The sequence below is a fragment of the Acrocarpospora macrocephala genome, assembly GCF_009687865.1.
In the GTDB taxonomy this organism is placed as follows: Bacteria; Actinomycetota; Actinomycetes; order Streptosporangiales; family Streptosporangiaceae; genus Acrocarpospora; species Acrocarpospora macrocephala.
The window spans coordinates 1-41,568 of sequence record NZ_BLAE01000010.1; the positions used below are offsets into that span (position 1 = coordinate 1).

Sequence of the window (41,568 nt, forward strand, 5' to 3'; positions counted from 1 at the left end):
CCCCATCCCCGCCGACATGGCCGAAATCGACCACGTCCAAGGCTGGGCCGACGGCGGCACCACCGACCTCGACCAACTCGCCCCCGCCTGCACCTGGCACAACCGCGACAAAGCAACCCACCCCGACCGCTACCGCACCCGCCGCAACCACGACGGCACCTGGACCCTCCTCTACCACGGCAAGAGAAGCCGCTTCGCCGGACGGTTCCGACGCTGAACCGGACCGGCACGAGAGCGCCACCCACCCAGGCCGGGAACCCAGGGGGTTGAGGGAGTTCTCCGATCCTGAGACAGCGCGTGAAGGGTCGATCCTGGCCGGCCATGCGTAGCTACACGATCGGCACGCCGCCATGCGTAGCTACGCGATCGGCGCGCTACGCCTGCTGAACTTCACCGACATCGCCGAAGGTACCCGCTGGGCACGCGACGACTTCCACAACCCGCTCATCGCCCTCAGTCTCACAAGGTGAGAACTCCTTCGACCTGGGAGCGGATCAGGCGGTCACTGCTGTTCGTCATGTCGCAGTGTGCCGCGGAGGCTACGTCGGACCTGCGCGTTGCGCGTGGTCTCGATGACGATGAGGGCGGTCAGGACGGCCACCGAGCCGGTCAGCGCGGCAAGTGGTGGGAGGACGACGGCGGCCGGCATGGCGGCGAGCAACACGCAGGTCGTTACCAGCCGCGGAAGGCTCAGCGCGCCGTGCATGCGGCGCTCGAACAGCAGGTGGCCGGCCAGGTACAGGGCGAGGCCGCCGAAGAGCGGAAGCGCGTAGAAGGCGCCTAACGGTTTGCCCTCGCTGGCGTGTGCCAGCACGCCCTCGACGCCGAGGGCGGCCAGGACGATGCCGGCGACGACGGGGAAATGCCCGTACGTGTACGCCTCGACTGCCAGGTTGACCCTGGCTCGGCCTCGTGCCTCGACGAGCCGGTGCTCGGCGGCGAGTGACACCACGTCGAAGTACAGCCACCACAGGCAAACGGCGACCGCGACGCCGAGAATGGCCGCGAGCAGCAGCGGCGTGCTGATGGGACGGTCGGCGGCGCCGACACCGATGGCGACGACCGATTCGCCGATGGCCAGGATGATGAACAGGCCGTGCCGTTCGGTCAGGTGGGCCGGGCTGTGCAGCCGCCAGCCGCCGCGTCTGGCGGTGAGGTAGATGCCGAGCCAGTCCACCAGGAGGGCCACGGTGAACAGCAGCGTCTGGGTCCAGCCACCCAGCAGCGCCCCGGACACCAGCAGAGCCGCGCCCGCCGTCATCGGCAGCCAGGTGATCACGATCTGGTGCCGCAGCCCGGTGTCACCGGTGGCGGCCACGGCGTACACCGCGAGGTGCACGCAGCGGACCAGCAGGTAGGCGCACACCAGCACGAGAGGGCCGTCCAGGCCCCCGGGTCCGTCGCGCCACGCCTCGGGAATGGTCAAGGCGACCACGAACATCGCCGCCATCGCGACGACCATCCCCGCCCGCACGAACCCCTCATCGGCTCGCGAATGGTTTCCCAGCCAGGTGTAGCCCGACCAGGTCCCCCACAGCAGGGCCAGCATCAGCAGCCCCTGCAGGACGCCGTGAGCGCTGTGCTCCTCCGCCATGTAGCCGGTGACCTGCGTGACCGCGAAGACGTAGACCAGGTCGAAGAACAGCTCGAAGGGCGTCGCCCGATGATCCTCGCCGGTGGGGCGAACGCCCTTCGGCACCCTGACGCGCCGCTGGGCCTGACGCTGCTCAACCACGGCCAACTCCCTCCTCCTCCATGGACCACTCGGAGCATAGGGCCCAGGTGCGAAACGGACGACGGCCGTCTGCGTCAGCCCGTCCTTGGGGTGCCATAGGCAGCACGAGCACGGCGCCATATGGCCGTGGCCAGCCACGCCAGCGTGGCTCCGACGACCACGTGCAGGGCGCTGGTCAGCGGGGTGTCGGGGAGCCGGGCCGCGATGGCGAACACGGGCAGGGCGATGCCATAGATCCACACCGGGATGCGGGGATAGACGCGGGCACGGACCATGGCGATCGTGAAGAGCACCGTGCCGGCCGTGAACACCAGGGCGCTGCCGAGCAGCGCGGCCCTCGTGGGGGCGGCGAGGTCGTCCGCCACGGTTTCGCCGAGATAGTAGAGGACGAGGTTCAGGGCGTACGCGGCACCGCCGAACAGGCCGAGCCCGATGAGGTTGACGGCGTACCCGATCGAGCCGAGTGCGCCGGCGGCGTGCATCTGGCCTATGTGCAGGGCGGTGAGCAACGGCACCGCGAGCGCGGGTGACACGCCGAGGACGAAGCTGGTGACCGCGGTCTCGCCCGTGAACGCCTCGACCGCCCCGGGGAGGGCGATGAACAGGCCGGAGAGCAAGCCGCAGACGGCGCCGAAACGAAGCAGGAAAGTCATGGTGGCGACGGTAGGAGCGCGGAGCAGGCCGGATAAGTGCCGACCAGGGGTACCTGCGGCCATGATTACCCGGTGCCGGGGTGCCGACCGGCACGTGCCGATCGGGCTATCGATCGATCATCGCTGCCTGCCGTAGCCTGCGAGCGTGCCCTCTTTGCGCCCGGTGCCGTGGCTGTCGCCCCTGCTCTACGGCGTGGTGCTGGTCGCGGGCGGCTACGCGAGCATCATCGGCCTCGGCGGCACCCACCTGGTCCCGTTCGCGGGTGGCCTGGCCGTGCTGGCCGTGCTCGACCACGTCGAGCGCCGCCGTTACCCGGTCAGGACGCCGCCCGGCTCGGCGGTCGCGCTGCTGACCGCCCGTCTCGCCCTGTACGCGCTGGTGGCCGCGGCGGATGGGTCGGGAATGTCCCGGGTGCTGTTCCTCCTGCTGCCGTTCACCGCGTACTTCGCGTTCGGCCGCGCGGCCGCCATCGCGATCGGGGTGGTCTGTGTCGGTTTCGTGGTGGTCGCCTTCGAACTGACGGTCCCGGACTGGCCTCGCCAGGTCGAGCAGGTGTCCGACCTGCTGATGTTCATCGTCGGTCTGGTTCTGACCATCGCCATGGCGGCGGTCGCGGTCCAGGAGCAGCGCGGCCGGGTACGGTTGGAGGAGTCCCACGCCAAGCTGCGCGAGTACGCGGCCCGGGTCTCGGAGCTGTCCGCCACCGCAGAACGCAACCGGCTGGCCCGCGATATCCACGACGGGCTCGGTCACCATCTCACGGCGATCGCCGTACTGCTGGAGAAGGCCGCCGCCTTCAGCGAACGGGATCCCGGGGTCGCCCGGCGGGCCCTTGACGACGCGCAGCAGTCGGCGCGGCGGGCGCTGGAGGACGTCCGCCAGTCGGTCCGCACGCTGCGCGCGGAAACCGAACGTTTCCGGCTGTCGTCGGCACTCGCCGACCTCACCCGCGAGGCCGGCGACGGGCGGCTGAACGTCACCCTCGACTGCACCGGCGACGAGACCGGGCACGACTCCGCCGCGCTCCTGGCGATCTACCGGGCCGCGCAGGAGGGACTCACCAACGCCCGCCGGCACGCCCACGCCACCACCGTGGCGGTGAACGTCCATTGCGATCCGTCGCGGGCGCGGCTGGTCGTGGCCGATGACGGGCGGGGCTTCGCGCCGGAGCGGGAAGGCTTCGGCCTGCTCGGGATGCGGGAGCGGGTCGAGCTCGCCGGTGGTTCCGTCGAGGTGGACACCGGACCCGGGACCGGCACCAGGCTCACCGTCACCATTCCTCGCCGGACCGCGTCGTGACCGAGCAGGTCCGTGTCCTCGTCGTGGACGACCAGCAGCTCATCCGGGAGAGCATCGCGTCCCTGCTCGACATCCAGCCCGGCATCACCGTCGTCGGCATGGCCGGCGACGGCCGCGCCGCCGTCGAGCTGGTGCTCGCGCTCTCCCCGGATGTCGTCCTCATGGACGTACGGATGCCCACGATGGACGGCATCGAGGCGGTCTCCGTCCTGCGCGGCCGGGCCCCGGCGTGCCGTGTGGTCATGCTCACCACGTTCGACGACGAGGAGTATGTCGTGGCGGCGCTGCGCGCGGGCGCGAGCGGATACCTGCTCAAGGACCGGCCGTCCCGGGAACTGGCCGACGCCGTCCGGCTGGCCCACGCGGGTGTCGTCCAGTTCGACCCGGCCGCGGCGGCGCGTCTTGCCGCGGCGCTCACCCGCACCGCCGCCGTACCACCCGTCGACCAGGCCGGGCACTCGCTCACCGGCCGGGAGGTCGAGGTGCTGCGGCTCGTCGCCACCGGCTCCACGAACCGCGAGATCGCCAGGCGGCTCTACCTGAGCGAAGGCACGGTGAAGAACCACATCTCAAGGATTCTCGGCCGCCTCGGGCTACGCGACCGAACCCAGGCGGCGGTCTACGCCCGCGACCACGGCTTGCTCTGACCTCCCCTATTCGCGGCGGCACGTCATCCGATCGCTCCGCGGCGGGCTGGGAGTATGCCGCCGACGCGTCGGTTCATTCCGGGTGACATGACTGAGTCGGAGACCAGAATGTCCAGAAGCATCGACTGGCTGCCTGACGCGAACTCTTCCAGGGCCGGAGGTATGTCCTCGATCTGGCGAATCGTCAGACCGCGCAGTCCGAAGCCACGGGCCACCCGAGCGATGTCGTTGCGTCCGTAGGTGGCCCCCCGATCGGCCAGGCCGGCCGCCCGGAGTTTGTGAACCTCGGATCCGAAGGCACCGTCGTTGAGAACACAGATCAGGATCTTGAGACCGTATCGTTGCAGTGTCTCGAGTTCCTGCACATGCATCATGACCCCGCCATCCCCTTCGACCAGGATCACCGGTGATCCTGGTCGGGCGATCGCGACACCGGCCGCGTAGCTGATGCCGTTTCCGACAGCCCCGAACTCCCTGATGGTCAGGAAGTGAGCCGCCGGCACATCGTGCATGTGCGTAGCGAAATACCCGCAGTGGCCAGCCGCGTTGACGTGTTCCCAGTCGCGTGGCACGAGACGGTCGAAGACCTCGATCACCGATCGGGGGTCAAGGTATCCATCCTTGATGTCGTAGGCGGTGCGGTCGGCCGGTTCGGCACGGACACGCGATGCGTACGAAGCGACATCCCAGCCTCCGTCGCCGGTGAAGCCTTGGCCGGTGAGTTCGTCGAACAGCGCCCGCACACCCGCCGCCGCGTCCGCGCCCACGTGCGAGCTCGCGACCGCCCGTGCGTGCCTGAGGCCACCAGGACTGTCATCCAGTTGCAGCACCCGCTGCGGGTCGATGAGCTGTCCACTGTTCGTCGTGAAGCTCGTCATGCTGGCACCGACGGCGATGACCAGGTCGCAGCGGTCGAACACCTCGCGTGTCACGGCGTGGGAGAAGCCGCCGGCGACGCCGATGCTTCGTGGGTGGCCGGCGAAGAGGCCACGCACAGGCAGGGTCGTGGCCAGTGCCGCGTCGCAGAGCTCGGCGAGCTCTACGCACGCATCGGTCGCGTCCTTGGCGGTTGCTCCGCGCCCGGCCAACACGACGATCCGGGTCGCCGATCGGACCCGTTGGGCGGCTCGGCGGATGTACTCCGGATGCGGCAGTCGCGACCCGGCATCGGGCAGTCGGCCGATGCCGTCCTCGGCCCCGACCGGGTGCTCGTCTATGTCGATCATTTCCTGTTGGAGGTCCATCGGAACGCCGAGGACGACCGGGCGACGCTCGGCGCGGGCGAGATAGAACGCCTGGGTGACCAGCCGTGGCAACGTTGCCAGGCTGTGGACCTGGATATACTCGGCGCCGGTGGCCCGAACGAGGGGCGCCTGGTCGATCCCCTGGTTGTACCACGGCGAGTGCAGCGGACCTTCGCCCGCGAGCATGAGCAGGGGTATCCGCGCGGCTGCGGCCGTCGCGAGGGCGGTCATTGTTTGGGTGAGTCCAGGTCCACACGTCACCGAGGCGACGCCCAGGCGGCCCGATTTCTGGGCGTAGGCCAGCGCCATCGAGACCGCGCAGTGCTCATGGCGGACGTGAATCGACCGTACGTCCGGGTACTCGGCCAGGACGGCGTCCCAGTACATGTTGCCATCGCCGGTCAGCACGAAGACCGCACGGACATCCTCGCGATAGAAGCGTTGCGCGAGATAGCGGTAAACCGGAATCCCGGTCCTAGCCGGTGTAGGCATCATGGCTCCCCAAGATTACTGTTCCGGCGGCCTCGAACATGCCGCCAACGCCCTGAACCATGCTCACGTTGACGTTCGGGACCTGGGCGGCGGCCTCGCCACGAACCTGACGCACCGCCTCCAGGAGGAGGAAAATCCCGTAGAGCCCGGTGTGGGTGTAGCTCAGGCCGCCGCCGTTGGTGTTCATCGGCAAGGTTCCCCCGGGCCGCGTGTGACCATCGGCGATGAATGCCCCGGCTTGGCCCCGTTCCACGAAACCGCAGTCCTCGAGGGCGTAGACCGGCAGGTGGGCGAAGGCGTCGTAGACCATGAGGTGGTTGACATCGGGTGGCCCCAGGCGCGCTTCGGCGAACGCCGCCGTGGACGCGTCGACGAACGCGCGCGATGTCGTCAGGTCGCGCATCGTCGAGACCATCGAGGTTTCACACGCCTCGCCGGCGCCGAGGACGAAGACCGGCGGCTTGGGGAAAGATCCAGCTCCGGCCCGGTCCGCCGACGTCACGACGACGGCGCCGCCGCCGTCGGTCACGAGGCAACACTCGAGAAGGTGCATGGGGTACGCCACCATGCGGGACGCGAGCACGTCGTCGACTGTGATCGGGTCGCGGAACATCGCCCGCGGCACCTTACTGGCCCACATCCGCTGAGCGACCGCCACCGACGCCAACTGTTCGTGGGTCAGACCGTACTTTTTCATGTACCGGAGCACACCGATCGGGAACAGGGTCGGTGGTGTGAACGCACCGTAGGGCTGTTCAAACTGGCCCGGCGGCGATGCCGGGTCGGTGATCCGGGGCGGACGGCCGATGCGGGAACGGTTGGAGGCCCCGTGGGTGATGAGGACGGTCTCGCACAGGCCGGATTGGATTGCCGCGACGGCGTGGCGAAGGTGGAGCAGGAACGATCCGCCGCCGATGTAGGTGCCGTCCAGGTAGCGCGGCCGCATCCCGAGGTGATGGCTGACGGTGATGACGGGAAGGCCCGCCGTCGCCAGTCCGTCGATGTCGTTCAGGGTCAGTCCCGCGTCCGCGACGGCCAGCCGCGCCGCCTCCGCGTGCAGTTCGAGAGCCGACTGATCTTTGATCACGCCCAGCTTCGTCGTCTCCGCGGCGCCGACGATGGCTCCGCCCGCGGGCCTAGCCACGGTCGTCGACCGGCCCCGGTCGAAAGACCGGAAGCATGACGTCCCCACGCGGTTCGAAGTCGACGACGAGTGGCATGTCGAGCACCAGCGCCTCCGGGGTCTGGGCGATCCCCCGAACCGAGCTCATGAGGCGGGGTCCCTCCTCCAGTTCAACGATCGCGATGGCATACGGGACGTCCTCCTCGAAGCCCGGTGCGGCGATATGGCTGATCAGATACGAGTGAAGTCGTCCACGTCCGGACATCGTCGTCCAGGTCAGTTCCGTGGACCAGCAGGTCGGGCAGGCAGCCCGTGGATAGAAGACGTACTGCTCGCACACGCCGCAGTAGGGCAGGCGCAACTCCCCGCGGGCGGCGGCCTGCCAGTACTCGGCCGTCTCCGGGGTGGGCGTCGGAGCCGGCTTGGCCTGAAGGGACGTTGCGGTCCGGGTGGTCACGGGCCCACCTTGACGGTTCCCGCGTCGGTCAGGACCCGCACCTGGTCGGGTGAGTATCCGAGCTCCGTCAGTACCTCGACCGTGTGCTCGCCCAGGCGCGGAGCGACCGACCCGGTGCCCAACCGCGTACCGTCGAGGATTATCGGTGAGGCGAGCAGGCGGAATGCGTCCCGGTCTCCGCCCTTCGCCTCGTACACCAGATCCCGTGACGCCAGCGTGGTCGACTCCAGGACCTGGCGGATGTCGAGAACCTCGTCGCAGCCGATGCCGTGCCTTCTGAGCAGGGCCAGCCAGGCCTCGGTGGAGTCCTGGCGCAACCGGCCTTCCAGCAGCTCCTGCAGGGCCTGCTGGTTGGTGACCCGACTCTGCAACGAACCGAACGCACTCACGTCGTCCGGGGCCAGACCCAGTGCCTCGACCAGCCGGTCCCAGTCCGCCGGCGCGTACGCGGAGAGCACGATCCATCCGTCGCGTGTCGGGAAGCATCCGTACGGCGCGACCGCGTGGTGGAGGTTGCCCACCCGGGACACCGGCTCGGCGTTGAGGAGGTGCCGCTGACCGACGTCGGCCAGCAAGGTGATGAGCGTGTCGTGCAATCCCAGGTCGATCCAACAGCCAAGGCCGGTGGTGTCGCGGTTGACGAGACCGGCGAGGACGGCGATCGACATGTAGAGGCCGCCCGACAGGTCCCCGATCGGTACGCCGATCCGGGACGCGCGATTGCCCGGGTGCCCGGTGACGTCGATCAGTCCGGCGAATGCCTGGTTGACGATGTCGAACGAGATCCGTTCCCGCATCGGGCCGGTCGCGCCGAACCCCGACAGTGAGCAGTACACGAGATCGGGTTTGATCTTCTTGGCCGTCTCATACTCAAGTCCGAGGCGTCGCATCACCCCCGGTCGGAAATTCTCCACCAGAACGTCGGCCGCGCGGATCGCGGTGCGGAGAACCTCGCGGCCCTCCCCCGTACGAGCGTCGATCGCGAGGCTCTTCTTGCCCCGGTTGACCGCCATGAAGTAGGAGCTCTCGTCGCCGACGAGTGGACGGTGGCGTCGGGTCGGGTCACCGATGCGCGGCTCCTCGACCTTGACGACCGTGGCTCCGAGATCGCTCAGGATCTCCGCCGACCAAGGTCCGGCAAACATCCGGGTGAAGTCGAGTACCCGGATCCCCGACAGCGGCAGGTTGGGTGGGGACTGGTTCATTGGCCGCTCGATTCGGGTTGAGCATCCGACGGCGACAGGATGCTCGCTGGATCGTGCTCACCGACGCGGGGCGCCCGCCGCGCCGCGGGGTGGTAGGTCGAGCCGTCGGAGAGCAGGAACCGCAGCGGTGAACCGATCATCCTCACCGGGCGGGAAAGTCCAGCCATCGTCGGCGTCATACCTCGGTGGGTGGTCTGGTCGAGGGACAGGGCCCGGCCGACCGGTAGCACGGGGCCGTATGGCACATCGGCCTCCTGCAGGATCGCGCTCCACTCGTCGGTTGTTCGCTGGAGAAACAGCGCGTCGAGAATGGCGGAAAGCTCGTCCTTGGCCCGCATCCGATCGGGGATCGTCTTGTATCGCGGGTTCTCCAGCAGATCCGGACGCCCGATACCGACGCAGAACTTCGACCAGAAGGCCTGGGTGAAGATCGCGATGACGATCTCACCGTCGGAGGTCCGGAACGCGTTGTACGGAAATATCGAAATGTGGCCTGTGCCCAGCCGCGACCGGTGCTCGCCCGTGGCGAAGTAGGCGGAGGCCATGTTGCTCAGGAGCGTGACCGCGGTGTCGTACCCGGCCACCTCGATCCGCTGACCCGCGCCCGCCGTCTGGCGGCGGAAAATGGCGGCCAGCACAGCGATGGCGACGTACGTACCGGACACGAAGTCGAAGATGGACGCGCCGGCCCGGGTGGGCGGGTCGTCGGCCTCGCCGGTGAGGTCCATGCACCCGGCGCTCGCCTGAAGCATCAGGTCGTTGCCGGCCCAGCCGGCCCGCTCCCCGAAGCTGCCCCAGGTGCTGCCGTCACAGGTGATGAGCTCGGGCCTGTGGGTGGCGAGCCGACGGAGGACTCCCGCCAAGTTCCGGCCGATCGGATTCGCCGAGTCGTAGAGAACCACGTCGGCCCAGTCGAGGAGCCGATGGATGACCTCCAGCTCCGCCGCATCGCTCGCCCTGAGGGCAACCGATCGTTTGTTGCGGCAGAACGCCAGGCGTTGGTAGCCCAGGCCGTCGATCACCGGGTCCACCTCGTCGATGGCGGGGCCCGAACCGGGATCCTCGACCATCACGACGTCCGCGCCCACATCCGCGAGGAACATCGACGCACAGTCGATCGGTAGGCCGCGCCCGAGCACCAGAACCTTCGTACCCCGCACGGGTCCGGCGGCCGCGGCTCCTTCCCTATACATGTGCCGCCCCGAGATGAGGAACGTCGGTGACGACCCGCGCCTCACCCTTGGCGGTCAGGCGGCCACGGTGGTCGACGGCCTGCATCTGTACCGTGAGCGACTTGGCGTCGGGGTCGACCGAGGTGACCGAACCGGTCAGGGTGGTGAGGTCGCCGACGTAGTTGGGCGCGCGCAGCTCGATCTTGATTTGCTGGACCCAGGCGCGGTCGCCGATCCAATCGGTCACGAGGTGCCCGAGCCAGGCGCAGCGCTGCCAACCGTAGTCGTACGGTCCGGGCATGCCGATCTTCTTGGCGATCCGCTCGTCCCAGTGCACGCACTCCGGCGCATCCGGCACTCCGTACTCGTCGACCATACCGGCGGCGGGGTGGCGGTTGAGGTACTCGTACCACTGCCGCGAGGACTTGATGAACACGCCCGCGCCGACACCGTTCAGCCAGCAGATCACGTCGGCGACGCTGAGCGGACCCTTGATGAGCGAGGGAAGCTCGTCGCCGACTTTGACCTGGCTCAGGTCGAGCAGGCCGCTGCCGCGCCGCGCCTTCACCTCGTCCAGGTATTTCTGCTTGATCTCGGCGATCTCGTCGGCGGAGTACGTCTTGCGGGTGAGCGCCTGGTACTTCCCCCGCTCCCGCGCTTCGTCCCGCAGGGTCCGGAAGCTGTAACTCGTGGCCGTGGCGACAAGCTCGTCGCCGTTGGAGTGCGTCGTCACGTTCTGCTGGATGTAGCTCGTTCCGGAGTACTTGCCTTGCTTCTCCTCCAGGGAGTCCAGCGCGGTGATGGACTTCAACCGGTCGCCTTCGCACACGGGGCGTTGGAACTCGATCCGCAGGCCGGCGAAGAGGGCGTGTACGCCGCGCAGTCCCTGCGGCCTGGACCTGGCCACGGTCGCGAGAAACGTCGGTGGTGCGATCACCCGGCCGAAGGGCGTCGACGCCGCGTACTCGGGTTCGCAGAACAGCGGATTGTCGTCGCCGACGCCGAGCGCGTACCGGGCGATGATGTCCGAGGTGATGAGCCGGTTCACCTGCTCGAGTTCGTACTTCTGCCCGATACGTGCTCGTAGCGCTTCGACCATCGGGGGAAGGTCAGCTGCGGTCAAGCCCATGGAGTCCTCATCTCGTACGGGGCACGGCAGGCGCACGTGAGCCGGGATGGAGATTGCATGCAACATCTTTGTAAGCCATTCCTAGATGTGTCAATCCCTCAGGCACGACCATTCGAAAGCCCTGGTCTCACAAGGCGTTTTATGCTCACACCAGATTGGCGCGATTGCACGCAACCTGTATGCTGCGGACGCAGACCCGCTCCGACCGCGTGGCTCGCCCCAGTCCGATCGAGAAATCAAGGCGTCGCCGCTTCCCCCAGCCGCGCGCCGGGATGGATGCGCCATGGACAGCTTCACCGCCCTCGCCGGCCTGAGGGTCCTGGAACTCTCAGGTGACATCGCTGTCGCGTACAGCGCCAAGGTTCTCGGCGAGTTCGGGGCGGACGTGGTGAAGGTGGAGCCGCCGGGCGGGGACTGGGTGCGAGGCTTCGGCCCCACGGGTACCGCCCCCGACAGTGCGGTCTTCATCTACACCAACACCGGCAAGCGGACCGTCGTCGCCGACCTCCACGACCCCGCCGACCCGACCGTGCCCGCACTCCTCGCGGCGACCGACATCATGATCGGCTCAGCCAGTGCGCAGGAACTCGAGGACCGTGGCCTGTCCCCGCACAAGCTCGCTCATGACTACGGCGTGGTCTATGTGTCCATCCGCCCCTACGGCTTCAGCGGCCCGGGGGCCGGCCGCCCCGGCACCGAGCTGGACGTGTTCCATGCGGGCGGGGAGGGTCTTCTGCTGCCGGGAGGATTGAGCTACGAGCTGTTCCCGGATCGGCCACCGGTGAAGGCGGGACGGCACCTGACCGACTACGACGCCGGCAACGTCGGAGCCTTCCTGGCCCTGGCCCTCACCATGCGACGGCTCGAGACCGGCGTCGGTGCCTTCGCCGACGTCTCCAAGCAGGACGTCGCGATCTCGCTCGGCCGGGTCACCATCGACCGTCAGCTGAACCAGGGCATCCGGGCCAACCGGGCCGACCGCGGCTACGACTACGGCGGGATCTTTCCCTGCCTCGACGGGTACATCACCGTACGGCCGACCCAGGACGCTTTCTGGGCCAGCCTCGCGACCGGTATCGGCCGCCCCGACCTCGTCGACGATCCACGCTTCGCCACCCGGGGCGCCCGGGAGACGAACGCGGCGGCGCTGGACGAGATCATCCGCACCTGGTGCGCCACTCGGCGCGCCCGCGACATCTATGACCAGTTGGCCCCGCTCGGGACGCCGATTGGCTACTACTCCGACGCGCCGGCTCTGCTCACCTTGGAGCATGCCGCAAAACGCGGCGACTTGAGCGAGGTGACCGCGGCCGGGCTGAGCCTCGTGGTGCCACGCCCTGGCTACACCTTCGGCGGCCGGGCCCTGCCGGGCCCCGCGGGTTGGCCGCCCGCGCCGGCGACGACGGAGAGCGCGCAGGTGGGTGGACCGCCTCGGATCTGGTCGGTGGCGCTTGAGCTGCCACGTCAACCGTCCGCGCGAGGTGGCCGGGGCCTACCCGCCCGCGATCCCCTCACCGGCATCCGCGTCCTCGACCTCACCTGGGTCGCCGCGGGACCGTACACCACCGAGCTGCTGTCCATGCTCGGCGCCGAGGTCGTGAAGGTCGAGTCGAGCGCACAGCCTGACCTGTTCCGGCAGATGCCCGACAATGACGAGGCCGGCCTGAACAGATCCGCTCGATTCAACTCGGTCAACCTGAACAAACAGAGCGTGGGAATCAACCTTCGGGTCCCGCAGGGGCGTGCCCTCCTGCACCGCCTCGCGGTGGGTGCCGACCTGATCGTGTCGAACTTCCGGCCGGGCGTGCTCGAACGGCTCAACCTCACCTACGACGATCTCAAGGGCGCCAACCCCGACGTGGTCGTCGTGTGCATCTCCAGCGCCGGCCGCGGCGGGACGGATCCCGGCTACGCCGGCTACGCGTCGATCTTCAATTCCATGGGTGGTCTGGGCCATCTGACTGGCTACGCCGATGGTCCCGCGGTGGAGGTCCGCGACTCCGTCGACCTCCGCACCGGCACGGTGGCCGCGGTGGGTGCCCTGGCCGCACTGCTCGCCCGCCGACGCGGCGGAGCGGGAACGGCGGTGGACGTCTCGGCCCAGCAGGCGATCACCGGCCTGGTCGGCGACTCCGTGGTCGAGTACCAGCTCGTGGGCCGCGTGCCCTGGCGCGCGGGCAACGGGCTCTATGACCTGTGGCCCTACGGCGTCTTCCCATGTGAGGGCGACGACGAGTGGGTCGCCATCGCCGCTCGCGACGCCCGGGATCGCGACCGGATCAGCGCCGTGCTGGGCCTGGACCTGTCGGCGGCGGTCAGCGAGGACGAGCGGCGAGCGGCGGAGTCCGGCATCGCCACGTGGACCTCAGCCCGGGATGTGACGGAGGTCGTCGCCGCGCTGCACGCCGTGGATGTGCCCGCGACGAAAGTGTTCGGTGGCGACGACATCCTGCACGACGAGCACGTGCGTGAGCGAGGGCTGCTGCGCGAGCTCGACCATCCGACGCTGGGGCCGCAGATCGTCGTGGGCGCGCCCTGGCGCATCGACGGCGAAGTGGCGCCGACGGCTCCAGCGCCCGCGCTCGGCCAGGACACGGTCCGGGTCGTCCAGTCCTGGACCGGGCTGTCGGCGGCGGACATCGCCGAGCTCATCGACCTGGGCGCCGTCGAGACCGACACCGATGTCGCGATCACGCCGAATGCCGCCGAAGGGTGACGGGAAAGATGACAGATAGTCCACAGTGGACCAAGCTCACCCCCTCGCCGCCCGTCACCGCGACGGACATCCGGCGTTGGGCGATCGCCACGTACTGGCCCGAGCGGCCGCCGGCGCTCTACGTCGACGAGGAGTACGCGGCGACGACCCGGTGGGCCGGCATCATCGCCCCTCGCGACTTCAACCCGTTCGCCTGGCTGCTCACCACCCCGCCCGCCCCGGATGGCGCCGCCAGGTCGGACTTTCCGCGCCATCCCCATGTCATGAACGGTGGACAGGCTGACCGCTACGGCGCACCGATCCGGCCGGGGGACGTCATCTCGACGCGGTCGCGGCTGGCCGGCGTGCGCAGCCGCGTCACCCGGCTCGGCGACACCCGGTTCGTGTCGACGGAAGAGGAGTGGGTGAACCAAGGGCACGAGCTGGTCCGGCTCCGGACCGGAACGCTCCTGCGGTACGCGTCGTGAACAGCTCCACGAGCCGCCCGGCCGACATGCTCGCGGCCTCCGACATCCGGGCCGGAACACCTCTGCCACCGTGGACCCGGCGGACCGATAGCATGAATTGGAACCGGTACGCGGCCGTCAATGACGAGTTCATCGACATCCACATGGATGATGAGGCGGCCCGGTCCGCGGGCAACGACCAGGGTGCGTTCGGCATGGGCAACCTCCGCTTGGCCTATCTGCACAACGCGCTGCACGCCGCATTCGGCGACGACGCGATCGTCACCGAACTCGAGTGCCGGTACCGGTCGGTCAACCAGAAGGGCGACGTGCTCACCGTCATCGGTGTGGTGACCGATGCCCGGTGGACGGACGGAGATCTCGTCGTCCGGCTGGATCTCGACATTCACAACGCCGGCGGGGCATCGACGTGCCCCGGCTCGGCCGTGGTCGTCCTGCGCGAGCGTCGGCATGGCTGAGTCGCCGGCCTCGCCCGCGCCGGAGTCGTTCACCGACCTGTCGGCGTGGCTGCGGGCCGGGCTGTCGCGGCCGGCGACGTCGACGTGGCTCGAGTGCGACGGCATCAAGGTTCACGCCCGGGAATGGGGTACGCCCGGGCGGCCGGGACTTGTCCTGGTCCACGGCGGCGCGGCCAACTCGCACTGGTGGGACCACATCGCACCGTGGCTGGCCGCCGAGCGCCACGTCGTGGCCGTCGACCTGTCCGGACACGGCGACAGCGAATGGCGATCGGACGGCTACAATTTGTCACGGTGGGCGGACGAGGTCCTGGCGGTGGTCGACCGTTTCGCCCGCACACCGTCCAAACCCATCCTGGTCGGTCACAGTATGGGCGGTCTCGTATCCCTGCTGGCCGGGCTGCGGGGACACGCTCGCCTGGACGGCCTCGTCGTCCTCGACGTGACGGCCCGCCGGCGTGGTCCGACCGAACTCCAGCGCCTGCGCCGCCGGGCCACGTCCACCGGCCGGACGTTCGCCACCAAAGAGCAGGCCGCGGCCGCGTTCCGAACGACGCCCGCCGACCGGCACGGAAACCAGATCCCATCGATCGTCCAGCACATCGCGGCGGCGTCGGTGCGCTACGTCGACGGCGGTTGGACCTGGAAGACCGACCGTCGGATCTTTCTGCGCGACGAACTGCACCTCGAGGACCTGCGGGCCGCGCTCGTCCCGGTGTGGCTGGTCGCGGCGGAGAACGGTTTGCTCAGCGAGTCCCGGGCGGCCGCCATGGCGCAGCGTCTGGGTGAGGCCACGACGTCGCTGTCCATTCCGCTGGCCGGCCATCACCTGATGCTCGACCAGCCCGTGGCATTGGTCGCGTTCCTGAGGGCCGTTCTCGCGTCGCGGCGACGAGACGCGGACCGGGATGACCTGGCGTGATCGTCGCGCCGATGCGATTGGATGCTGGTTGGATACGAACTGGATTCTCTTGATATCGTGGGTCGGTGCAGTCCCATAGTGAAGCGCGGCGCGGGTGACCACCGAAAGCGATCCGAGTTATCTGTCGACGGATCGGGCGGACGACAGCACGTGGCCTCTCATCGCGGAGTCGGTGCGGCAGTACCTGCACCAGAGCAAGCGCGGCTCCACCACGGATGCGGTGACGGACGCGCTGCGTGAGGCCATTCTCGACGGCGTCATTTCACCGTCGACCTGGTTGCGCGAAGAGGATTTGGCGAATGCGCTCGCGGTCAGTCGCACGCCCGTGCGCGAGTCGTTGCGGCGCCTCGCCGACGAGCACCTCGTGAGTCGTATCGCCAATCGCGGGTCCGTCGTCCAGCCCATGACGATCGACGACGTTTTCTCGATCTACCTCATCCGTAGTGCCCTCGAAGGCTTGGCCGTGTTCACGGTGACGTCCCGGCCGCCGGACGGCCTGCTCGACCGGCTGCTGCAGATCCAGCGATCCGCGGCCAAGTGCGCCGAGAGCGGCGACACCGTTGAGGGCAACAAGCTCAACCTGGAGTTTCACCGGGTCATCCGCCGTGCGACGGCCAACGCCTACCTCGTACGGTTCCTAGACCAGGTGGAGAACATGGTCCGCCGCTCGGGAGTCAGCACCTACGCCGATCCCGACCGGGTCCGCAAGAACCTGGAGGAGCATCAAGCGATCATCGAGGCGATCGCGTCGGGCGAGCCGGATCTGGCCCAGGACGCCGTGACCGAGCACATGAGGAAGGCCAGGGAAGCCCGTATCAAGGCGTTGATGGTCCCAAGCCCTCGTCCTCGCCGGCCCGTCCGCGGTGGCGACTCGCACCACGACTAACGGGAATCCGTCACCAAGGATGCCCGTGATTCCCGGCGCCGGCGCTGCTCGCGAGGGTCCGCCACCGGGACGGCGGCGAGCAGCTCGCGGGTGTAGGACTCTTGCGGCCGCTCGATGACAGCATCGACGGCGCCCTGTTCCACGATCTTGCCGTGCCGCAGGACCGCCATCCGGCTGGAGAAGAACCTGACCACGTCGATGTCGTGGGAAATGAACAGGTAGGCGAGGTGTGAATCGCGGCGTAGCGCGATGAGCAGGTTCAGGATCTGTGCCTGAACGGAGAGATCCAGCGCGCTGGTCGGCTCGTCGAGGATGACGAGTTGCGGATTGCGGATCAGCGCCCGCGCGATCGCGATCCGCTGGCGTTGACCGCCCGAGAACTGCGAAGGGTAACGGCTCGCCACGTCCGGGGCCATGTCCACCTTGGTGAGCACCTCGGCGACCCTGCTCTGCGTCTCCCGCCTGTCGACACCGGTGGCCCGCAACGGCTCGCCGAGCGTCTGCCCGATCGTGCGGGAGGGGTTCAGCGAGCTGTACGGATCCTGGAACACCACCTGGATCCGGGAGCCGAGCGCCCGCCTCCGCTTCGGCGGCGCATGCGTGATGTCCTCGCCGTCGAATACGATCCGGCTGCCCGGTTGGGCCGCCACCAGCCCGAGCACCGCGTTTCCGATCGTCGACTTTCCCGAGCCCGATTCGCCGACCAACCCGAGGGTCTCCCCCCGCTCGAGCCGCAGGCTCACTCCGTCAACCGCCCGGAACCGCTGCCGTCCCCTCCGGCGGTCGGTGGACTCGAACTCGACCGACAGGTCGGTCACCGTGAGCAATGGTTCAGCGGGCATCGTTGGAGAAGACCTTCTCTTCGACGAGCAAGGGATAGAGGCAACGGGACGCGTGGCCGGCCGCAGTCGTGTTCAGCGCGACCGGATTCTGTCTGCAGTCGTCCTGGGCGATGGGGCAGCGGGGACTGAAGTGGCAGCCTGTGGGCCACAATCCGGGCTGAGGCACCCGACCGCCGATCGCGGGAAGCAGGTCACCCCTCGCCGCACGACCTGGCATGCATCCGAGCAGGCCGGCCGAGTACGGGTGTCGTGGCGCGTCGAACAGGTCGAGGACCGGCGCCTGCTCGACGATCTGCCCGGCGTACATGACATACGCCCGCTCGCACACGTCGGCGATGACTCCCCAGTCGTGGCTGATGATCAGCACGGCCATACCGGTCTGCCGCTGCAGCCGCTGCAGCAGGCCGAGGATCTCGGCCTGCACGGTCACGTCCAACGCTGTCGTCGGTTCGTCGGCCACGAGCAACCTGGGCCGACCGGCCAGGGCCATGGCGATGGCGACCCGCTGCGCCATCCCGCCCGAGAGCTGATGCGGGTAGCTGCGCATGACCCGCTCCGGCTCGCCCAAGTTCACGTCGGTGAACAGAGCGACGGCGGCGCGGTTGATCTCCCCCCGGCTGCCGGGTTGGTGGCGTCGCAGCACCTCCTTCAACTGATGCCCCACAGTGAAGACGGGGTCGAGACTGGCGATCGGCTCCTGGGAGATCAGAGCGATCTGCGAGCCTCGAAGCCGTTGCAGCTGGCGAGGGCCGAGCTTCGTGACGTCCTGACCGTCGAACTGGATCCGGCCGTCGGTCACGCCTGCCGGTTGGGGTAGCAGGCCTAGGATCGCGCGGCCGGTCATCGACTTGCCACAGCCCGACTCCCCCACCAGGCCAACGGTTTCACCCGCGCGGATCTCGAGCGTGACGTCCGAGATGATGTCCGTCTGGCCGGTCGCGGCCGGTACGGAGATGGTGAGGCCGCGAACGCGCAGCAGGGCGCCGTCGGTGTCGTCCGGCGTCTCGGCCGGGGATTGGGCCCGGGTGTCGCCCGGGTTCCCGGCAGCTCTCCGCCTGACCCGGTCGGCGCCCCGTGAGCGCGCGGCCGTCGAGTCACGGATCGCGTCGCCCAGGAGCCCGAAGGACAGAATCGACACGGCGATGGTCGCTCCGGCCGGCACCAGCATCCACGGCGCGATCGCCACGAACTGGGACGCGTCCGCGACCATGTTGCCCCAGCTCGGATCCGGCGGCTGGGCGCCGAATCCGAGGAACCCGAGGCCGGTCTCCACGAGGAGGGCGGTGCCGGCGAACAACGAGGCCCGCACGACGATGGGCCCGGAGACCCGGGGAAGGATGTGGTTCACGAGCACGTGGCGCGTCGTCAGCCCGGACACGCGGGCCGCCTTGATGTAGAGCTCGTTGCGTACCGCGATGGTCGATCCCCGCACGACCCGGGCCATTCCCGGAGCGCCCAGCACACCTAGCGCGATCATCGCGACGAACTCGTTGTTGCCGAAGATGGCGATGATGACAAGCAGCATCACGATGCCGGGAACGGCGAGCAGGATGTCGATGATCCCCCCGGCGACCCGGTCCACCCATCCGCCGAGATAGCCGGCCAACACGCCGATCGGTACACCGACGACGAGGAGGGTCGCGACCGCTTGGGCGGTGCCGGTCAGCGATACCCGCGCGCCGAACAGCAGGCGGCTGAGGAGGTCGCGGCCCAGGGAATCCGTACCCAGCAGGTGGGCACCAGTCGGTCCGGACAGGGAGTTGGCGAGGTCCGTCGCGGTCGGGTCGTAAGGGGCGAGGATGTCAGCCAGGATCGCGCTGGCCGTCAACAGCAGCAGCAGGCCCAGGGCGAGAGCGCCCAACGGGTGGCGTCTCAACGACCGCAGGAAGCGTACGCGCTGAGGCCTGGCGCTGTTCGTATCGGGAGTCAGGGCGTAGGTCATGAGACTCGGGCCTTCGGATTGAGCCATCCGTACAGGACATCGACGAGGAGATTGATCAGCACCACTACCACGGTGAAGGTCAGCACGATGCCTTGGATGGCCGGTATCTCGTGTCGTTGGGTGGCGTCGACGACCAGTCCCCCCAACCCCGGCATGGCGAAGACGCTCTCAACGAGAACCGTCCCGTCGAGCAGGCTGATGAACACCAGACCGATCACGGTGGAGACCGGGATGGCGGCGTTGCGGAGCGCGTGCCGGAAGATGATCGACCGCTCGGAGATCCCGCGGGCGCGCAGGGACAGGATGTAGTCGCGGCTGAGAGTGTCGAGCATGGCGTCACGGGTCTGTTTGGCCACCATCGCGATCGCGTGGACGGCGAGGGCGGTGACGGGCAGGGCGAGAGCCAGCGCCCACGCCCGGGCGGAGATGTCGATCGGTACGAAGCCGGTGGCCGGGAACCAGCCGAGCTTGACGGCGAAGAACGCGACCAGGACCAGGCCCACCCAGAAGCTCGGGAAGGAGAAGCCTACGAGCGAGATGACGTCGACCGCCTTCGCCAGCCAGCCGGCGCGCAGGGCGCTGACGACTCCCAACCCGACCCCGATCAGAGTCGCGACCACAGTCGTGAGAAGGACCAACGACGCGGTCACGCCGACCCGGCTGAGGATCTCGCTGGATACGGAGAGCCCGGTGACCGGTGAGGTACCGAGGTCTCCTTGGACGACTCCGCGCAGCCAGTCCGCGTACTGCGCGAACAATGACTTGTCGAGGCCCAGCTCCGCACGGAGCGCCTGGTACGCCTCGGGCGTGAAGTCGTCCCCGAGGATTGTGCGAGCCGGATCGCCCGGCGCCAGCGTCGCCATCACGAATGTCAGGAACGGCACTACGAACAGCAGCGGCACCGAGATGGCCAGACGCCGGGCAATCAGCTTTGTCACACGCAGTCCTTCCACACACTCAGCTTCGCGTGTGCCTACTTGGCGGGCATGAAGTCGACCGGGTTCGCTTGCTGCGCGCTCGGAGACACGGCCAGGCCCTGGACGGAATCGTTGGCGTAGTAGTAGATCGGGACCGCGACGACGGGCACGTAGCGGCCGGTCTCCACCAGGCGGCGCACCAACTGCTGATACAGGGCTTCCCGGCCCTCGACGGTGGGGATCGCCGCGGCGTCACTGCGCAGCTTGTCCACCGCGGGGTCGGAGATGCCGAACGGGTTGAAGGTCTTGGAGTTCTGGAAGAGCGTCGTACCGAGGTTGTGGATCTCGCCATCACTACCGAACGACACCCCGAAGACCGGCAACTTCGCCGCGGTCTGGGCCTCGCTGTAGGTACCGTCGTTGGCTTCGGTCTTCAGGTCGACGGTGACGCCGACGGCCTTCCAATCGTCGACCATCGCCTGAACCACCAGGCCCAGACCACGCTTGTTCTGAGTCGTCACCGGCATCGTGAAGCCGTCCGGGTAGCCCGCCTCACGCAGCAGGTCCTTGGCCTTGGCCGGGTCATAGGTGTAGTAGTTGGCAGCGTTGTGGCCCGACTGGCCGGGCATGACGATCTGCTCGGTCGGAGCGCCGTTGTCGCCCAGCAGACCCTTGGCGATCTTCTCCCGGTTCACCGCGTAGTTGAGGGCCTGGCGGACCCGCACGTCTTTCAGCGCCGGCACCAGCGTGCCATTGGCGTCGCCGATGATGACGCCGAACCACTGCCGTGGTGTGCTGGCGACCTGCAGACCGGCTTCCTTCGCCGCGTTGGCGGTGGTGAAGTCGCCCTGGATGGCGTCGATCTGGCCGGTTTTCAGCGCCGCCAGGGCGGTGTTCGCGTTCGCGATCACCTTGACGACGACCTTGTCGTAGTGGATCGCCTCCGGCTGCCAGTAGCGCGTGTTGCGAACGAACGTGTAGGTGTCCTTGGGAACGGTCGCGTTGGGATCCAGGACGTACGGTCCGGCGCCGAACGTCCGCGTCGTCATGAGGTCCGGCTTCGCGAGGGCGTCGCCGCTGGCCAGATCGCCGACGAACTTCGCTTGGGTGAACAGCTCGGGCATCGCCGGGTGGGGTTCGGAGAGGTGGATGCGCAGCGTCAGGTCGTTCACGACCTCGAGCTGCGAAAACATCTTGATCTTCGAAGCCGCCGACGACGTCTCGGCGTAGTACTCGAAGTTGCGCTTGACCACGTCCGCGTTCAGCGGTGTGCCGTCACTGAACTGGACGCCGGCTCGGAGCTTGATTTCGAAGAGCGTGTTGTTGTTGCCGATGTACGACCACGACTCGGCCAGGCGAGGCTGAAGTTTGCCGTCGGAGGCCCGGAAGATGAGCGGATCGTAGGCGAGTTCGGTCACCCATAACGAGTCGGTCACCGCTTTGGCCGGATCTTGGTTGACCGCGGGGGCGGGCATGCCGAGCCGCAGGACCTTCTCGCCCGCTGGGGCTGCCGTACCCCCGGAACAGCCGACGGCCAGAAGGGCTAGAGCTACGAGGCCGATCGCGGTCAGCCTCCACAGTGTCCCGGGACGGGAGCTTGTCGGATGAACAGTCATGGGGTTGTCGGATCCTCACGTGAAGTCAATCGGGTGGGCATCGGTGCCGATGACCACAGACCCAGGGCGCTGTGAAACCGACCGGGCGCTTGGGCGGGCGGCGCGGCTTCCGTGGCGGTGGCGGCGGCAGTGAGCGGGGGTGGGCTCGACGATGGTGCATGCAACTGTCTCAACGTCAGGGTCCACCCTTTGCGCTGCTTGTACCTCCGCTCCCCTCTCGCTGATCACGGTGGAGGCGACAATTGCATGCAACATTGTGATTCTCCTCACCGTCACTGTCAACGGCTATGAGGGCGAGCGCCGGACCGAGCCATGTGCCCCAGGTATCGGGCGCGGCAAGGTCTGGTGCCAGCTGTGAGACGCGGGTACTGTCCCTGGTCAGATCGTGGACTGCGATTGACTGCGCGACACCGCACGCGCCCGTTCAACTGTTGACAGTCGACAGAACATACGCGACAGTGAGGCGGCGCACAAGGCGAGGGAGGAACCAGACTCCATGCACGACCACCAGGTCTTCGCGGTCAAGTTCGGCGAAGTGAAGGCGGGCAGCCAAGCCCAGCACTTCCTCAACCCACCACCAGAGCTTCACGAGCAGCCCGGCCATCTCGACTTCGCTGTATGGCTGGTACGCACCGTTTTCGGTGACATCGTGGTGGACGCGGGCTTCACCTCGACGGTGGCGGCGAAGCGGAACCGGACGCACTTTCGCGAGCCGTCGGAGGGAATTCGCTTGCTGGGGGTGGAGCCGGCCGACGTGTCCCACCTCTTGCTCACCCACTTCCACTACGACCACGTCGGTGACGTCGGCCCGTTCACAACGGCGCGCATCGTGGTGCAGGAGCGGGAGATGACGTTCTGGACCGGCCGATTCGCCGCACGCGCCGAGTTCCGTCGACTGGTCGAGACGGAGGACATCCAACGGCTGGTCGCACTGGGCTTGGCGGGGCGGGTGGACTACGTCGACGGGGACCGGGAGATCGTCCCCGGAGTCCGGGTGCACCGGGTCGGCGGACACACTCCCGGAACGCAGATCGTCTCGGTCGAATCGGCCAAGGGGACTGTCGTGCTGGCCTCTGACTCCGCCCATCTGCAGTACCACGTCACGCACGACTGCCCGGCCAAGCTGTTGACCGACCTTCCGGAAATGTATGCCGCCTTCGACACGATCCGTGCGCTGGCGGGCTCGCCGGAGCTGGTCGTTCCCGGGCACGATCCGGCCACCTTCGAACGCTTCCCCGCGGTGCCCGGACTCGACGACATCGCGGTCCGGATCGCGTGACATCAGCCGTCTACCCAGCTGCTGTTTCACACCGTGACAATCCACCGGTGGCGATGGAGCCGGTAGCGAAGGAGGAGGACAGGATGATGGACTCGCGAGCGCCCGACCGGGTGGTGTGCGTCGTCGGGCTCGGGAATCTGGGCGGGGCGGTCGCCACGCGTCTCGCGGCGGCCGGGTTTCGGACCTACGGGTTCGACATCGCCGCCGCGGCTCGTCAGCGCTCAGCCGACGCCGGGGTACAGGTGTGTGACCGCTTGGCCGACGCCGTCGCCGATGCCAGCGCGGTGATCACCAGCTTGCCCGACGGCGCCGCGGTGACGGAGGCCTGGCTCGGCCGCGGCGGCCTCGTGGAGTCGGCCAGGCCCGGCACGTACCTGATCGAGCTGAGCACCATCGGCCCTGACACGATGCGCGCGGTCGCCGACCGCGCGGCGGCGGCTGATCTCAAGGTGATCGACGCTCCGGTCAGCGGCGGCCCGATGGATGCCGTCAAGGGACAGCTCGTGGTGATCGTCGGTGGAGACGAGCCGGACATCGCGGCGGTTCACGACGTATTGCACGCGGTGGGCGGGACTGTGCACTTCTCCGGGCCGGTGGGTAGCGCGAAGACGGTCAAGCTGGTCAACAACCTCATCACCAACGCGACCGTGCTCGTGTCGGCCGAGGCCTTCCAGATCGGGGTCGCGGCCGGGCTGGAACCCAGGCGACTATTCGACCTGCTGTCCCAGATGGGCGGCGGCAAGTCACATCATTTCCAGAAGCGGTTTCCCTGGGTGCTCGAACGCGACTACGACGCGCGGTTCAGCATCCGATTGGCAGAGAAGGACTTTCGACTCGGGCTCGAGCTGGCGGACAGCGTGGGCGTCCCCCCTCCGGCGGCTTCGGCGATGCGGTCCATCTACGCGGTCGCGATGGCCGAGGGACTGGCCGACGACGACATCGTCGGGCTGGTGCAGCTTTACGAGCGGTGGACGAAACCGGCGCGCGTGACGGAGGGCCCGGCCGCGGCATCGGCGGATCCGGCGGGATCCGGGGCGATCGGCGACGGGAGGAAACAGCGATGACGGGTGTTCTCAGCGGTCGGGTCGCCGTTGTGACCGGCGCGGCCTCTGGGTTCGGTGCGGCGACCGCGCGGCGGTTCCACGCTGAGGGCGCGCGGGTCGTCGTGGCCGACCGCGATGGCGATGGCGCGAAGCGGGTCGCCGAGGCGTTGGGTCCGGACGCGCTGGGCGTGACCGTGGATGTCTCGCGAAGCGAGGACGTCGCGCAGATGGTCGAGGCAGCGGCTGACACGTTCGGCGGCTTGGACATCCTGGTCAACAACGCCGGGATCATTCACGCCAAGGGTTCGATCGACACCCTCGCGGAGTCGGAGTTCGACCGCATCGTGGCTGTCAACCTGCGCGGTCCGTTCCTCGGGATCAAGCATGCTGTACCGGTGCTGCGCCGCAGCCGTCATGCGGTGATCCTCAACACCGCATCGGTCGGCGCGCTCGTGCCCAGACTCAACACCTCGATCTACTCCGCGACCAAGGCGGGGATCATTTCGCTCACTCGCTCGGCGGCACTCGATCTCGCCCCGGGGATCCGGGTGAACGCGGTGTGTCCGTTGGCTTCGCCCACCCCCTTCCTGGCCGGCGGCGCGGGCGGCGACGGCGCCGTCTACGACGCGTACGTCGAGGGCATGAAGTCCGACGCACGACACGCGGTGCCGCTGGGCAGGCTGGTCCGTCCCGAGGAGGTCGCGGCCGCGTTCACGTTCCTGGCCAGCGACGACGCCGCCTTCATCACCGGCGTCGCACTTCCGATCGACGGGGGCCGCTCAGCCGGCGACATGGTCGGCCGAGGACAAGGGGGACGGTCGACGTGACCGACAACCGCGCCGGGGCAGGATCCACCTACGGTCTGGTGCCGGGGCCCATGACCATTCCGAACGCCCACGAGCTGCGGCTCACCCTGCGGGCGTCGCTGGCCGGGCCGCAGCCGCTGGTACTGCCAGGTGTCACTGACGCGATGGGCCTGCGCCTGGTGGAGCAGGCCGGGTTCGCAGCGGCGTACGCGACCGGAGGCGGGCTCGCGAACGCCCAGCACGCGCTTCCCGACATCGGGCTGACCTCCATGGCGGAGGTCGTTGAGCACGCGGGACGGATCACGGCGGCGGCGTCGATTCCCGTCGTGGTCGACGCGGATACCGGCTACGGCGGCCCGTTGGCGACCATGCGCACGATCCGGTTGCTCGAACGGGCGGGTGCGGCCGCCATCCAGGTCGAGGACCAACAGATGCCCAAGCAGTGTGGCCACTTCGACGATCACGATCTCATCCCGGCCGGCCACATGCAGACGAAGATCGCTATCGCCTGCGAGGCCCGCGCCGACGACGCGCTGGTCATCATCGCGCGGACGGACGCTCGGTCGGTCTACGGCATCGAGGAGGCCATCGAGCGGGCGAAGGCGTACGTCGAAGCCGGCGCCGATGTGATCTTCGTCGAGGCGCCGCGAACCATCGAAGAACTGGCGCTTGTCGGCACCGAGCTGGCCGGCGTCCCGCTCGTCGTCAACGTGGTCGAAGGTGGCAAGACTCCGGAGCTCGACCTGAAGGAGTACGCCGAGCTGGGCTTCAGCGTCATCCTGTTCGCCAACTACCTGATGCGGACGATGATGCGGGCCGGCATCGAGGCCCTGCGGCATCTTCGAGAGCACGGGGAGACGGCGAGCCGCGCCGACCGGATGGTGACCTGGTCCGAGCGGCAGGAGCTGTTTCGGCTGGCCGACCTGGCCGCGGCGGAGGCGCTTCTCGATCAGCCTCTCGCGGACATCATCGCGGCGAACCGGCGCCCGGTGCCATGACGAGGATCGCGGGCCTGCCCTACCAGGACGACCTCCCCGAGCGGGCCGGAGTGGTCGTGCTCGGATCCGGGCTGGCCGGCTGCGCCGCCCTGCTCGCGGCGGCTGAGGCCGGCCGGTACGCGGTCATGGTGGAGAAGACCGGTTCGATCGGCGGCTCAACCGTGCTGTCAGCCGGCCTGTCGGCCTTCGCCGGTACCGACGAACAGCACGCGCTCGGCATCACGGACTCGATCGAGCTGCTTCGCCGCGACCTGCTCGAGGTCGGCGACCACCGCAACGACGTAGCGCTGGTCGATCTGTATTGCGCGCACCAACTGGAGACCTACTCGTGGCTGCGTCGCCACGGCGTGGTCTACGGCGAGATCCACGCGGCGTCCGGCCAGACCGTCCCACGAAGTCACCCGACCGACACCACCGCGATGTTGGTGCGCCTCCTCGTCGCCGCGGGAAAGCTCGGCGCCCGGCTGGTCATGGACACCGCCGCGGAGCGGTTGGTGTACGAGGACGGCCGGGTGGTGGGAGTCGACGTCCGCCTCTCCAGCGGAGAGCGACGCCGCGTGTGGGCGGACGCGGTCGTCCTGGCCACCGGTGGGTTCGCTCGGAACAACGAGTTGCTTACCAGGTTCGCGCCCCAGATGGAGCACGCACTGCGGGCCGGCGGCGCCGGGTGCGAGGGTGACGGGCTGAAGATGGCGATGGCACTCGGCGCCGGAATCCGCGACATGCCCTATGTCAAGGGTACGTACGGCATCTATGCCGAGCCGCATCCACACGAGGACGGCACCGGCATCCTCGCCGTCTACAAAGGAGCGATCGCGGTCAACGGTGCGGGCCAACGGTTCGTCGACGAATCGCGAAACTATAAGGAGATCGGCGATGTCGCGCTGCGGCAGCCGGGCGGGACGACCTGGCAGGTCTTGGACGCCACGGTCATGGCCCAGTCGAGCGACGACGTCCCGATCTACGCATTCGCCGAGCGGGATCGAGCCGGCATGCTGGTGCGCGCCGATTCCGTCGAGGAACTCGAACAAAGGCTCGCCCTCCCGGCGGGCTCGCTTCAGACGACCGTCGCGGACTACAACCGGCGGATCGCCAGCAGTGAGCCGGATCCGATGGGCCGTGAGTTCCTGTGCGGTGGCTTCGGTCGTCCCTTCGCGCTCGATACCCCACCCTTCTACGCACAGCCGACCAAGACGGTCGTCCTGGCGACCTACTGTGGCGTTACTGTCGACACACACCTGCGGGTACTCGACTGGTGGGGTGAGCCGATCGGTCGCCTGTTCGCCGCAGGTGAGATCGTGGGCGGATTCCACGGCAGTGGTTACATGACCGGTACGTCGATCGGCAAGGCCGCGATCTTCGGGCGGCTGTCGGGCACGCACTCCGCGGCCGTGGAGAGTGAGCTGACGTGGTGAATCTGTTCGACCTCACCGGCGCCACCTCTCTGGTCGTCGGCGCGGCCGCCGGAGGCTTGGGTGAGTGGGCGGCCCGGGCGCTGGCCGGCCACGGCGCGGCCGTGGCGGTGGCCGACCTCCCCGAACAACAGGACGCTCTCGCCGTCACCGGTAAGGCCGCCGACGCGACATGCCACAGCGTGGACGTCACGGACGAGGCCTCGGTGGCGAGGCTCATGGACGAGGTGCGCGAACGGCACGGACAACTGGACGTCGTGGTCAACGCGGCCGGCGTCATGCTGCGCAAGCCGTACGACGAGACCACGCCGCGGGAGTTCGAGCACGTGGTCCGCGTCAACCTCACCGGCTGCTGGCTCGTCGGCCGGGCCGCCGGCATGGCCATGACGGCTCAGGGCGGCGGCGGGCGGATCGTCAACCTGACGACCGTGTACGCGGAGCGGGTGGGCCCGGTGCCCGAGTCGGCGTACTACGCGTCGAAGGCGGCAGTGGTCAACGTGACCCGGTCTCTGGCCAGCGAGTTGGGCGCGCACGGTATCACGGTCAATTGCCTTGCCCCCGGCGTTTTTTACCCGACCAAGATGACGACGCCGTTGGCCGAGGACCCACAGCGACTGGCCTGGTTCGCGCAGCGCACGCTACTCGGACGGTTAGGCGATCCGGCCCGGGACTTCGCCGGCCCCCTGCTCCTGCTGTGCAGCCCGGCATCGTCCTACATGACGGGTCAGGTTGTGTACGTCGACGGCGGATGGTCGGCCTGGTGATGGACAGGCCGAAACGGATGGAGAGCGGATGAACTCGACGAGGACAGCCCTTCTTATGCTCGACTATTCCCACCATCGAGATCGAGGAAGCGCCCGATGAGGTATGACGTCGACGTCGTCGTGGTGGGGGGCGGGGCGGCCGGTCTGTCCGCCGCTTGTTCGGCGGCGGAGGCCGGTGCCACCGTCGTCCTGCTGGAGCGATCGCCCGAGGCCGAGACCGGAGGCAATACCCGCTACACCGAGGCATTCCTGCGGATGAAGTCGCTTGACGAGACGGCTGACGGCTTCGAGGCCGCCCTGGTCGACGACTTCATGGGCTATCCCGATCCGAGCATCGTCCGAGACGCCGCGCTGCCGGCCTCTCAGCAGAGCGGACTCTGGCGGTCCACACATACGGTTGATCCGGAGTACGTCGCGACGCTGTCGGAGAACGCTCCGCAGGCGCTGGCGTGGATGGCCGGGCACGGCGTGCGGTTCGACACTGTGCCGACGCCCTTCCTGACGCAGACCACGACGCGCATGGCACCGGTCGGCGGCGGACTCGCCATCGTCGACACGATGGGCAAGGCCGCGCGCGACCTCGGCGTCAGGTTCTGCTTCGAGACCACGGCACGTGACCTGATCACCCACAACGGTGAGGTCATCGGCGTCCGCGCCGCCACCGCCCACGGCGACGACGAGTACCTGGGCCGGGTCGTGCTGGCCTCCGGTGGGTATCAGGGCAACGCGGAGATGATGGCCCATTACCACCCCGGCCAGGCCATGACCTGCCGACCCGTCGCCAAGGGCGGCCACTACAACAAGGGTGAGGGCATCGAGATGGCCCTGCGCGTCGGTGCGGCGACCGCCGGGAACTTCAGCCTGTTCCATGCCGAACCGGTGGATCCGCGCTCGGGACAGGCCGAGGCAGCCATTTTCTGCTTCCCGTACGGGGTGCTGGTGAACAAGGAGGGTCGACGTTTCGTCGACGAGGCACGAGGTGCGATCGACGCGTGGTACGAGCGCACCACCCGGACGATCCAGGCGCAGACCGAGGGGATCGCCTGGGTGGTGCTCGACCAACAGGGTCTGGCCGTGCCGAACATCATGTCCGGGGTACGCACCGACGTGGCTCCCATCCGGGCCGGCAGTCTCGGTGAGCTCGCCGATGTCCTGGGCATCCCCGGCGATGCGCTCCAGTCGACGATCGACGCCTACAACCAGGCCTGCCCGAATCCCGCGACCTTCGACCACAGCGCGCCGGACGGGCTGGCCACGGTGGGACTGACCCCGCCGAAGTCCAACTGGTCGCGGCGCATCGAGACGGCTCCGTTCGTCGCCTACCCCATCATGTGCGCCAACGTGTTCACGTTCGGCGGACTCAAGACGACCGCCAAGGCTGAGGTCGTCGACCGGGACGGCCGGCCGATCCGGGGACTATACGCGGCGGGTGAGATGACCGGGCTCTACTACTCGAACTACGTCGGCTCGACCTCGGTGTTGCGAGGGCTGACGTTCGGCCGCATCGCCGGCGTCGACGCCGCCAGCCTCGCCCGCGCAACCGGCGAAGGGGGCGTGTGAGCGATGCGAATCTGGCACCAGAGTTTCACCGTCCTCGAGGACGTACCTCGGTACCGGGAGGCGCTGGAGCGCCACCTGTACGCCCAGGTTCATCCGGAGACCACGATCGATCTGCACGGGATGCGACCCGGTACGTACCCGTCGGACTACCCGGGATCGCACATCGGCTACGCGTACCTGGCCGGTCTGCACAAGGAGCAGTTCGTCCACGCGGCGTTGCAGGCTCAGGACGACGGCTACGACGCCTTCCTCATCGCCACGCTTCCCGACACGGCGTACGAGGAAATCCGCACGGTGGTCGACATCCCGGTCGTCACCTTCGGGCAGACGTCGGTGCTCATGGCGGCGATGCTCGGAGACTGCGTGGGCATTGTCAACTTCATCGCCGCGCTCGAGCCACAACTGCGCCGCAACCTGCGAAACTACCGGCTCGACAGCCTGGTCGGCCCCATCCTGCAGGTGGAGGCGGGATTCAGTGACGTCATGGCCGCCTACGCGGATCCAGACCCGCTCCGCGCGGCCTTCGAGCGGGCCGCCCGCAAGGCGATCGGCGCCGGCGCCACGGTCATCGTTCCCGGTGAGGGGCCGTTGAATGTCTTCTTGGCCGATCTCGGCATCGCGCGCGTCGACGACGTGCCCGTGCTGGATTCGCTCGGAACCTGTGTCCGCGTGGCCGAGGTCAGAGCCGCGCAGTACCGGACGCAGGGTCTGGTTGCGTCCCGGGTGGGGTTCTACGGCGCGCAGCCGCCGCGGCGGCTGCTCGATGCCGCCCGGCAGTTCTACGGCGTCCCGACGGCTCTGACATGACTGCTGACCTGATCGATGTCGGGCCTGATATCGCCATCGTGGGTGGTGGCGCCTGCGGAGTGATGACCGCTCTCCGGGCCGCCCAGAACCCCGACCTCGTGGTAGCCGTATTCGAGAAGTCGACCCGAGAGGGCTGCAATGCGGCCATTTCGTCGGGGTCTCTGCCCGCCGGCGGGACGAGATTCCAACGTCTGGCCGGGATCGACGACTCACCACAGAAGCATGCGGAAGAGATCCTGGCCGCCTCGGGCGACGAGGAGTGGCGCCCGATCGTGGAGGCACTGTGCGCGGTCGCTCCGGCGATGGTCGAGTGGATCGCCGATACCGGGTACCCCATCGAAGTCGGGACCGACATGCCGCGCGCCGGCATGTCGGTCCCACGCCTGCATACCGACGTCGGCCGGCAGGGCGGAGGACGGCTCATGCGGCACCTCCGCGGGCTGCTCGGGTCGTACCCCAACGTCGCGTTCGTAGACGAGGCGCCAATCGTCGGCCTCGTCATGGACGCCGGCGTCGTGAGCGGCGTGGTGGTCAACCAGAACGGCCGTCGACAACGGATCGGCGCCGGCGCCATCATGCTGGCCGTGGACGGGTTCGCCAACAACCCGGCGCTGGTGCGGGAATATCTGGGCGACCTCGGTAATCCCTACTACGGTGGCGTGTCCACGTCGACCGGGGATGCCCTCACCTGGGTCCAGCGACTCGGCGGCCGGGTTCGGAACATGGGCGCCGGCCTGAGGTCCGGGCTGGTCGTGGTCGATCACGGGACGCGCGTGTCGCCGGCCCTCCCGTTCCACGGCGCGGTACTCGTCAACGCCAACGGCCAGCGCTTCGTCGACGAGGAGCGGCACGGCTACTCCGCGATGGCGGGGATCCTGCAGGGACAACCCGGCGAGCGGGCCGCCATGATCTTCGACGCCACCGCGCTGGCGGCAACGCGGGAGTCGGAGATGATGCGGGAGTGCCTGGCGGCCCGAGCCATCCGCGAGGTCGCGACGCTCGCTGAGCTCGCCGCATTGCTCAGGCTGGACGTCGAGCAGGCACGGGAGGCGGTCACGGCCCGCCCGGGCCGTCGCCAGCTCCGGCAACCATTCTATCTCGCATGGGTGACCCACGGCCTGCTCACCACCCAGGGCGGGGTCGTCATCGACGCCCAGGGACGCGTGCTGGACAGCGCCGACCGGCCCATCCCGCATCTCTACGCCGGCGGCGGCACCGCGTGCGGGCTGGCCGGACCGTCGTCGGACGGCTACCTGTCGGGCAACGGACTCCTGTCCGCATTCGGACTGGGTTGGATCGTTGGAAACGCTCTCGCGTCGGGGCCGGTCGGTCGGTTCGCGCCACCAGTCCGTGCCGCCGATCAGCCCAGAAGAAGTGCCACGGCATTTTCGAAGGAGCGCCATAGATGAGCCTCCAGGAGCTTGGTCACACGCGCGGCACGCCCGGCAAGCAGGGCCTCGGCGATCGCCACATGCTCCTGGTACGCCTCGCGTGCCCGGGCCGGTTCCCGCGCCGAACGCCGACGCGCGATCGAAATCTTGGCGTTCACCTCGCGAAGCGCCTGGTCCAGCGCCGCGTTGTCGGCCATGGCGACCAGCGACCTGTGGAAGTCCATGTCGGCCGGGTACGCGGCGTCACCCTTCAGGGCCGATTCGGCGCCTTCGAGCGCCTGCAGGATGACCTGCCGCCCGGCCGGAGGCAAGCTCACGCATGCCTTGCGCGCGCTGTAGGTCTCCACCGCGATCCGTAGCTCGTACAGCTGGCGGAGCTCTTTCTCCTCAACCGCGGGGACGAACGCGCCCTTGTGGGGAATGATCTCCAGCAGGCCCTCACTCGCCAGCCTCTGGATAGCCTCGCGGAGCGGTCCCCGGCTGATCCCGAGCTCTTCGGCGATCACCACCTCGTTGAGCCGGGTCTGCGGGCTCAACTCGCCAGTCAGGATCATCTCCCGGATCGCGCTTTCGGCGACGTCCCGCACCGTGGTGCGCCTGAGCGCACCACGGGACACCGTCGTAGGCGACTCGGTCATGGAACTCCCAACTAGGCGCTCAGCTGTTGTGACAGCGATCGTCGCCCCTACAATTATGACTGACTCAGCTTACAACTGTTTTCAGTCAACAGTTCCACTGCACTATCGGGGCTGGCTAAGCGATCGTTCAGCATCATTCGCTGGCGAAGCCCCTGGTGCCCGGGTGACCACCACGACCACCGCCGTCAGGCCAGGCTTGGGGGTGGTTATTCGGCTTGTCGCTTGAGTCCCTCGGCGAACTGGCGGAACGACGGGCCCAGGTCGGGGATCGATTTGAAGATCATGCCAGCGAGTGGGCCGGTGTATTCCTCGCGCATGGTGAAGCGGGTTCCGGTGCCCTCGGGCACGAGGGTGTAGGTGCGCTGGCCGGTGAATAGGCCGAGGGGCATGCCGCCGGCGAACACCATCCGCTCGGGCGCGGTCAGTTGGACCACTTTGACGGGAAACGCGCGGCCGGGGTTGGCCTCGACCGAGATGGACAGTTTCTCGCCCAGCGCCAGCCGGCCGTCGACCTTCGTGACGCCTGAGTCCCAGTCGGGCCAGGCGCCGATGTCGGTGAGCAGGGCCCAGATCTTCTCAGGAGTCGATTCGATGAGGGAGGTTGCTTCGTACGAGCGCATGTCTGTTCCTTTGATTTTCGACGCAGCGCTGGGCCACATCCCTGTCAGCGGCGTACCACACTATCTAGCAGTGGACTTTCCTTTTGCAAGTGAAATTGCCTTCGTTAAGCGCAATGTTATGATCGCGATATGTCTTCGCCCGACACGATGGCGCGCAGCTACGCCCAGCTATGTGGCATCGCCACCGCCCTTGACGTGGTCGGTGACCGGTGGACGCTCCTTGTGCTGCGCGACCTGCTGCTCGGCCCGCTGCGGTTCGGCGACCTCGCCGAGGGCCTGCCGGGCATCGGCACCAACACACTGACGGCACGGCTCAAACATCTGGAGGCGCTGGACGTCGTCCACCGGCGGCTGCTGCCCCTGCCGGACCGCGGCACGGTGTACGAGCTCACCGACTACGGCCGCGAACTCGAGCCGATCCTGATGGCGTTGGGCCGCTGGGGAACCAGAAGCATGGGGCGCCTGCCCCGCGACGTCGCCTCCCGCTCGCGGTGGCTCGTCGCCGCGATGCTCGCCTTCCACGACGACAGCCAGCGCATCGCCCAGCCGACGACCTGGGAGCTGCGCCTGAGCGACGGCCCCTTCACCGTCCGGGCCGAGGACTCGACCCTCACCGTCGCCGCCGGCGCGCCCGACCACGCCGACCTCATCCTCACCACCGACGACGAAACCCTGCACCAACTCCTGACGCATCGCCTCACCCCAGCCGAGGCGGTCACGACCGGCGCGGTCACCCTCGATGGCGACATCTCAGGCCTGTCGCGTCTGATCGGACTGTTCACCTTCCCCGCTCTTGAGGCGTCCGCCACCTGAATAGGGCCATGAAGAACGGGCAGGGGAAGAGTCTAGGCAGCTCAGAGGGGAGACAGCCATGATCGAAGGCAAGACCATCGCATTTCTCGCCGCACCCGAGGGCACCGAACAGGTCGAGTTGACCGAACCGTGGCAGACCATCATGAACGCTGGCGGCACGCCACGGCTGATCTCCACCCGGGAAGGCCGGATCCAGGCGTTCAACCACCTCGACCGTGGCGACGCATTCCGTGTGGACGCCACCGTGGATGAGGTCGACGCCGCCCAGTTCGACGGGCTCGTACTGCCAGGCGGGGTGGCCAACCCCGACTACCTGCGCACCCGTCCCGAGGCGGTCCGGTTCGTACGAGCGTTCTTCGACCTGGGTAAGCCCGTCGCGGCGATCTGCCACGCACCGTGGACGCTCATCGAAGCCGATGTCGTACGGGGGCGCACGCTGACCTCGTGGCCCAGCCTGCAGACCGACCTGCGCAACGCGGGCGCGACCTGGCACGACCGGGAGGTCGTGGTCTGCACGGCGGCCCCGTCCACCCTGGTCACCAGCCGGATGCCGGATGACCTGAAGGCGTTCGGCGAGGCGGCGATCGAGGCGTTCGCCTAGGCCCGTACATGACGCCTGGTCTCAGCGGGGAGCGGAGACCAGGCGGGACGATGTCACCTCAGGTGCGCCCGGACTTTCACGGCGGCCGCGACGAGGTTACGCAGAGACGCCTCCGTCTCGGGGTAGGCGCGGGTCTTGAGGCCGCAGTCGGGGTTGACCCACACTCTGGCGGGGTCGACGGCCTGCACGGCTCGCCGGAGATTGTGCTCCATCTCCTCGACCGAGGGGACGCGCGGGGAGTGGATGTCCCAGACGCCGGGGCCGATGCCGTTCTGGTAACCCGCCCGGCGGAGGTCGGTGACGAGTTCCATGTGGGAACGGGCCGCTTCGACGCTGGTGACGTCGGCGTCCAGCGCGGCGATCGCGCCGATGATCTCGCCGAATTCGGAATAGCACATGTGGGTGTGGATCTGGGTGGTGTCGGCGGCGCCGGAGGTCGCCAGCCGGAACGCGGCGACCGCCCAGTCCAGGTACGCGGCATGATCGGCCTGGCGGAGCGGAAGGAGCTCGCGCAGGGCGGGTTCGTCGACCTGGATGACGCGGATACCGGCGGCCTCCAGGTCGGTGATCTCGTCGCGCAGGGCGAGGGCGACCTGGCGGGCGGTGTGGGCGAGCGGCTGGTCGTCGCGGACGAAGGACCAGGCGAGCATGGTGACCGGTCCGGTGAGCATGCCCTTGACCGGCTTGGCCGTCAGCGACTGCGCGTAGCTCGCCCATTCGGTGGTCATCGGGCGAGGGCGGGAGATGTCGCCGTACAGGATGGGCGGGCGAACGCAGCGGGTGCCGTAGGACTGGACCCAGCCGTGGTCGGTGACGGCGTAGCCGGTGAGCTGCTCGGCGAAATACTGGACCATGTCGTTGCGCTCGGGCTCGCCGTGCACCAGGACGTCCAGGCCGAGGTCTTCCTGGAGGACGATGACGCGGGCGATCTCCTGGCGCATCGCCGCCGTGTAGGCGGCATCGTCGATGCGGCCGGCCTTGTGATCGGCGCGGGCCGTGCGGATCTCGGCGGTCTGCGGGAACGAGCCGATCGTGGTGGTGGCCAGGTCCGGCAGGGCCAGCGCGGCCCGCTGGGCCGCGAACCTGGCCGCCCGGTCACCGCGGCGAACCTCGCCGAGCGCGTCGAGGCGGGCGCGGACCCGCTCGTCCACGGCCGGGAGCACCCGGTCCGGCTCAGCGGGCAGCGGCTCGGCCCCGCCGAGGACGCGGCCCAGGGCGGCGACCTCGGCGACTTTCTGCCGGGCGAACGCCAGCCGTCCCTTGACCGCCGCGTCCAAACCGGCCTCCGCCTCCAGATCGAGGGGAACATGCAGCAGCGAGCAGGACGTGCTGATCTCCACGTGCCCGGCCAGGCCCAGCAGGACGGCGTAGGCGGCCTTGGCCCGCCGCGGGTCGGTGCGCCACACGTTGCGGCCGTCCACCAGCCCGGCGACCACCGTGCGGTACGGGAGGCCGCCGACCGAGGCGAGAGTCTCCAGGTTGCCGGTCCCGGCCGTCAGGTCCAGCCCAACCGCTTCGATCTTGGTCTCGGCGAGGGCGGCCAGCGCGCCGCGGTCGACGGCGCCGAAGTAGGTCGCGACGAGAAGCCGGGGGCGGCTGGGCAGGTCGCCGAGCCGGGTATAGGCGCGGCGGACGGCGGTGACCTGCGCTTCGGTGAGATCCCCGACCAAGGCGGGCTCATCGAGCTGGACGCGCCGGGCGCCCGCGCCGGCGAGCCGCTCCAGCAGTTCGCCGTACACCTCGACCAGACCGTCGAGCAGGTCCAGCGGCTGGAAACCCTCGACGCCGCCGGCCTCGGCCTTGGCCAGCAGCAGGTAGGTCACCGGCCCGATGAGGACGGGCCGGGTCTCGATGCCGAGTGCCCTGGCCTCCAGGTACTCCCGCAGCGGTTTGGCGGCGGCGCCGTCGGCGAGGCGGAACCGGGCGTCCAGGGCGAGCTCGGGCACCAGGTAGTGGTAGTTGGTGTCGAACCACTTGGTCATCTCCAGCGCGGGAACCTCCCGCGCGCCCCGCGCCATCGCGAAATACCGGTCCAGGCCGGTCAGTCGCCGGTAGCGGTCCGGGACCGCGTCGACCATCACGCTGGTGTCCAGGACCTGGTCATAGAAGGAGAAGGTGTTCGACGGGACCTCGGTGAGGCCCGCCTCGCGCAGTTCCGTCCACACCTGCGCGCGCAGGCTGGCGGCCGTCGCCTCCAAGGCGGCGGCGTCGATCCGCCCGGCCCAGTAGTCCTCGGTGGCGAACTTCAGTTCCCTGCGTGCCCCGATCCTCGGGTAGCCCAGGATCGTCGTGTTCGGGCTCTTCGGCATGGCAGCTTCCCTCGCTGAGCCATAAGCGGCCGTACAGGAGGAAAGAGCGCACCGCCGTGCGCGCCCCAGGCCCTCCCACGAGGCCGCGGACCACCGCGCACCGGTCGGCGCGCGGGCGGAGGCAGGTCTTCGGACTCGCGGGCAGAACCTGAAACCAGGCGTTTCTACTGGCCGTCGCTTCCCAGGCCCGTCGGGCCCAGTGCGTATGACGGCGGTCGTTCCCACTCACCGCTGCGGGGCAGTCCCGGACTCCCACCGGGTTCCCTCTTACGACGCCCAGCCCCGCGGGGGCCGGGCGAACCATCCGCGCCAGGCAGTCTAGCCCGACCTGTCCTACAGAGCGTCGCGGCTCTCTTCGAACTCTCTCAGCACCGCTTTGCGCGCCGCCTTCGAGAGCCGGTCGATGTAGAGCATGCCGTCCAGGTGGTCGGTCTCGTGCTGCAGGCAGCGCGCCAGCACACCGGTGCCGTGTACGGTCACCGGCGCGCCCGTCACGTCGAACCCCTGGGCCGTCGCCCGGTCCGGCCGCCCGACCACCGCTCGCGGACCCGGGATCGACAGGCAGCCCTCGTCGTCAGGATCGAGGTTGCGCTCCCCCGGTCCCAGCGGCACCAGCGTCGGGTTGACGACCACGCCCTTCTGCGAGACGCCGTCCCCGTCCGGGCAGTCGTAGACGAACACGCGCAGGTCCACGCCGATCTGGTTGGCCGCCAGCCCGACCCCTTCGGCTTCGTACATGCTGGCGAACATGTCCTCCACCAGCGCGGCCAGTTCCTCGTCGTAGCGCTCCACCGGGCGGCACGGAGTGTGCAGCACCGGGTTGCCGACGATGGTGATGGGACGTGCCGTGCCGGTCATGTGTGTTACCGCCTTGGTCAAGGGAGCCGAGGGATCGGGTGACAGGCCGAGGGAGGCGGGAACGGCGCCCACGTCCACCAGCAGGTCGCCCACGGCCGCGATCATCACACCGTTGTCGGTGCACAAGGCCGGGGCCGGTACGCGCAGGGTGATGCCCGCGGCGGCGCAAACGCTCGGCGGCGACCTGGCGCAGCCTCCCGTTCGCGGCCACGCCGCCGACGATGACCAGGATATCCACCGCGTGCTCCAGGCAGGCCGCATTCGTTGTCGCTGGTAGTGGGATCGACGTCCACATGACGATCCTGGACCGGAGTACTCTACTGCTGATCTAGGACGTGGTGGCGATGCCAGGGCGGGGGCGGCGATGAGCGCCGAAGACCGGATCGAACGGGCCAAGACGCTCTATGAACGGGCAGTGTTCAGCGGCGACGCCAGCGTGCTGACCGACGCCGAACGGGGCCTGGACGCGGTGGAGGCCGATGCCGCGCTGGCCCGTGGGCGGATCCTGCATGGGCGGTTTCTCAACGAGCGCGCCAGCGCCGGCTCGTCACCCGTCGAGGACCCGGCTGAACTGCCGTTGTTCGAGCGCGCGGTCGAGCTGTACCGGGCGCTGGGCGACGCGCGCGGCGAGGCCGAGGCGTTGTTCTGGATCGGCTGCCTGCATCAGGTCATCCGGCGTGACAACGAGACCGCGGTTCCGGAACTGGAGCGGTCCTGGCGGCTGGCGGCGCAGGTCGGCGACAAGCCGACCCAGTCCGAGGCTCTGCGGCACTTGGGCATCGCGGCACACATGGCCGGTCGGCTGGATGAAGCGCGCGAGCGGCTGGAGGAGTCGTCGCGGCTGTGGCGGGAGGTCGGGGCTCTGCCGCACGTGGCCTCCAACATGATCGGGCTGGCCTACATCGCCGCCGCCCAGGACCGCCGGGCGGACGCGCTCGCGACACTCGACGAGGCGCACGCCATCGCCCAGGCGCATGGTGCCCATGCCATCGTGCGGCATATCGAGCAGGCGAGAACGGAGATCTAGGCGCGCGATCACGCCAGGCGCAGCCAAGACCAACCACGACCGATACCGACGCCACCTCGACCATCGACCAAGGTCCACATAACGATCCCGGGCTGGAGTAACCTCCCCTTCCCTGACGTGCGTCTTGTCCGGTCGGCGGCAGGAACGACGTCACGGCCTGGTATTCAGGCCACGGGTCGAGAGGAGGGCCGGGACTCTCGGGAGACCTGCGCCAAATCCCGTGAGGGTATCGATCGGCGGATGGATGGTAACGGGTGCCGCAGTGTCACCTGATATGACGGTATGCGCCTGTGGTTGCCGGTTCCTCGTCGGTCGGACGGCTCTGACCTTGATTCCAACGCGCCACCCGAGTTGCGGACACCGCCCGGAGCGGTGTGGTGGATCAGTGTGTCGGCCGTTCTGGTCGGCGGTACGGTCGCGGGCGTTGCCTGGTGGCTCCTCGCGGCTTTGCCCGCGAATGGGCTCCAAGCGCCCGAACGGGCGACCGCCCGCCAAGGGGCCGTGCAGACCGCTTTGGCGGCCGGTGCGGGCATGGGCGCAGCGATCACGTTGATGCTGGCCTTTCGCCGGCAGCGCCATCAAGAACTCGCGGCCCGTGTCACGGCTCACGACGCGGACGAGCGGCGGATCACCGAACTGTATGCCAAGGCCGCGGAACAACTCGGTAGCGATAAGGCGGCTGTACGTCTGGCCGGGCTCTATGCGCTGGAACGCCTGGCCCGCGACAACAGTGACCATGCGCAGACCATCGTCAATGTCGTCTGTGCCTATTTGCGCATGCCCTATAACCTGACCAGCCCTCCTGGTACCCAGCAGCCGCCAGGACCTTGGCCCGCGGAGTCGGGCAGCACGGATCACGACGGCGAACGACATGTCCGGGTGACCGCCCAACGGGTGCTTCGTGGACTCTTGCAAATCGAGTATCCCGGCCGGTGGCATCCGACACCCTTGTCAAGGGGGCTCGATATCGACCTGGCCGGGGCCACCCTCATCCATGTCGACTTCCGGAACTGTAACGTTGGCAGCGCTGACTTCACCGGTGCTCAATTCCTCGGGAGCGCGTCATTCGCCAACGCACGCTTCTACGGCCGTGCGACGTTTTCAAGTGCGCATTTCCGCGGAAGTGCACGATTCGGCGGCGTTCTCTTCGACATGGAAGACCTGCGTGGTGGTGCGGTCTTCCACAGTATTGGAGATTTCCGGGAGGTGGTCTTCCACGGGGAGGCCGATTTCAACGGAGTGACATTTCATGGCACTGCGGTGTTCAATCAGGCCGAGTTCGCCGAGCGGGCGTCGTTCGGCCTGGGGGCAGCTTTCCACGGTGGCATCCTTTTTGACGGGGCCATCGTTCGCCAACCACAGCAGAAACACAACTGGCCGGCCGGGTGGCATGTGATCGTCCAGGCGGATGGACAAGGACATCCCGCGTACTCGGCCGGAGACGCCCTATCACCGACTGGCTCAGGTGACCAGCAGTAAGCGCCACCGGCGGATGGCGTCGAGGTGGTCAGTGGCTGTCGTCTTGGTGGGAGCGGTTGAGGAGCAGGTCGGCGGCGCGGGTGAGGACCTGGGGTCGGGTGTGGTCGCCGTGGTCGGCGGCGAGGAAGTGTTCGCCGATCGCCAGGCAGAAGGCGAGCAGGCTGCGGGCCTCGACCTCGTCGGGATCGGAGCAGAAGGTGCCGATGAGTTCGCGCAGCAGCGCCATGCGCCGGTTGTCCACCCGTCGGAGGCGCTCGGCGACCGCCTCGTCGCGCCGGGCCCAGTCCCGGATCGCTAGGTCGATGGGCAGCAGGCGGTCGCTGGAGAAGGTGAGCACGCCCGCGCGCTGGATCTTGGTTCTCGGGTCGCCTCCTTCGCGCTCGACGCGGTCGAGCACCTCGTCGATGCTCTCCCTTTCCCAGGTGTCCAGCATCGCCTTCAGCAGCGCGTCGCGGTCGGCGAAGGACCCGTAGAACCCGCCTTTCGTGACGCCGAGCTTCTTCGCCAGCACCTCGATACGTACGGCATCCGGGCCGCCGGCGGCCAGCGCTCGCAGCCCTTCCTCGATCCACCTGTCACGCGGCGTGCGAGTCGCGGCCACGATGTGTCTCACCTCACCTCTCCAGCGCATATACGCCACCGTATAAACGGGTTAACCTCAGTCTATACGGTGGCGTATACACGAAAGGCGGTTGTGGCCATGAGGACCGTGGAAGGTGTCGTGGGGACGGACAACATACCCGAGTCCATCCGCGCTCTCAGCTCGCTGTCCCGCATCGACTACGTCGATTACTTCACCCTCTCCACCGACGCGGACGCGACACCGGAGCAGTGGGCTCGCGCGATGTTCGGCGACGTCCCCAGCGCGGCGGAGCAGCTGATCTGGCGCGTTCTCCTCGGTTTCCGGCTCAGCCTAGGGCGATCGCCGGACACCGTGGCCGGATGGCACATCGCCGAACGCGGCGAAGACTGGATCCGGCTCGAGGCCACCTCCTGGTTCCTGACCGGCAACCTTCTCGTCCAGGCAACCGATGGGCAGGTGTCGCTGGGGACCTTCCTGCGCTATGACCGGCGTCTGGGCCACAGCGTGTGGCCTCCGCTGTCCGCCGTGCATCGCCTCCTGGTACCCGGGGTCCTCCGCGACGCCGCGGCGAAGATAGCCGATCACCAACTGCGACCGTGATCCATCGGAGAGCCTGACCGCCGCGCTGAATCGTACGTGATCGGCTCTATCGGCGGG

40 protein-coding genes and 1 riboswitch are annotated in these 41,568 nt (G+C 68.5%); of the genes, 23 read left to right on the forward strand and 17 right to left on the reverse strand.

Annotated features, from left to right (window positions below; all coding sequences use genetic code 11):
- A partial coding sequence (locus Amac_RS09365) for an HNH endonuclease (protein ID WP_170322398.1) occupies nucleotides 1-217 on the forward strand: 217 nt, incomplete at its 5' end.
- Between the two features lie 285 nt (nucleotides 218-502).
- On the opposite strand, the gene Amac_RS09370 is transcribed toward Amac_RS09365, so the two are convergent.
- Both Amac_RS09370 and Amac_RS09375 read right to left on the reverse strand, forming a co-directional pair.
- A complete protein-coding gene (locus Amac_RS09370; protein ID WP_246268203.1) occupies nucleotides 503-1,735 on the reverse strand; it encodes a low temperature requirement protein A in 1,233 nt (410 codons plus the stop codon).
- Between the two features lie 74 nt (nucleotides 1,736-1,809).
- A complete protein-coding gene (locus Amac_RS09375; RefSeq protein WP_155353932.1) occupies nucleotides 1,810-2,388 on the reverse strand; it encodes a hypothetical protein in 579 nt (192 codons plus the stop codon).
- A 145-nt stretch (nucleotides 2,389-2,533) separates the two neighbouring features.
- Between Amac_RS09375 and Amac_RS09380 the strand changes: the two genes are divergently transcribed.
- Nucleotides 2,534-3,688, forward strand: a complete 1,155-nt coding sequence (locus Amac_RS09380) for a sensor histidine kinase (RefSeq protein WP_218040965.1) — start codon at nucleotides 2,534-2,536, stop codon at nucleotides 3,686-3,688.
- Nucleotides 3,685-4,335 (forward strand): response regulator, encoded by a 651-nt coding sequence (locus tag Amac_RS09385; protein WP_155353933.1) that lies wholly within the window; start codon nucleotides 3,685-3,687, stop codon nucleotides 4,333-4,335. The genes Amac_RS09380 and Amac_RS09385 overlap by 4 nt, the downstream gene beginning before the upstream one ends.
- A 23-nt stretch (nucleotides 4,336-4,358) precedes the next feature.
- Here the strand turns inward: Amac_RS09385 and Amac_RS09390 are convergent, their stop codons facing one another.
- The 6 genes from Amac_RS09390 to Amac_RS09415 are packed head-to-tail and all read right to left on the reverse strand — an operon-like array spanning nucleotide 4,359 to nucleotide 11,157.
- Complete coding sequence (locus Amac_RS09390; protein WP_307729714.1) at nucleotides 4,359-6,074, reverse strand: thiamine pyrophosphate-binding protein; 1,716 nt, start codon at nucleotides 6,072-6,074, stop codon at nucleotides 4,359-4,361.
- Nucleotides 6,055-7,215 (reverse strand): thiolase C-terminal domain-containing protein, encoded by a 1,161-nt coding sequence (locus Amac_RS09395; protein ID WP_155353934.1) that lies wholly within the window; start codon nucleotides 7,213-7,215, stop codon nucleotides 6,055-6,057. The genes Amac_RS09390 and Amac_RS09395 overlap by 20 nt, the downstream gene beginning before the upstream one ends.
- Nucleotides 7,208-7,651, reverse strand: a complete 444-nt coding sequence (locus Amac_RS09400; protein WP_155353935.1) for a Zn-ribbon domain-containing OB-fold protein — start codon at nucleotides 7,649-7,651, stop codon at nucleotides 7,208-7,210. The genes Amac_RS09395 and Amac_RS09400 overlap by 8 nt, the downstream gene beginning before the upstream one ends.
- The gene (locus tag Amac_RS09405; RefSeq protein WP_155353936.1) at nucleotides 7,648-8,856 is read right to left on the reverse strand and encodes a CaiB/BaiF CoA transferase family protein; all 1,209 of its coding nucleotides are present in this window, start codon (nucleotides 8,854-8,856) and stop codon (nucleotides 7,648-7,650) included. Before Amac_RS09405 ends, Amac_RS09400 begins: the two co-directional genes overlap by 4 nt.
- Entirely contained in the window at nucleotides 8,853-10,049 is a 1,197-nt protein-coding gene (locus tag Amac_RS09410) for a CaiB/BaiF CoA transferase family protein (protein WP_155353937.1), read from the reverse strand. Before Amac_RS09410 ends, Amac_RS09405 begins: the two co-directional genes overlap by 4 nt.
- A complete protein-coding gene (locus Amac_RS09415; protein WP_170322399.1) occupies nucleotides 10,042-11,157 on the reverse strand; it encodes an FAS1-like dehydratase domain-containing protein in 1,116 nt (371 codons plus the stop codon). The genes Amac_RS09410 and Amac_RS09415 overlap by 8 nt, the downstream gene beginning before the upstream one ends.
- A 283-nt stretch (nucleotides 11,158-11,440) precedes the next feature.
- On the opposite strand from Amac_RS09415, the gene Amac_RS09420 reads away from it, so the two are divergent.
- The 5 genes from Amac_RS09420 to Amac_RS09440 all read left to right on the forward strand — a co-directional run bounded on the left by Amac_RS09420 (nucleotide 11,441) and on the right by Amac_RS09440 (nucleotide 16,606).
- The gene (locus tag Amac_RS09420; protein ID WP_170322400.1) at nucleotides 11,441-13,873 is read left to right on the forward strand and encodes a CaiB/BaiF CoA-transferase family protein; all 2,433 of its coding nucleotides are present in this window, start codon (nucleotides 11,441-11,443) and stop codon (nucleotides 13,871-13,873) included.
- 8 nt (nucleotides 13,874-13,881) lie between these two features.
- On the forward strand, nucleotides 13,882-14,340 hold the full coding sequence (locus Amac_RS09425) for an FAS1-like dehydratase domain-containing protein (RefSeq protein WP_155353940.1): 459 nt from the start codon (nucleotides 13,882-13,884) through the stop codon (nucleotides 14,338-14,340).
- The gene (locus Amac_RS09430) at nucleotides 14,337-14,798 is read left to right on the forward strand and encodes a hotdog family protein (RefSeq protein WP_218040966.1); all 462 of its coding nucleotides are present in this window, start codon (nucleotides 14,337-14,339) and stop codon (nucleotides 14,796-14,798) included. Before Amac_RS09425 ends, Amac_RS09430 begins: the two co-directional genes overlap by 4 nt.
- Nucleotides 14,791-15,720 carry an alpha/beta fold hydrolase gene (locus Amac_RS09435; RefSeq protein ID WP_170322401.1) on the forward strand — a complete coding sequence of 310 codons (930 nt, stop codon included), beginning with the start codon at nucleotides 14,791-14,793 and terminating at the stop codon, nucleotides 15,718-15,720. The genes Amac_RS09430 and Amac_RS09435 overlap by 8 nt, the downstream gene beginning before the upstream one ends.
- Before the next feature lie 94 nt (nucleotides 15,721-15,814).
- Nucleotides 15,815-16,606 (forward strand): GntR family transcriptional regulator, encoded by a 792-nt coding sequence (locus tag Amac_RS09440; protein ID WP_218040967.1) that lies wholly within the window; start codon nucleotides 15,815-15,817, stop codon nucleotides 16,604-16,606.
- On the opposite strand, the gene Amac_RS09445 is transcribed toward Amac_RS09440, so the two are convergent.
- Genes Amac_RS09445 through Amac_RS09460 form a run of 4 tightly spaced genes read right to left on the reverse strand, consistent with a single transcriptional unit; the run spans nucleotide 16,603 to nucleotide 21,923 of the window.
- Complete coding sequence (locus tag Amac_RS09445) at nucleotides 16,603-17,448, reverse strand: ATP-binding cassette domain-containing protein (protein ID WP_155353942.1); 846 nt, start codon at nucleotides 17,446-17,448, stop codon at nucleotides 16,603-16,605. The genes Amac_RS09440 and Amac_RS09445 overlap by 4 nt on opposite strands.
- Complete coding sequence (locus Amac_RS09450; protein ID WP_155353943.1) at nucleotides 17,438-19,417, reverse strand: dipeptide/oligopeptide/nickel ABC transporter permease/ATP-binding protein; 1,980 nt, start codon at nucleotides 19,415-19,417, stop codon at nucleotides 17,438-17,440. Before Amac_RS09450 ends, Amac_RS09445 begins: the two co-directional genes overlap by 11 nt.
- Nucleotides 19,387-20,328, reverse strand: a complete 942-nt coding sequence (locus Amac_RS09455) for an ABC transporter permease (protein WP_155353944.1) — start codon at nucleotides 20,326-20,328, stop codon at nucleotides 19,387-19,389. The genes Amac_RS09450 and Amac_RS09455 overlap by 31 nt, the downstream gene beginning before the upstream one ends.
- 35 nt (nucleotides 20,329-20,363) lie before the next feature.
- Entirely contained in the window at nucleotides 20,364-21,923 is a 1,560-nt protein-coding gene (locus tag Amac_RS09460; protein WP_155353945.1) for an ABC transporter substrate-binding protein, read from the reverse strand.
- 496 nt (nucleotides 21,924-22,419) lie between these two features.
- Between Amac_RS09460 and Amac_RS09465 the strand changes: the two genes are divergently transcribed.
- From Amac_RS09465 to Amac_RS09505, 9 genes are all read left to right on the forward strand, one after another.
- The gene (locus Amac_RS09465) at nucleotides 22,420-23,202 is read left to right on the forward strand and encodes an N-acyl homoserine lactonase family protein (protein WP_155353946.1); all 783 of its coding nucleotides are present in this window, start codon (nucleotides 22,420-22,422) and stop codon (nucleotides 23,200-23,202) included.
- 83 nt (nucleotides 23,203-23,285) lie between these two features.
- A complete protein-coding gene (locus tag Amac_RS09470) occupies nucleotides 23,286-24,266 on the forward strand; it encodes an NAD(P)-dependent oxidoreductase (RefSeq protein WP_170322403.1) in 981 nt (326 codons plus the stop codon).
- Nucleotides 24,263-25,072 carry an SDR family oxidoreductase gene (locus Amac_RS09475; RefSeq protein ID WP_155353948.1) on the forward strand — a complete coding sequence of 270 codons (810 nt, stop codon included), beginning with the start codon at nucleotides 24,263-24,265 and terminating at the stop codon, nucleotides 25,070-25,072. The genes Amac_RS09470 and Amac_RS09475 overlap by 4 nt, the downstream gene beginning before the upstream one ends.
- Entirely contained in the window at nucleotides 25,069-26,049 is a 981-nt protein-coding gene (locus Amac_RS09480) for an isocitrate lyase/PEP mutase family protein (RefSeq protein ID WP_218040968.1), read from the forward strand. The genes Amac_RS09475 and Amac_RS09480 overlap by 4 nt, the downstream gene beginning before the upstream one ends.
- The gene (locus tag Amac_RS09485) at nucleotides 26,046-27,464 is read left to right on the forward strand and encodes an FAD-dependent oxidoreductase (RefSeq protein WP_155353949.1); all 1,419 of its coding nucleotides are present in this window, start codon (nucleotides 26,046-26,048) and stop codon (nucleotides 27,462-27,464) included. Before Amac_RS09480 ends, Amac_RS09485 begins: the two co-directional genes overlap by 4 nt.
- Nucleotides 27,458-28,225 carry an SDR family NAD(P)-dependent oxidoreductase gene (locus Amac_RS09490; RefSeq protein ID WP_155353950.1) on the forward strand — a complete coding sequence of 256 codons (768 nt, stop codon included), beginning with the start codon at nucleotides 27,458-27,460 and terminating at the stop codon, nucleotides 28,223-28,225. The genes Amac_RS09485 and Amac_RS09490 overlap by 7 nt, the downstream gene beginning before the upstream one ends.
- A gap of 96 nt (nucleotides 28,226-28,321) precedes the next feature.
- Nucleotides 28,322-29,785 (forward strand): FAD-dependent oxidoreductase, encoded by a 1,464-nt coding sequence (locus Amac_RS09495; protein WP_155353951.1) that lies wholly within the window; start codon nucleotides 28,322-28,324, stop codon nucleotides 29,783-29,785.
- A gap of 3 nt (nucleotides 29,786-29,788) precedes the next feature.
- On the forward strand, nucleotides 29,789-30,592 hold the full coding sequence (locus tag Amac_RS09500) for an aspartate/glutamate racemase family protein (RefSeq protein WP_155353952.1): 804 nt from the start codon (nucleotides 29,789-29,791) through the stop codon (nucleotides 30,590-30,592).
- Entirely contained in the window at nucleotides 30,589-32,001 is a 1,413-nt protein-coding gene (locus Amac_RS09505; protein ID WP_155353953.1) for an FAD-dependent oxidoreductase, read from the forward strand. Before Amac_RS09500 ends, Amac_RS09505 begins: the two co-directional genes overlap by 4 nt.
- Here Amac_RS09505 and Amac_RS09510 read toward each other — a convergent pair.
- The gene (locus Amac_RS09510) at nucleotides 31,953-32,621 is read right to left on the reverse strand and encodes a GntR family transcriptional regulator (RefSeq protein ID WP_155353954.1); all 669 of its coding nucleotides are present in this window, start codon (nucleotides 32,619-32,621) and stop codon (nucleotides 31,953-31,955) included. The two genes, Amac_RS09505 and Amac_RS09510, sit on opposite strands and share 49 nt — an antisense overlap.
- A gap of 206 nt (nucleotides 32,622-32,827) precedes the next feature.
- The gene (locus tag Amac_RS09515) at nucleotides 32,828-33,241 is read right to left on the reverse strand and encodes an SRPBCC domain-containing protein (protein ID WP_170322404.1); all 414 of its coding nucleotides are present in this window, start codon (nucleotides 33,239-33,241) and stop codon (nucleotides 32,828-32,830) included.
- 129 nt (nucleotides 33,242-33,370) lie between these two features.
- Here Amac_RS09515 and Amac_RS09520 point away from each other — a divergent pair, with 129 nt between their 5' ends.
- Entirely contained in the window at nucleotides 33,371-34,054 is a 684-nt protein-coding gene (locus Amac_RS09520; RefSeq protein WP_155353956.1) for a winged helix-turn-helix transcriptional regulator, read from the forward strand.
- 58 nt (nucleotides 34,055-34,112) lie between these two features.
- Nucleotides 34,113-34,655 (forward strand): type 1 glutamine amidotransferase domain-containing protein, encoded by a 543-nt coding sequence (locus tag Amac_RS09525; RefSeq protein ID WP_155353957.1) that lies wholly within the window; start codon nucleotides 34,113-34,115, stop codon nucleotides 34,653-34,655.
- Nucleotides 34,656-34,708: 53 nt separating this feature from the next.
- Here the strand turns inward: Amac_RS09525 and metE are convergent, their stop codons facing one another.
- Nucleotides 34,709-36,964, reverse strand: coding sequence for a 5-methyltetrahydropteroyltriglutamate--homocysteine S-methyltransferase (metE, locus tag Amac_RS09530; protein WP_155353958.1), 2,256 nt, complete (start codon nucleotides 36,962-36,964; stop codon nucleotides 34,709-34,711).
- A gap of 103 nt (nucleotides 36,965-37,067) precedes the next feature.
- Nucleotides 37,068-37,285, reverse strand: a riboswitch (cobalamin riboswitch).
- A 12-nt stretch (nucleotides 37,286-37,297) separates the two neighbouring features.
- Nucleotides 37,298-37,927, reverse strand: a complete 630-nt coding sequence (def, locus tag Amac_RS09535; RefSeq protein ID WP_373869813.1) for a peptide deformylase — start codon at nucleotides 37,925-37,927, stop codon at nucleotides 37,298-37,300.
- Nucleotides 37,928-37,934: 7 nt separating this feature from the next.
- On the opposite strand from def, the gene Amac_RS54750 reads away from it, so the two are divergent.
- The 3 genes from Amac_RS54750 to Amac_RS09550 all read left to right on the forward strand — a co-directional run bounded on the left by Amac_RS54750 (nucleotide 37,935) and on the right by Amac_RS09550 (nucleotide 40,328).
- Nucleotides 37,935-38,099 (forward strand): hypothetical protein, encoded by a 165-nt coding sequence (locus tag Amac_RS54750; RefSeq protein ID WP_218040969.1) that lies wholly within the window; start codon nucleotides 37,935-37,937, stop codon nucleotides 38,097-38,099.
- Between the two features lie 87 nt (nucleotides 38,100-38,186).
- Nucleotides 38,187-38,849: a tetratricopeptide repeat protein gene (locus Amac_RS09545; RefSeq protein ID WP_155353959.1), complete on the forward strand. Its 663-nt coding sequence runs from the start codon at nucleotides 38,187-38,189 to the stop codon at nucleotides 38,847-38,849.
- Nucleotides 38,850-39,236: 387 nt separating this feature from the next.
- Nucleotides 39,237-40,328, forward strand: coding sequence for a pentapeptide repeat-containing protein (locus tag Amac_RS09550; RefSeq protein WP_170322405.1), 1,092 nt, complete (start codon nucleotides 39,237-39,239; stop codon nucleotides 40,326-40,328).
- Nucleotides 40,329-40,356: 28 nt separating this feature from the next.
- Here Amac_RS09550 and Amac_RS09555 read toward each other — a convergent pair whose 3' ends face one another.
- Entirely contained in the window at nucleotides 40,357-40,941 is a 585-nt protein-coding gene (locus Amac_RS09555; protein WP_155353961.1) for a TetR/AcrR family transcriptional regulator, read from the reverse strand.
- A gap of 87 nt (nucleotides 40,942-41,028) precedes the next feature.
- Between Amac_RS09555 and Amac_RS09560 the strand changes: the two genes are divergently transcribed.
- Complete coding sequence (locus Amac_RS09560) at nucleotides 41,029-41,511, forward strand: DUF2867 domain-containing protein (RefSeq protein ID WP_155353962.1); 483 nt, start codon at nucleotides 41,029-41,031, stop codon at nucleotides 41,509-41,511.
- The last annotated feature ends 57 nt before the right edge of the window (nucleotides 41,512-41,568 follow it).

Coding starts and splice junctions, on each gene's coding strand:
- Amac_RS09375 (WP_155353932.1), bottom strand. CDS start 2,388: ATGACTTTCCTGCTTCGTTTCGGCGCCGTCTGCGGCTTGCTCTCCGGC.
- Amac_RS09390 (WP_307729714.1), bottom strand. CDS start 6,074: ATGATGCCTACACCGGCTAGGACCGGGATTCCGGTTTACCGCTATCTC.
- Amac_RS09405 (WP_155353936.1), bottom strand. CDS start 8,856: ATGAACCAGTCCCCACCCAACCTGCCGCTGTCGGGGATCCGGGTACTC.
- Amac_RS09410 (WP_155353937.1), bottom strand. CDS start 10,049: ATGTATAGGGAAGGAGCCGCGGCCGCCGGACCCGTGCGGGGTACGAAG.
- Amac_RS09415 (WP_170322399.1), bottom strand. CDS start 11,157: ATGGGCTTGACCGCAGCTGACCTTCCCCCGATGGTCGAAGCGCTACGA.
- Amac_RS09420 (WP_170322400.1), top strand. CDS start 11,441: ATGGACAGCTTCACCGCCCTCGCCGGCCTGAGGGTCCTGGAACTCTCA.
- Amac_RS09425 (WP_155353940.1), top strand. CDS start 13,882: ATGACAGATAGTCCACAGTGGACCAAGCTCACCCCCTCGCCGCCCGTC.
- Amac_RS09435 (WP_170322401.1), top strand. CDS start 14,791: ATGGCTGAGTCGCCGGCCTCGCCCGCGCCGGAGTCGTTCACCGACCTG.
- Amac_RS09445 (WP_155353942.1), bottom strand. CDS start 17,448: ATGCCCGCTGAACCATTGCTCACGGTGACCGACCTGTCGGTCGAGTTC.
- Amac_RS09450 (WP_155353943.1), bottom strand. CDS start 19,417: ATGGCTCAATCCGAAGGCCCGAGTCTCATGACCTACGCCCTGACTCCC.
- Amac_RS09460 (WP_155353945.1), bottom strand. CDS start 21,923: ATGACTGTTCATCCGACAAGCTCCCGTCCCGGGACACTGTGGAGGCTG.
- Amac_RS09465 (WP_155353946.1), top strand. CDS start 22,420: ATGCACGACCACCAGGTCTTCGCGGTCAAGTTCGGCGAAGTGAAGGCG.
- Amac_RS09470 (WP_170322403.1), top strand. CDS start 23,286: ATGATGGACTCGCGAGCGCCCGACCGGGTGGTGTGCGTCGTCGGGCTC.
- Amac_RS09475 (WP_155353948.1), top strand. CDS start 24,263: ATGACGGGTGTTCTCAGCGGTCGGGTCGCCGTTGTGACCGGCGCGGCC.
- Amac_RS09485 (WP_155353949.1), top strand. CDS start 26,046: ATGACGAGGATCGCGGGCCTGCCCTACCAGGACGACCTCCCCGAGCGG.
- Amac_RS09495 (WP_155353951.1), top strand. CDS start 28,322: ATGAGGTATGACGTCGACGTCGTCGTGGTGGGGGGCGGGGCGGCCGGT.
- Amac_RS09500 (WP_155353952.1), top strand. CDS start 29,789: ATGCGAATCTGGCACCAGAGTTTCACCGTCCTCGAGGACGTACCTCGG.
- Amac_RS09505 (WP_155353953.1), top strand. CDS start 30,589: ATGACTGCTGACCTGATCGATGTCGGGCCTGATATCGCCATCGTGGGT.
- Amac_RS09510 (WP_155353954.1), bottom strand. CDS start 32,621: ATGACCGAGTCGCCTACGACGGTGTCCCGTGGTGCGCTCAGGCGCACC.
- Amac_RS09515 (WP_170322404.1), bottom strand. CDS start 33,241: ATGCGCTCGTACGAAGCAACCTCCCTCATCGAATCGACTCCTGAGAAG.
- Amac_RS09520 (WP_155353956.1), top strand. CDS start 33,371: ATGTCTTCGCCCGACACGATGGCGCGCAGCTACGCCCAGCTATGTGGC.
- Amac_RS09525 (WP_155353957.1), top strand. CDS start 34,113: ATGATCGAAGGCAAGACCATCGCATTTCTCGCCGCACCCGAGGGCACC.
- metE (WP_155353958.1), bottom strand. CDS start 36,964: ATGCCGAAGAGCCCGAACACGACGATCCTGGGCTACCCGAGGATCGGG.
- def (WP_373869813.1), bottom strand. CDS start 37,927: ATGATCGCGGCCGTGGGCGACCTGCTGGTGGACGTGGGCGCCGTTCCC.
- Amac_RS09545 (WP_155353959.1), top strand. CDS start 38,187: ATGAGCGCCGAAGACCGGATCGAACGGGCCAAGACGCTCTATGAACGG.
- Amac_RS09560 (WP_155353962.1), top strand. CDS start 41,029: ATGAGGACCGTGGAAGGTGTCGTGGGGACGGACAACATACCCGAGTCC.